This window comes from Pseudoalteromonas sp. CO348 (genome assembly GCF_004208845.1).
In the GTDB taxonomy this organism is placed as follows: domain Bacteria; phylum Pseudomonadota; class Gammaproteobacteria; order Enterobacterales; family Alteromonadaceae; genus Pseudoalteromonas; species Pseudoalteromonas maricaloris.
The window spans coordinates 1-57,671 of the sequence record NZ_SGPI01000029.1; the positions used below are offsets into that span (position 1 = coordinate 1).

General features: G+C 42.4%; 45 protein-coding genes (1 of these 45 running past the window's edge). 11 read left to right on the forward strand and 34 right to left on the reverse strand.

Going from position 1 to position 57,671, the window contains the following annotated elements; all coding sequences use genetic code 11:
* The first annotated feature begins 349 nt into the window (after positions 1-349).
* Positions 350-895, forward strand: a complete 546-nt coding sequence (locus EXT48_RS13955) for a hypothetical protein (RefSeq protein WP_239358685.1) — start codon at positions 350-352, stop codon at positions 893-895.
* 18 nt (positions 896-913) lie between these two features.
* Here EXT48_RS13955 and EXT48_RS13960 read toward each other — a convergent pair whose 3' ends face one another.
* The 3 genes from EXT48_RS13960 to EXT48_RS13975 form a co-directional block, all read right to left on the reverse strand.
* Complete coding sequence (locus tag EXT48_RS13960; RefSeq protein WP_130164801.1) at positions 914-4,036, reverse strand: DUF3427 domain-containing protein; 3,123 nt, start codon at positions 4,034-4,036, stop codon at positions 914-916.
* Between the two features lie 781 nt (positions 4,037-4,817).
* Positions 4,818-6,068 carry a type II toxin-antitoxin system HipA family toxin gene (locus EXT48_RS13970; RefSeq protein ID WP_130164802.1) on the reverse strand — a complete coding sequence of 417 codons (1,251 nt, stop codon included), beginning with the start codon at positions 6,066-6,068 and terminating at the stop codon, positions 4,818-4,820.
* Positions 6,065-6,370, reverse strand: coding sequence for a helix-turn-helix domain-containing protein (locus tag EXT48_RS13975; protein WP_036984862.1), 306 nt, complete (start codon positions 6,368-6,370; stop codon positions 6,065-6,067). The genes EXT48_RS13970 and EXT48_RS13975 overlap by 4 nt, the downstream gene beginning before the upstream one ends.
* 318 nt (positions 6,371-6,688) lie before the next feature.
* On the opposite strand from EXT48_RS13975, the gene EXT48_RS13980 reads away from it, so the two are divergent.
* Entirely contained in the window at positions 6,689-8,002 is a 1,314-nt protein-coding gene (locus EXT48_RS13980; RefSeq protein WP_130164803.1) for an ATP-binding protein, read from the forward strand.
* 521 nt (positions 8,003-8,523) lie between these two features.
* Here EXT48_RS13980 and EXT48_RS13985 read toward each other — a convergent pair.
* From EXT48_RS13985 to EXT48_RS13995, 3 genes are all read right to left on the reverse strand, one after another.
* Positions 8,524-10,407 carry a hypothetical protein gene (locus tag EXT48_RS13985; protein ID WP_130164804.1) on the reverse strand — a complete coding sequence of 628 codons (1,884 nt, stop codon included), beginning with the start codon at positions 10,405-10,407 and terminating at the stop codon, positions 8,524-8,526.
* 137 nt (positions 10,408-10,544) lie between these two features.
* On the reverse strand, positions 10,545-12,977 hold the full coding sequence (locus EXT48_RS13990) for a YbcC family protein (RefSeq protein ID WP_130164805.1): 2,433 nt from the start codon (positions 12,975-12,977) through the stop codon (positions 10,545-10,547).
* On the reverse strand, positions 12,977-14,545 hold the full coding sequence (locus tag EXT48_RS13995; protein WP_130164932.1) for an NADH-quinone oxidoreductase subunit L: 1,569 nt from the start codon (positions 14,543-14,545) through the stop codon (positions 12,977-12,979). The genes EXT48_RS13990 and EXT48_RS13995 overlap by 1 nt, the downstream gene beginning before the upstream one ends.
* Before the next feature lie 110 nt (positions 14,546-14,655).
* Here EXT48_RS13995 and EXT48_RS14000 point away from each other — a divergent pair, with 110 nt between their 5' ends.
* Together EXT48_RS14000 and EXT48_RS14005 are read left to right on the forward strand one after the other, a co-directional pair.
* Entirely contained in the window at positions 14,656-15,549 is an 894-nt protein-coding gene (locus EXT48_RS14000) for a LysR family transcriptional regulator (RefSeq protein WP_130164806.1), read from the forward strand.
* Positions 15,550-15,712: 163 nt separating this feature from the next.
* Entirely contained in the window at positions 15,713-17,332 is a 1,620-nt protein-coding gene (locus EXT48_RS14005; protein ID WP_130164807.1) for a DUF342 domain-containing protein, read from the forward strand.
* 13 nt (positions 17,333-17,345) lie between these two features.
* On the opposite strand, the gene mutM is transcribed toward EXT48_RS14005, so the two are convergent.
* Positions 17,346-18,155 (reverse strand): bifunctional DNA-formamidopyrimidine glycosylase/DNA-(apurinic or apyrimidinic site) lyase, encoded by an 810-nt coding sequence (gene mutM, locus EXT48_RS14010; protein ID WP_039494310.1) that lies wholly within the window; start codon positions 18,153-18,155, stop codon positions 17,346-17,348.
* Between the two features lie 31 nt (positions 18,156-18,186).
* Positions 18,187-18,672, reverse strand: coding sequence for a hypothetical protein (locus EXT48_RS14015; protein WP_130164808.1), 486 nt, complete (start codon positions 18,670-18,672; stop codon positions 18,187-18,189).
* A gap of 207 nt (positions 18,673-18,879) precedes the next feature.
* On the opposite strand from EXT48_RS14015, the gene EXT48_RS14020 reads away from it, so the two are divergent.
* Together EXT48_RS14020 and EXT48_RS14025 are read left to right on the forward strand one after the other, a co-directional pair.
* On the forward strand, positions 18,880-19,803 hold the full coding sequence (locus EXT48_RS14020) for a manganese-dependent inorganic pyrophosphatase (RefSeq protein ID WP_130164809.1): 924 nt from the start codon (positions 18,880-18,882) through the stop codon (positions 19,801-19,803).
* A 35-nt stretch (positions 19,804-19,838) separates the two neighbouring features.
* Complete coding sequence (locus EXT48_RS14025) at positions 19,839-20,528, forward strand: helix-turn-helix transcriptional regulator (RefSeq protein WP_130164810.1); 690 nt, start codon at positions 19,839-19,841, stop codon at positions 20,526-20,528.
* Here the strand turns inward: EXT48_RS14025 and EXT48_RS14030 are convergent.
* Complete coding sequence (locus tag EXT48_RS14030) at positions 20,525-20,923, reverse strand: hypothetical protein (RefSeq protein WP_130164811.1); 399 nt, start codon at positions 20,921-20,923, stop codon at positions 20,525-20,527. The two genes, EXT48_RS14025 and EXT48_RS14030, sit on opposite strands and share 4 nt — an antisense overlap.
* Positions 20,924-21,160: 237 nt before the next feature.
* On the opposite strand from EXT48_RS14030, the gene EXT48_RS14035 reads away from it, so the two are divergent.
* Positions 21,161-21,862, forward strand: coding sequence for a transglutaminase family protein (locus EXT48_RS14035; protein ID WP_130164812.1), 702 nt, complete (start codon positions 21,161-21,163; stop codon positions 21,860-21,862).
* 57 nt (positions 21,863-21,919) lie between these two features.
* Here EXT48_RS14035 and EXT48_RS14040 read toward each other — a convergent pair whose 3' ends face one another.
* Positions 21,920-22,963, reverse strand: coding sequence for a sensor domain-containing diguanylate cyclase (locus tag EXT48_RS14040; RefSeq protein ID WP_130164813.1), 1,044 nt, complete (start codon positions 22,961-22,963; stop codon positions 21,920-21,922).
* Between the two features lie 210 nt (positions 22,964-23,173).
* Positions 23,174-24,802 (reverse strand): pyridoxal-dependent aspartate 1-decarboxylase PanP, encoded by a 1,629-nt coding sequence (panP, locus tag EXT48_RS14045; RefSeq protein ID WP_017217078.1) that lies wholly within the window; start codon positions 24,800-24,802, stop codon positions 23,174-23,176.
* Between the two features lie 468 nt (positions 24,803-25,270).
* Between panP and EXT48_RS14050 the strand changes: the two genes are divergently transcribed.
* Complete coding sequence (locus tag EXT48_RS14050) at positions 25,271-27,193, forward strand: EAL domain-containing protein (protein ID WP_130164814.1); 1,923 nt, start codon at positions 25,271-25,273, stop codon at positions 27,191-27,193.
* A gap of 43 nt (positions 27,194-27,236) precedes the next feature.
* On the opposite strand, the gene EXT48_RS14055 is transcribed toward EXT48_RS14050, so the two are convergent.
* The 10 genes from EXT48_RS14055 to EXT48_RS14100 form a co-directional block, all read right to left on the reverse strand.
* Complete coding sequence (locus EXT48_RS14055; RefSeq protein WP_130164815.1) at positions 27,237-27,902, reverse strand: tRNA (guanosine(46)-N(7))-methyltransferase TrmB; 666 nt, start codon at positions 27,900-27,902, stop codon at positions 27,237-27,239.
* 94 nt (positions 27,903-27,996) lie between these two features.
* Positions 27,997-28,764, reverse strand: coding sequence for an ABC transporter permease (locus EXT48_RS14060; RefSeq protein WP_010605731.1), 768 nt, complete (start codon positions 28,762-28,764; stop codon positions 27,997-27,999).
* 2 nt (positions 28,765-28,766) lie between these two features.
* A complete protein-coding gene (locus EXT48_RS14065) occupies positions 28,767-29,687 on the reverse strand; it encodes an ABC transporter ATP-binding protein (protein ID WP_130164816.1) in 921 nt (306 codons plus the stop codon).
* Positions 29,688-29,693: 6 nt separating this feature from the next.
* A complete protein-coding gene (locus tag EXT48_RS14070; RefSeq protein WP_039494285.1) occupies positions 29,694-30,317 on the reverse strand; it encodes a flavin prenyltransferase UbiX in 624 nt (207 codons plus the stop codon).
* A gap of 5 nt (positions 30,318-30,322) precedes the next feature.
* On the reverse strand, positions 30,323-31,666 hold the full coding sequence (mpl, locus tag EXT48_RS14075) for a UDP-N-acetylmuramate:L-alanyl-gamma-D-glutamyl-meso-diaminopimelate ligase (RefSeq protein WP_130164817.1): 1,344 nt from the start codon (positions 31,664-31,666) through the stop codon (positions 30,323-30,325).
* A gap of 132 nt (positions 31,667-31,798) precedes the next feature.
* Complete coding sequence (locus EXT48_RS14080; protein ID WP_130164818.1) at positions 31,799-32,059, reverse strand: hypothetical protein; 261 nt, start codon at positions 32,057-32,059, stop codon at positions 31,799-31,801.
* A complete protein-coding gene (locus tag EXT48_RS14085) occupies positions 32,035-32,808 on the reverse strand; it encodes a CsgG/HfaB family protein (protein ID WP_039494281.1) in 774 nt (257 codons plus the stop codon). The genes EXT48_RS14080 and EXT48_RS14085 overlap by 25 nt, the downstream gene beginning before the upstream one ends.
* Positions 32,809-33,258: a curli assembly protein CsgF gene (locus EXT48_RS14090; protein WP_205992087.1), complete on the reverse strand. Its 450-nt coding sequence runs from the start codon at positions 33,256-33,258 to the stop codon at positions 32,809-32,811.
* Position 33,259: 1 nt separating this feature from the next.
* Positions 33,260-33,649 carry a CsgE family curli-type amyloid fiber assembly protein gene (locus EXT48_RS14095; protein ID WP_275446517.1) on the reverse strand — a complete coding sequence of 130 codons (390 nt, stop codon included), beginning with the start codon at positions 33,647-33,649 and terminating at the stop codon, positions 33,260-33,262.
* A 117-nt stretch (positions 33,650-33,766) separates the two neighbouring features.
* Positions 33,767-35,290 carry a curlin gene (locus EXT48_RS14100; RefSeq protein WP_130164819.1) on the reverse strand — a complete coding sequence of 508 codons (1,524 nt, stop codon included), beginning with the start codon at positions 35,288-35,290 and terminating at the stop codon, positions 33,767-33,769.
* A gap of 627 nt (positions 35,291-35,917) precedes the next feature.
* On the opposite strand from EXT48_RS14100, the gene EXT48_RS14105 reads away from it, so the two are divergent.
* Together EXT48_RS14105 and galU are read left to right on the forward strand one after the other, a co-directional pair.
* Positions 35,918-38,416, forward strand: coding sequence for a S8 family serine peptidase (locus EXT48_RS14105; RefSeq protein ID WP_346654657.1), 2,499 nt, complete (start codon positions 35,918-35,920; stop codon positions 38,414-38,416).
* A gap of 299 nt (positions 38,417-38,715) precedes the next feature.
* Positions 38,716-39,612 carry a UTP--glucose-1-phosphate uridylyltransferase GalU gene (galU, locus tag EXT48_RS14110; RefSeq protein WP_130164821.1) on the forward strand — a complete coding sequence of 299 codons (897 nt, stop codon included), beginning with the start codon at positions 38,716-38,718 and terminating at the stop codon, positions 39,610-39,612.
* A 197-nt stretch (positions 39,613-39,809) separates the two neighbouring features.
* Here galU and EXT48_RS14115 read toward each other — a convergent pair whose 3' ends face one another.
* Positions 39,810-40,205: a VOC family protein gene (locus tag EXT48_RS14115; protein ID WP_130164822.1), complete on the reverse strand. Its 396-nt coding sequence runs from the start codon at positions 40,203-40,205 to the stop codon at positions 39,810-39,812.
* Between the two features lie 21 nt (positions 40,206-40,226).
* Between EXT48_RS14115 and EXT48_RS14120 the strand changes: the two genes are divergently transcribed.
* Entirely contained in the window at positions 40,227-40,517 is a 291-nt protein-coding gene (locus EXT48_RS14120; protein WP_130164823.1) for a ribbon-helix-helix domain-containing protein, read from the forward strand.
* A 10-nt stretch (positions 40,518-40,527) separates the two neighbouring features.
* Here EXT48_RS14120 and EXT48_RS14125 read toward each other — a convergent pair whose 3' ends face one another.
* The 12 genes from EXT48_RS14125 to EXT48_RS14180 form a co-directional block, all read right to left on the reverse strand.
* Positions 40,528-41,205, reverse strand: a complete 678-nt coding sequence (locus EXT48_RS14125) for a hypothetical protein (RefSeq protein ID WP_205992089.1) — start codon at positions 41,203-41,205, stop codon at positions 40,528-40,530.
* Between the two features lie 314 nt (positions 41,206-41,519).
* On the reverse strand, positions 41,520-43,136 hold the full coding sequence (locus tag EXT48_RS14130) for a hypothetical protein (RefSeq protein WP_130164824.1): 1,617 nt from the start codon (positions 43,134-43,136) through the stop codon (positions 41,520-41,522).
* A gap of 345 nt (positions 43,137-43,481) precedes the next feature.
* Positions 43,482-45,080 (reverse strand): hypothetical protein, encoded by a 1,599-nt coding sequence (locus EXT48_RS14135; protein ID WP_130164825.1) that lies wholly within the window; start codon positions 45,078-45,080, stop codon positions 43,482-43,484.
* A 568-nt stretch (positions 45,081-45,648) separates the two neighbouring features.
* Positions 45,649-47,769: a YjbH domain-containing protein gene (locus EXT48_RS14140; RefSeq protein WP_130164826.1), complete on the reverse strand. Its 2,121-nt coding sequence runs from the start codon at positions 47,767-47,769 to the stop codon at positions 45,649-45,651.
* A 229-nt stretch (positions 47,770-47,998) separates the two neighbouring features.
* Positions 47,999-49,960 carry a nucleoside-diphosphate sugar epimerase/dehydratase gene (locus EXT48_RS14145; RefSeq protein WP_130164827.1) on the reverse strand — a complete coding sequence of 654 codons (1,962 nt, stop codon included), beginning with the start codon at positions 49,958-49,960 and terminating at the stop codon, positions 47,999-48,001.
* A gap of 140 nt (positions 49,961-50,100) precedes the next feature.
* Positions 50,101-50,655 carry a sugar transferase gene (locus EXT48_RS14150; RefSeq protein WP_130164828.1) on the reverse strand — a complete coding sequence of 185 codons (555 nt, stop codon included), beginning with the start codon at positions 50,653-50,655 and terminating at the stop codon, positions 50,101-50,103.
* 15 nt (positions 50,656-50,670) lie between these two features.
* The gene (locus EXT48_RS14155) at positions 50,671-51,597 is read right to left on the reverse strand and encodes an SDR family oxidoreductase (protein WP_130164829.1); all 927 of its coding nucleotides are present in this window, start codon (positions 51,595-51,597) and stop codon (positions 50,671-50,673) included.
* Positions 51,594-52,763 (reverse strand): glycosyltransferase family 4 protein, encoded by a 1,170-nt coding sequence (locus tag EXT48_RS14160; RefSeq protein ID WP_130164830.1) that lies wholly within the window; start codon positions 52,761-52,763, stop codon positions 51,594-51,596. Before EXT48_RS14160 ends, EXT48_RS14155 begins: the two co-directional genes overlap by 4 nt.
* On the reverse strand, positions 52,760-54,403 hold the full coding sequence (locus EXT48_RS14165; RefSeq protein WP_130164831.1) for a heparinase II/III family protein: 1,644 nt from the start codon (positions 54,401-54,403) through the stop codon (positions 52,760-52,762). The genes EXT48_RS14160 and EXT48_RS14165 overlap by 4 nt, the downstream gene beginning before the upstream one ends.
* Positions 54,400-56,538, reverse strand: coding sequence for a bi-domain-containing oxidoreductase (locus EXT48_RS14170; protein WP_130164832.1), 2,139 nt, complete (start codon positions 56,536-56,538; stop codon positions 54,400-54,402). Before EXT48_RS14170 ends, EXT48_RS14165 begins: the two co-directional genes overlap by 4 nt.
* Positions 56,535-57,617, reverse strand: coding sequence for a glycosyltransferase (locus EXT48_RS14175; protein ID WP_130164833.1), 1,083 nt, complete (start codon positions 57,615-57,617; stop codon positions 56,535-56,537). Before EXT48_RS14175 ends, EXT48_RS14170 begins: the two co-directional genes overlap by 4 nt.
* On the reverse strand, positions 57,601-57,671 hold the final stretch of the coding sequence (locus EXT48_RS14180) for an O-antigen ligase (RefSeq protein ID WP_130164834.1). Its footprint extends 1,210 nt past the window's final position; the window shows 71 of its 1,281 coding nt (coding positions 1,211-1,281); its start codon lies beyond the right edge, outside the window; its stop codon occupies positions 57,601-57,603. Before EXT48_RS14180 ends, EXT48_RS14175 begins: the two co-directional genes overlap by 17 nt.

Genomic DNA, 57,671 nt, shown 5'->3' on the forward strand with positions numbered 1-57,671 from the left:
GGAAATATTTCACCAGTTCAATATGAAATGAAATTATTAAAAACTGCCTAAAACAGTCTCCAAATTTAGTTGACCGTTACAATAAATTTTTTCTATTTCTTTATGGTGAGTACACTGGTGAGTAAGAGGGGTTTGAAACGGGTAATAAACACCTTACAGGACTTGATATAGATGGATTTGTGAAATTTAAAGCGATAAACAGATCCAAAATATTGAATAACACGCCGATATTCTATCAGCTTTGAAAAACCGCCTCTCGGCGGTTTTTTATTGGGTTCATTTTATGAAATATATTAACCTTCATAATTTCGCTAAACTTCAACTGTTATTAGAACAAAAAAGCAATCACATGATTAACCTTTTCTGTACACAAAAACTCATTGCAAAGCTCCCTGTCAATGAAGGAGTTATATCCGCTTGTTCCGATGCAAAGCTGACTGATTTAAGCACGCCAAACACTCACCCTTTGTCAGATTGGCATGCTAATTTGCTCACAATACAACGCAGAAACTGTGTGCTCCTGATGCATAATCAAACCCGCTTTCCGGTATTTATTATTGGTCTCACCAAACCAGATTTTGCAAAGTTAGATTTTCTATTTGCTGATAGCTTTATGAATACCTTGCTAAAAGTAGGTGCAACTAACCAGCAATTACAAAAAGCAGCTTCATTACTCGGCCCGCTAACAATCGCCAAAGCCAATAACCGTAGTGTGCAAGGGACGATGAATCAAATGAAAGGCGATATAGAATATCAACTTTGGTTCGACCAAATTAACATCATGGATTGTTCACCTTATAGAACTGCCGCCTGGTTAGCTGAACGCCCTTGCATGGTTAAAGGACAAAAAGACTGTATTTGGCCAATTAAGGAAATGCTCGCTTTATTAAGCTAACGCTCCAATATCAACCTGCTAAGCCATTGCTAACTTAGCCGCCTGTTTCCACATAAATGTCGGCATGCTATTTCGCAACTGCCAAGTGATGTTCATGGGCTGCCTACCAATGTGCGATACATAGTCAACTTCGCCAAAATTAACAAATCCTATGGTTTTGCCAAATTCGTCTTTTGCTTGCTCTCTAACAAACAGAAAAAGTCGCTTACCCTTTGCTTTGTGAGTGACATAGTCTAGACCTCTACCATAATCAGGCCTTGCTGAGTTTTGGCTTTGCCAATGGAAAAGCTGTTCATTTATCGCGTAGTCGTGATACATAGTAGTGGGCGAAAACTGCTTTTCGTTTTTATTCAACGTAACGAATAGCAGCTCAATATTTTGCTCTCGAATGCTAAAAACACCTTCTCGAGAATTCGGCTGCTTTTCAAAAGTAGACACACCAAAACCAACCAATATTTGCTCTCTGGCATAACGAGCATGAAGCTTTATCGGGTGATTGCCCATCATAGGCATGGTTTCTTGATTATGGTGTATACGGTCAATTAACAAAGAGGTTAGACTCGCTAATTCCGATTTTAACCACTGATGCTCAAGTCGGTTTAAACTGTCGTTTATATCTTGGAAGCCTAGCTTTTCTCCTGATTGTTGCCAGAAATCATAATGCAACATGAGTTGGTGTAAATCTGAAGTTATCGCTCCATTAGTAGCGAATTCTTTTAATTTGCTTAGATAGTCATGATCATCACACACTAGCAACCTTGTCTTTACCATCCGGGCAAAGTTACGAACAAGCTCAAGATCTACATCGTTTAACAAACCAGCATCTAAACAAAGCTCAGTCCAGCATAGTCTTTTATACAAAGCTTCTACTTCAACTTGTGGGTATACCTTTATGAAATTTGCCAAGTTCATTTCTAAGGTTGAGTCTCGAGAAAACGAACCAGCTAAACCAATTAACCTCTGTCTAGTCAAGGTCGCCTGCTTAATGTTACGCAGCACCATGTCTTGCGTTTGTTTCGAGAGCTCAATGCGACAACCTAAAGGCGCATGAGGAAAGCCATTTTTAATTTCATCACTTATTGCCCCATCGGTTTTGCCAACCAAAGCTCTAAACTTATGAGCAAAGTCATATTCAGCATTGGCATTACCGACAAAGTCTAAAATAGTGCACACCTCTTTGCCGTCGGCTAAGCGCAAGCCTCGCCCCAATTGCTGCAAGAATATCGTTAAGCTTTCTGTAGGTCGTAAAAATAGTAAAGTGTCGACTTCAGGAATATCGACTCCTTCGTTAAAGATATCCACCACAAATAAAACGTTAATATTGCCTGAACGAAGCGCTTGTTGCTTTTGAGTTCTATCTTGGCTGTTATCACTGGTCAAATAATCGCAAGATATACCTTTAAGCAGGAACTGCTTACACATAAATTCTGCATGCTCCTTGCTGACACAGAATGCCAATGCCTTCATGCAAGACATAGACGTTATAAGCTCGTTTAATGTTTGATAAATCTTCTCAACTCGTTGCTGGTTATGCGTATACAAATTGGTTAATGCAGCTATGTCGTACCGCCCTCGACTCCAACTGACACTTCTGAGATCGGTATCATCATCAACGCAAAAATATTGGAACGGACATAAATGGCGACGGTTAATCGCCTCTGGTAAGCGGATTTCAGCTGCAATCACGCCACAAAAGTCATCAAGAATATTTGCACCGTCATGACGCTCCGGCGTTGCTGTTAATCCTAGCAAAATACTCGGCGTAAACTTATTTAAAATACTGCGATAAGAGCTGGCAGCAACGTGATGCACTTCATCAATGACAATATAATCAAAGTAGTCACTAGAAAGGGATAAGTTGTTAAGTTGGTTATTTAACATTTGCACCGATGCAAACAATTGTTCATAGCGCTCAGGCGTGTAGTTACTCACCCAAAGCTCGCCAAAGGTCGAGTTTTTTAAAACACCTCGATAAGCCTGACGCGCCTGTTTAAGAATTTCTTCTCGATGGGCAATAAATAAAAAATTAGCATCGGGTTTGTGTTTGAGAAACTTTGCAAAATCAAAGGCCGAAATTAACGTTTTACCAGTGCCTGTTGCCGCCACAACTAGATTTTTAAAGCGCTTGTGTAAAGCTCGCTCAACCTCTAATTGCTCTAAGATTTCTTGCTGATGTGTAAATGGCTTAATTTCAAAGTAATGGTTTGGCTCTTGAACGCCGCCCATTTTGGCATTTTTGAGCGCTATATTGAGCTTTTCTCGTGCCTTAACTTGACCATCAAACACTTCAAATTCCCTCGAATTCCAGTAGCTTTCAAATGTATTAATTGAACGCTCAATAATGTGCGGAATTTCTTGTGACGTGATCTTTAAATTCCACTCAAGGCCACTGGTTAAAGCGGAGTGCGATAAATTAGACGAACCAATGTAACCAGTATGAAAGCCTGTATCTCGAAGAAACAAATAGCTCTTTGCATGTAGTCGCTCACGCTGAGTATTGTAGCTGAGTTTAACCTCTGTATTGGGCAGTGAAGCCAAAAACTCAACCGCTTTAGCATCGGTTGCGCCCATGTAAGAAGTGGTGATAACTTTGAGCTGCTTACCGCTGCGGGTAAATTCCTCTAGCTCATTTTTGAAAATCCTGATCCCCGCCCATTTTATAAATGAGACCAGCCAATAAATTTTGTCTGACGATCTTATTTCACGCTTTAACTCACTCTCGAGAGATAAACCTGCATTGCTGCCACAAAATAATTCGCTTTGTGTTAAGCCCGTTAGCGGAAATATATCTTCAACATACTTCTTTAAATCGGCGGCAACAGGATTTTCAATTTCGTATAAAGCCGTAAGTATTTTTCCTTGTCCTGCTAGTAAGTTTTCATCGAAGAATTCATCTTCTCGGACCCTATCTTTAAGCCATAATATCAATTGATTTGATAACTCAATTTGACGCTGTAATTGGTCGTCTCCGGCAGGCAAGCAATTAACCGCATACTCAATGATCCTGCTTAGAAACCGAGATAGCCATATTGCAGCTTCGGCTTGTTCAAGCTCACGCTCCCCAATGTAGAATTGCTCTTTATTGAGGCGACCCGTGATCAAGTTAGTGATCATTTGCTCATAAATGCCAGTTTGATTCATAAGTACTGCTATTCCTTTAATTATGAAAGATAAATTTACACGCTCTCGCATTTAGTTAAAAGCGTGGTGTGGTTTTTTAAGTGCTTTTTAGCCATTAACACCTCTACCACCTGCACGTTTAAAGCCAACCCAATTAAGCGGTCGTAGTCATGCATTAAGCTAAGAGCTAGCTCTCCAACCTGGCTCTTAATATTTATAAACAAGCTTAAAATTACTTCTAAGGGTGATAGCGTTACCACGGCTAAAATTACGACTACGCCGCACGCCAATCCGAATGTATCGCGGAAATTTTCTACCGGTATCTCTGCCAATAAGTAAAGAACATAAATGGACTGCGGCCAAAACCAGTTTTGGCCTTTACCTCAGGCAAGTGCAAAATCCGCTGCTGACGCGCTGGATATACTGAGTTTGTGGGTGATTGTGTGGTTGAGTTCATCGTTTCTATTTTTTCAAAATAAGCCTCACTGATCTGTTAAGTTCAGTTAGGAGTTTGCCAGTACTAAACGGACGCAGTAGGCAGATAAATGCCCAGATCGTGCAGCTTTCTGAGGGTGCAGGTAGCGAGCTGCCCCAGAATTTACATAAAGCCCCTGGTGATAAATACCCTGTGGGCAGGGCTAGTATATTGCTAAGTAGCGTGAATTAAGGCGTTGCCTATACTGCCCCAAAAGCCCAAGGGATAAGAGGTGTGTGACAACACATGGAGTGTGAGGCAAAGATTAAAAATGAAACTATAACTTCTCTATATGCTAAAAAATGAAAATATAGTTTCACTGACTCATTAAACGTTAAACGCTGATTGTTTCATGGCTTGCTCCGCTCGGCTGATCCCTAGCCGCTTAGCAACGGTGTGCCATTGCTTAACCGCCATTAATACTTCATCGTAAATTTGTGTGGCTTGGGTTTGCGAAAGTCGGAAGAAGTCTTTTACGTCAAAGGCTAATTGGTAGTCTAAAGTGTTGTCTGCATCGGTAATATTTAGATGCAGGCCATGCTTACCCACTATCGGGTTTAAATCATAAGCTGGTGATAACTTCCAGCCATTTTTTGTTAATAAAAACCCATGGTTACGCAGGTGATCATCCGTGTTAGACACCGCAATATTAAACACGATTCGACGCCATAACTGAGCTAAATCGGCTGTTGTTTGTGCACCACAATTGGAAATAAATTCAGCAATCTCTAGGTAGCTGGCACCTTGAGATTGTTCACCATCATAGTATTGAAGCTGTGTCATGGCCGATGAAAAATGCAGCCGCCTTTCACCGTCGCGGTCAAACCGTTTGGTTAAAAAGGTATGGTGCTGTGACGAAAATTGCCTGATCTCACTTGGATACATGTCAATACCTGCCGCCAGAGCCAATTCATAACAGACCATCTCCCACGCGCCCACATCATGGGTATCATTTAAATTGGGAAACTTGGCAATCCACAAGTGGCCTTGTTCATCTGTGACACAAGCCTTGGGCCTTGCACCACCTAATGATGAGCCTGGAGAAATCAGCCTCTTCAACCAGCGGTAATACTCGTCACTGTCGATGTTATCGTCTTTTTCAATCTGCATTGCGGCGTGCTCTAGCTCTCGCAAAGAAGCCATTGGTGGCGCAGCAAACTCAGAGTTGTCGTCCAAAAAAGCATCTGAGCCTACTCGCTTAAATCGAATCCCGCCCATCCGATAAGAGTCATGTACGCCCAGTAGGTAATCCAATTCGTTTAATCGACTTGTTGCTCGAATGCCTTTGCGCGCCTCAATGGCCGCACGCCGCTGCATTAAAATACGCCCCCATCTATCAGGCGATGAATCAAGAAATGCGCGAAAGTTTTTATCGGCTTCATCGTTATAGAGTTCACCGGAGTGAAGCGTTAGGATTGGATCAATTTGCAAGCGATAGGCTGAGGTTAAAAATGCTTTATCGTAGGCAAAACTAAATACGCCCCCTCGGCTTGAATCGCTGTAAGCAAGCAGCCCAATTAGCAAAGGCGCTTCAATTGGCTGCCAGTCGGCATAGACTTCGACGATTTCACGGCTCATTTTGAACCTTCCAGCAATTTTATGTTTTGCAGCTTGATACCCACTTCATCATGAGCGGCCATTTCTGCAAAGTTGCTTTCCATGCCAAGAACGGCCATCACTTTTAAGTAAGTGCCTATGGCAACGCCCGGATCACCGGCGAAGACTTTATTCACGGTTTTATGATCAAAACCAGTACGTTCACACAGTAGCTTTTTTGTAAAACCACGTCGTTTCATCGCCAACAGCAAGTCTTCACCAAAATGCGTCAGGATTTTGCGCTGCTTTGGAAACAGTACATTGTGTAAGTCACGCTTAGCCATATCACAAACCAAAGGGACTATATTCCCATTATTCAATCGTTAATGGGAATATAGTCCAACTTTGAATCCCAAGCAACTCCAACAACTTACACATGGGACTATATTCCCACTTTACTCAATATAATTGGATTTATATCCTACTTTTAGGTTTAGTTTGCGCGTTGGCCAAGGCGATGATGTGAATCCCTGAATGCCAAAGGCCATCAAATTACACTTTTACGCGCATAAAAATGTAAAATATCACACTTTTCTGCGCGTAAAAGTGTAGACTGAGTTATACTACAGGCAGTTAACAGTCTTAATTGGCGGGAAATGACAATGCAGCGCAACTTACTCAACGCCCTAATAGCATGGAAAAGTCAATCTGTACGCAAGCCATTATTAATCGATGGCGCAAGACAAACAGGTAAAACCTATCTGCTGCAAGAGTTGTTTGGTAACACCTTTGCCAACATCCTTCGTATCGACTTTCTTGAAAATCCCGCCTACAAAGAAGCGTTCGATGGCTCACTCTCACCTGACGAGCTAATAATGAACATTGAACTTTTGACCAATCAGGTGTTCAACCCAGAAACCGATCTGCTGATATTAGATGAAATTGGCGAATGTGAGCGTGCCGTTACCTCACTTAAGTACTTTGCCGAGAAAACCCCCTCCTATTTTGTCGCTGCCAGCGGTTCAAATATTGGTTTGCTCAACACCTTCCCTGTGGGCAAGGTAGAACAATACAATTTACGACCACTGACCTTCCAAGAATTTATTTACGCATCCAACGAGCAAGCACTGATCAAAGCATTTGATAGTCAAGCAAGCACACCGGCGGTGCACACTAAATTGATGGATAAACTAACCGACTATTTTTTTACCGGTGGTATGCCGGAAGCCGTTTCTGCTTGGTATCAGTTTAAGGATTCAAGCATTCTAGAGCGTGTTGAAAAAGTCACAAAAATTCATGCCGATTTAGTTGAAGGTCATCGCCGCGATTTCGGTAAGTACGCGGGCAAGGTCGATGCCACACTGATTGAATCGGTGTTTAATAGCATTCCAGCCCAGCTATCACTTGTCAGCGATGAGTCAGTTAAACGCTTTAAATTTAAGCATGTGCATGAGCGTAAATCTCGTTATAGCGATTTTGAAACCGCGATCCATTGGCTTAACTGCTGCCGCTTAGCTTTGCCAAACTACCCTATTGAAGGATTACCGAAAACTCCGTTGGCGGCCTATAAAAAAGACAATATGGTTAAACTATTTCTGTTTGATGTGGGCCTACTCAATCATATGCTGGGCAGCAGTTATAAAGAGATTAAGCAACAAAACTATGAATACAAAGGCTATGTGGCTGAAAACTTTGTGCTACAAGAGCTCACAGCTATTGGCGTTGACCCAAGCTATTCATGGAATGACGCCCGCGCCGAAATCGAATTTATTTTGGCGACCGATGAAGGCGATATCATCCCTGTGGAAGTCAAAAGTGGTAAACGTACAAGAGCAAAATCGTTGGCATCCTACGTTGAAAAATGTACTCCAAATAAAACCTTTAAGTTAACGGGTACACAAGGCTCTTCAGCGTTAGAACAAACCAATATCGTGATGCCTTTGTATTTCACGCAGTATTTACCAGAGAGATGGTAAAGGCGCGTTGCCTAGCCCCGAAGGTCTACACAAAGTTACCTTAGGGATAACAATTTGTAGACCTGATGCTTACCATTCGACACCCAGTCTTATCTCTTTTGGATACCATAGCATCCATATTGAGCTTATTTCTATTAAAATGGACACCATAATGTCCATTTCAGGCTAAGTGAGCTTTCTGCTGACTCATTACTATCGTGTAAAACCAGTGAAAAAATGGCAAAGCTATGTTGACGGAAATCATGCTCGATAAAGCCCTTCAAAGCTTCTATTTTTAAGTCCTAACAGCAGCATAAAAACGGCACTGTTTTTCCATTGCTAACCACTAAGATTTAGTAAAAGCCATAGACAAGTGGTGGGCAGTTTGGTGGGCAAACAGGCATTTTTGAACGGTTTCTTTTCGGTAAACTTTTGAATTTTTAAATGTTTAGATTGCCACTTAAAGAGCAAATTCAAAAAAATATATTGAATAAAGCTCACTAGCTTCAACAAAATTGCCACCTGAGGGTGGCACTTGTCTTTTACTCTTCTTTATTTTCGAGTGCTTCTTCTCGGCGCAGATAAGCGCCGGCTTCATCACTACTTGCGCGCAGTTGATGGTTTTTATCCACCGCTCTCGTTTGCTGATTGAGTTGGTATACTTGTGAGGCGTTACCTAAATCACGTTCGCTGGTAATCGCGGCGATGGATTCTCGGTCTTTTAAGAAGCTAATCACATCTTTACGGATGTCGCTTAGCTGTGCATCGTCTTTATGCATTTCTAATATATGCCTTGGGTGCTCTAGGTTTTTCATGCCCGTGGCAGCGAAGGTCGTTGATACAATTCTCGACACCACTACCCAAGGGGTAATACTGCTGCGTACTAGCGTATTTTCAGAGCGTGTGGAATCGTGAATACCAGTACCTGTTGATATTTTTGACTCAGTAAATGTCCCTTCACACTTAAAATAAACCAGCAGAGATTCAAACTGCATCTCGGCATAGAATACGTGTGCAGCATTGTTTAGCATTGACGCAAACGATTTAATCAATAAGCCACTTAGCAGTAAATGTACGGCTACCATCACAACAGCGCTGAATGACGCAATGTTCTCTTCGCTGAAAGCACTAGAAAAATTACTGATATTGGCGCTCGTTATATAGTGGTAAATATCTACTATGGCATAAGCAAAAAAGACGCTTAATCCAAGGGTCACTAGCAGCAGTAAGTTACCACCTAGCAAAGATAAAAACCTAAAGCGTTCGAATGATTTACCTAAATCTAGGGGTAGGACTTTAGGTTGTACTTCTTGGATCATTTCACCTTTAAAGCCACCTTTACCATCAACTTGTTCTTGCAAGCTGGGATCTAGCTCACGATAAACCCGGTTTGGTACTTCTTTATAGCGGCGATTAGCCATCACCAAGTTGTCGAGGTTAATAAATATCTCGTTTGGATGTACTGATTCTTGCCAGTTTTCTCTTAACTCAGACACTTCAACCACTGGGTTTACTTTGTCTAACCGCGCTTTAAGCATAACAGCAATAATCGCGCTACAGCCAAGTGCAAGCACGATAACGCCCGTGAGATAAGCCCAAGTATGAAGACTAGGCAAAGGCGCAAAAAAGAGCTCAATATCGGCTTTACTTAACTTTCCTTCATCCATGATGTAAGACAAAGTTAAACCAATCAGGATTGGTAACACAAAAGAGAGCGAAATCACTTTAGTGAGGGTCGCACTCCCCAAAGATTCAATGGCATGTTCCGCTTTGCGTGAAATCGGTTTAGCCGCGCTATACCAACATGACAAAATATATATCATCAGTAAGGTGCTATAGATTGGGAAAGTCAGCTCCCCAGCATCACCGGCAAAGCCAGAAAGCGATACAAACGCCACCACACCATAAAGCACAAGTGCAGTTAATGTACTCACCCATGCACCAAATAAGCGTTGGCTCATATTTCTGATAGGATAAGGAAGAAAGAGTAATTTAGGTGCAATGCTGTGAAGTAAACGCGATAAGAACCCTTTCGGCTCTACAAACGTGCTGTTTTTTCGGCCAATCAACATTTCTTCAAGCGTTTTAGCACGGTAAGCCACATCAGCCTTTTCTTGCTGGGCGGTTGAAGTTTCTGACTTACTGAAGTTATAAGCTAAAGAGGTGGGATGGTTACGACCCACAAAAAAACGCAGCGTTGCATATATTCCTTTTGCAAGAGAGGTGATCCCAAGACCTAAAATCAACATGCCAAATAGCATGATGATCCAACCCATACCCGCATCGCTCTTAACGGAGCTGGCGGCAATCACCAGTAATGCAATTCCAGCAATAGTTTGTATTGCACCACGAATAGCAGTGATTTTACCTTCCGTTTTAAATGGGTTTTTAAGCCCTAAATCAATAGAGCCATAATCAAAAGCCACTAGCAGCCTCCTTGTATAAACAGTCCAATGTCGGTGGCTAGGAGGTCGTCTAGTTTACGCAGCGTCCAGCCACACCTTTCAATTTCTGCAATACTCTGCACAATAACTTGTTAAGTTGCAACGAGTTTCGTTTGAATTCAAAGAAGTTCCCACTTACTGTTATCAAATCGCCTAACTTCGTTACAATTAGGCGAAATAGACAGAAGATAAAGCCACTCGTTTTCTACCAATTGTTTTACAACTGGATGTGCTGCCATGATTTGCTCTAGTGCTTCGGTTGGTGCTTGTACAATGACGCTTAAACGTTGTGGGGTATGCATCCATTTTTCACCGTTGTGAACGGATTGCATTGGCAGACCAATTCGCAAATCTCCGCCATTGCCCTCAAACACTCCAATTCTGCCTCCCACGATATTATGCAACACCTTGTTACCACTGCCGTATTTGTGGGTATCGGTTACCGAAGCGTTATATTGCATATTGATCCAGTTAGTGACGAGCATAGGGGCGGTTAAAATAGCAGTTAACTGGCTAAAGTCTTGATCTTGCTCGGCGCTGTATTCGTGCAAAAAGACTCGACCTTGCAGGTCAATCCCCTGCGTAACTTGTCTCGGCGCAACCACAAATGCCGCATTGTTGGCAAGGCCCCATTCTGGCCTAACTTGAGACCAATCTTTAGTACGGGCTATAAATCGCTGCTCTAATTGCTGTTCGGATAACTCTTTACCAGTTATCGCAAGTGTATGGGCACGCTCTACTCGAGCCAGATGCGCTGCCTGCTTTAACCAGCGGGTTATCTCTGTATCTATTTCGCCATAGGGGGTAATTGTTTCAGTGGTGGTATTATGTAGCGCTGCAACAAAACGTGTTTGCGGCGGAATAGCGATGCCAAGCGCGATTAATTCTGCGCGTACCGCTTGGTCGTTAAGAAGTTGCGCGAGTACTTTAACATTCACTTCTCCCGACTGCCCGCCACATGCACCACATTGTAGCCCGGCTTCATGTAAATTATTGGTGGTATGCGCTCCGTGGCCAACCAGTAGGACCGTATCAGCAAATTCGGTCAGTCCCATCCCTTTTACTATGCCAGCTGCGTGTTTAGCTTGCTCCAAAACAGTAACTTCATGTTTGCCTTGCTTTAACTGCCACTTCCTTGAATCAATATGGCTATCGACGGGGTGCTGAGTTTTTTGCAATGAAAACACTTTGCTAAATAGCTGATAAAAGTAACTCATCCCCATCGACTCCACCATCGAAAATGAAGCCGCAGCAGAGTGAGACCAGCTATGCCAACGGCCAGCTTGCTGGCGTTTTGTGGCAAGGTGCTGGGGTGCCGGCGTTTGTATTGCGGTGATTGGCGCTTTTAGTAATCCGGGTAACTGTGGCCGACTAAAACGGCAGTTAGTCGCATGATAATCAATCGGTAGGCCAAAAAATCCGGCATAGCCTATGGTTTGAATGCCTGCGCTTTGAGCTTCTAGCGCACGGCGGATCACCTCTGAGCGCACATCAATACAAAAAGCAGCTTGTAAAGTCGGTGTAGCTTGCTCACGAGCATCCTCAGATTTTACCTGCTGAGTTTTTAGCTGCCCCACTAAAGTGGCTTGATAACTGAGCTCGAGTGCCCGCTGAAATACCAGGCGCGGCAACAATGCTTTTTTATGCTCAAGCACGATCTCAGCAAGTTGCAGCTTTTGCTTGTTCCAATGGTATTGAATACGGGTAAAGGTCGTTGGATGGCGCTCACTCACGTAACGCCAAATCACCAGCTCCCACGCCATTCGAATGGCCAATAGCGTACGCATATCGGAAGCCGGATGCTGGGCAAGATCTGCTTGCCAGCGTTCATAAGCCGCCCAAGATGCCCAGCCATTAATGTCTAGCAGTAGCATGTGCGAATAATCACTCAGCTCATTGAACCCAATCCCTAAGGTGTCGACAGCGAGTGCAATTAAAGACTCAGGAGACGTTGGCAAAGCCTTAAAGTAATCCACTAAACCCGACTCCCCCATAACGATGCTTATTCCCAAATCTCGTGATACGGTTTCATGCCAGTGACGATACAAGCAGAGTCTCTCTTCACCTTGGGTTTGTTTGAGAATAGGCTGCACCTGCTGATAATGCGCGGCGCAAAATTGGCTAATTTGGTGGCTGATCTCCTCTTGCCATGGCATCTTATGCTCAGAGCGATAACGGTCAAGCAAGTCCGCTAATGTATGCCAGTGTGGCAACTCGCCGCAGTGACTTTTTTTGAGCCAATTAAGTAACGCATTGGTGCTGCGATCCACCGCGTAATGTGCCGCAGATTGCTGCAATGCTTGCTCTGAAATCGCCTCTAGCTGCCATTGTTCAAGATAAAATGCCACGGGCATCAGCATTCTAACCTGTGCCAACGCACTCATTTTATTGACCACCGCATCAAAAGGCAGATCTCGCATTCCCCAAAATGGATTCACTGCGATCAATTGATCGAGTGGCCAAGTTGGCGCAATACGTGTTTCAGCGCTCAGGAGTTGTTGCTGTTGCGGCTGAGATAGCTGAGTCTGTTTGTTGTCTTGTGTCTCTATCATTACTTCTGCTCCTCGTGCCCCGCAGCATAGCGATGAATGGCTAGGTGTTTCTGCTTTTTAATACTTGGCAAATGGACGGGCCAAAGTAATATGGTTAATCGCGTCATCCACTCGTCTAAATACAGCCCGGCATACAACACCCGAGAGAGTTTTTGCACTGTTATCAGATGTGCGCGGTAATAGAGCAGATAATTTACTACAATGAGTACCACTACTAGGCTGAGCAACCAAATATCAGCACCATCGAGTGCTTGCGCTCTAAGATCATTTGGTAGCGCGACCACCAAGTGCAATAGCCACTTTTGCGCACTATAGGCTGCCAACAACACAACGGCTGCGGTGATAATTCTAAAATAGCTGCTAGGGGCTTGCGCCTCAAAACGCAGCGCTAACCACACCGTTAATGCGCCAACCATTAATCCCCAAATACTGATAGGACCTTGATATTCAATGACAACTGCAGCTGCTGTCGTGAGGCCAGTTGCCACGACAAGTGCAATAAGCCATTGCCATAAGGGCGGTTCAAGCTGGTCGCTCAAGCGACGAGTCAAATCTTCATGGATCCACTGGCTTGAGTTTAAAAATGCGTGGGCCTTGTAGGCTGAATGCGCTAATAAGTGCAGCAGCGCTAATTCATATAGTCCCAAAGCACACTCCACTAGCATCAGTCCCATTTGTGCACAGGTTGACCAAGCCAAGCGCACTTTTAAACTGATCCGCGTTGTCATGATAAGCGCGGCCAATAATGTCGTTATTCCTGCCACGATCAAGATCAGCCATTTCGCAGCTTCTACGCGTAAAATCAAAGGGCCAAACACCATCACCAAAAAACCACCCAGATTAATGATCCCTGCATGCAGCAGCGCACTTACCGGTGTGGGTGATTCAACCACTTGCATCAACCAGCCATGCACTGGCAGTTGCGCGCATTTTATCAGCGCCACAATTGCGAGTAAGCCAGCTGCTGATTGCTCTAGCGCAGTCAGTGTTGTTGAGTGAGTTAAGTAATAGTTTGTGATGTCATTAAGCTGGAGCATGCCAGTGCTGAGGTAGATACAAATAAAAGCTCCAAGCAATGCACTTTCTGCCAAGCGCGCCAAAATAAACTTTTTGTGTGCGGCCAATGCCGCTCTCGGGCGGTTAGGATAAAACAGCAGTAGACGATGCAAGCTCAAACTAATGCCGACCCAAGCCAACCAAAATAGGACTAAGTGATTACTGAGCACCACGACAGTTACGCTCAGTAACGTGGTGAGTAGATAGCGAAAATAGCGGCCCCGGTGTTTTTCACCATGTAAATAGTGAATGGAGTAACGCAGTAAAATAAAGCTCATAAAGCCAATCAATGACACCACGCTAAGCCGTAAAAAGTTTATTTCAAACAGGCTACTGGCAATATCACCTTGCGTTGCCCAACTCCCCCAGCCAAAAGCGATACAAATTGCCACACCGATAGCAAAACCGTTCGCGATACGAAATAACCCAGCGTTACTACGAGACGCTTTGCTCATGAAAGACGCAGCAATCAAAAAGTGTAATAGCAACAACACCACTAAGATATTAATCATCACTTTCTATGCTTCTCACCTAAGTCTTGAATTAGGTCATTATTCCAACCTTTTTAATTTAATAAAAATAGATATAATTTAACTATTCGTTCTGTTTTACTTATATATAGATGAGCCGACTTAATTATCACCACCTTTACTACTTTTGGCAGGTCGCCAAGCTCGGAAACCTGACTCAAGCCGCTAAAGAATTACATGTTTCGCAATCTGCGCTCTCTGCGCAAATCAAACAGTTGGAACATAATGTCGGGGTATCACTATTTGAGCGCGTAGGCCGCAGCCTAATGCTTACCGATCAGGGTAAAAAGGTGCTGAGCTACGCCGACGATATTTTTACCACGGGGCAAGAGCTCGAAGCTTTGCTAAGCAAAGGCGTACAGTCAACCACCCACGTGACGATTGGGGTGTTGACCACTCTGTCACGTAACTTTGTAGAAGCTTTTATTAGTCCTTTGATGCGACGCAACGATGTGCAATTTAAGTTAAAGTCAGGCAGTATTTCTGAGCTACTCAACGGCTTAACCAATTATGAACTGGACTTAGTGCTTACCAACCGAACAATAAACCTAGATACTTCAGATCCCTATTGGCAGTGCCAACTGGTTGCCAAGCAACCGCTGGCGATCATTGGTCCGCCTGCGCTCAAGCCAAGCACGCCATTTCCACAAGGCTTTGAAAAAACACGCTGGATCTTGCCACCTGCCAACTCAGATTTACGCACCGCATTTAATGCTCTGTGCGCTCAGTATCAGTATTTCCCCAACATTTTGGCAGAGGTCGACGATATGGCGATGATGCGACTACTGGCACGAGACAGTGGCGCGGTGGCTGTTTTACCAGCCGTAGTAGTAAAAGACGAAATAGCCCAAGGGGTGCTACAGCAATATCAGGAACTACCTAATATTTATGAGTATTTTTATGCGATTTCAACACAGAAAAAGGTTGTTCCTGAAGCGATTAAAATCCTGCTGCAAGAAGCGCATGATAAGCCCGCACATTTTTAAGCGCGGTGATTTTATTCATCTGAAAGTATTAGAAAATCACGATTTATTTCTGTTTTTTAACTTAACCCATATTAACGTAAGAAAATTGGCCTAAGCACTTGACCAATTGATGTTTCTTTAGCAAGCTGAAACTATAGGATAAAAATTCGACGAGGCAGTTATCGTGTTCAAGCTTGCGCACAATGGCAATATCTTAATGGATGTGAAGTCTGCTTCACCGCCGAGTGCTGCGTTTGTGATTGAAGCCCTTGAAAAGTCGCAATTTGCCGACTGCGAAATTGATCACGACTCGATTAATGCCTTTTTCCAAAGCGACTTCCCCGAGAGCCAAATTGTCGTAGCTAAACAACATGATGCCGAGTTTGAAGTCACCTTAAGTGACGATAAAATGCAGGCCTTTGGGCAACTTAAAACGGCTCGCGGTGGTAAAGCGATATCATTAGAAGAAGCGAAAAAAGCCATTGTTAAAGCAGGCGTCAGTCGCGGCTATAAGCAAGCTTACCTAGAAAATATCCTGCGCAAACAATTTGAACTTCCACCTGGTGAAGAAGCATCTGGGTTAATCGCCCAAGGCCGGCCACCACAAGACGGCCAGTCAGCAAAATTACTGCCGCATGTACAAACTTTAAAAGAGAGACTCAAGCAACCTAGAATGCGTGAAGACGGCACCGTTGACATGCGTGATTTTGGTAAGCTTGCAAGCGTTGCACCGGGTGATTTATTGGTGACTCAAAAACCCGCAACACCAGGTAAAGAAGGCTTTACGGTTAGCGGTGAAAGTATTGAAGCAAAGCCCGGCGAATCGTTCCAGCTTATGGCGGGTGAAGGCACCGAGATCAACCCCACCAACCCACTAGAGCTTATCGCAACTATCGCAGGTTGCCCCTCAGATATCGCCAACGGTATGCGCGTGGATGATGTATTTACGATTGCCGATGTCACAGTAAAAAGTGGTCATGTCGACTTTAATGGCAGCGTTATCGTTACCCATAATGTGGAGCCGGGTATGCACGTAACCGCACAAGGCGATATCACAGTGCTCGGCACGGTAGAATCTGGAGAACTTATCGCTGGTGGTCATATTGAAGTGCGAGGTGGCGTGATTGGCCATGTCGACCATCAAAATAATGAGCAAGGCTTAACTTGCAAACTTATCGCCAAAGGCAATGTTGAGATTGCCCATGGACAATATACTTACCTTGAAGGCGATAACATTATTATCAATAAGCAAAGTAACCACTGCGATATTAAAGCGCAAAAGCTGATACAAGTTGGCACTGGCGATCATCCAAATGGCAAGTTGATAGGTGGCTCAATTATCGATGCACAAATGGTAGTTGCGGGAGAGATTGGCAGTGAGTCTGGCGCTAAGATGATGATTTATCTGGCACGCAAAGGTCTTAAAATCACCCAAGAAACCGACACCCTGTTCAAAGAAGTCGCCGCCACCAATGATTCTTTAGATCAACTACAGCAAGCGATAGAAAAAGCAGAGTTAGTAAAAGACGCAGCCAAAAAGCAGCAACTCAAAACTAAAATTGGCGCAACACAGATGCACTACTGCCAGCAAGCCGAGCACCTTGAGCAAAAGCTCAGCCAGCTTGATCACGACTTACACGATTTGCTCGACAACACGAAGCTTGCAGCAAACAAAGCGCTTCATTCAGGGGTTGAAATCCATATCTTTGACCGCGTGTATAAAACAACCCGCAGTTATCCCCCTTGCTCAGCAACGCTACAAGAAAACCAAGTTAAGATAGACTTTAAAACCGCAGGCTCCTAGCCTGCACTTTGCTCTAGCGCTGACATTTAGAGCAATACACTGTACTGCGTTGCCCTAGACGTATCTCTTTTAGTGGCGTTTCGCAGCTTACGCAAGGTTCACCTTTGCGACCATACACCAGCAATTCTTGGGCAAAATAACCCGGTTTACCATCACTTTGAGCAAAGTCTTTAAGTGTCGTTCCCCCTTGTTTGATAGCTGCACTTAAGGTTTCCTTGATGATCGGTGTCAGTAATTGGTAGCGTTTAAGTGAAATTTTACCTGCTTCTTTTTTGGGATGGATCCCCGCTTTAAACAAAGATTCATTGGCATAAATATTACCCACACCAACCACCACATGATTATCCATAACAAATTGTTTAATTGGCTGCTTCTTGCCTCTGCTTTTTTCAAATAAGTACTCTGCAGTAAAAAGCTCGGTCAACGGCTCAGGACCCAGCTTTTCAAAAACGCTATGATCTTCGCCTGCACCTTGCCATAAAAAGGCACCAAAGCGACGTGGGTCGTTCAACCTGAGCGACTTACCTGAGGCCAGAATGATCTCCACATGATCATGCTTTTTTAGTGGCTCTTTGCTATCAACAACGCGTAAGTTTCCTGACATCCCCAAATGCAAAATCGCAGTGCCATGCTTGGATTCGATAAGCAAATATTTTGCCCGTCGCTTAACCGCAAGCACCTTCTCACCTTCAAGCAATTGTACTTCCTCTGGTACAGGCCATCTTAGCTTACCATTGTGTACTTTTACGCTTTGGATAATATGTTGCTCTAAATACGGTTGAATGCCTAAACGGCTCACTTCGACTTCTGGTAACTCAGGCATAATTCACTCTATTACTGTGTGGTTTGTGGTATTACAATTCTATCGGTAGAAATAATGCTTTGGCTTGCACGCTATCAAGCTCAAACCAACGCTGTTGTTGTTTATCAAATAATACAAAGCCATTATCGCTAGGATACAGCTGATAGCTAAGGGGAAGCTCTTGGGTTGCCAGCCAAAACTGCGCAGCGCTCAACGCGGGCTCCAACTGCTTTGGCGCCTCAACAACCAATAGCTGTAAACTTTGCCACTTGGCAACAAGCGCACGTAAGGCATCTTCACTAAAGCTCTGGTTTGAGCCTTGCGGTAACTCTATACGCCAGCTCGTGCCAATGCGTTCAATTTTATAGCCAGGAAATGCCACGGTTAGGACAAAGCTTTGTTCTGGCAGCACAGCTTGTATCTTTGCTTTGTCGTCACTGGGATTCAATTTATAGTGGAGGCCGTTGAGAAAAAAGATCATCAGTAACATGGAAAAGATCACCACGTTATTCCACGCCTTACGGCTCATTTGAATCATACCCATCTCCTAAGCGTTTGAGCGGTTAGTGTATAATACTAATTTGTATTTATACATGCTCAATTAGCCCTTGCTCGCCTAGGCTATTTCGCCTAATTCAACAATCTGTCGTTACCGTCCCCTATCTACGCCAAATTGCGCATTTACACTATTTAAATGACAAGTTATTTTGCTAGAATGTGGGCAAAATTTTAAGGAGTTCCGTCAATGGCAATGTATGTAGTGGGTCATAAGATCCCTGATTCAGATTCAATCTGCGGTGCAATCGCACTTGCTTATTTAAAAAACCAAATTGGTGAAGAAGCAATCCCTACGCGTTTAGGTGAAGTCTCACCGGAGACTCAGTTTATTCTTGACCGTTTTGGTTTTGAAGCACCAGAGCTTAAGATGAGCTATGCTGGCGAAGATGTGTATATCGTTGACCACACTGAAAAAACGCAAGCACCTGACGACATCGATAAAGCAACTGTGGTTGGCGTAGTTGATCACCACAAACTAGGCGACCTTACAACTTCAACACCACTTGAGTGTTGGATCCGCCCAGTTGGCTGTAGTAACACGATCATTAAAATGATGTACGACTTCTACGATGTAGAAATCCCAGCAAACATTGCTGGTATCATGATGTGTGCAATCCTAAGCGACACAGTCATCTTCAAATCACCAACTTGTACCACTGCGGATATCAAATGTGTTGAAGCGCTTGCAAAAATCGCCGGTGTTGAAGATGCTAAAGAGCTTGGCATGGAAATGTTCAAGGTGAAATCAGCAGTTGAAGACACACCAATTCGTGACCTAGTCATGCGTGATTTCAAAGACTTTAACATGAATGGCAACCTTGTTGGTATTGGCCAGCTTGAAGTGGTTGATCTTGCTGTATTTGATAAGATCAAAGATGAGCTACATGCCGACATCGCAAAATTAAAAGAAGAAGGTAATCGCCACAGTGTGATGCTACTACTTACTGATATCATGAAAGAAGGCTCACAAATGCTGATCGCTTCTGATGATGAAGCGATCATCGCAAAAGCATACGACGTTGAGCCTGAAGCAAGCAAAGTATGGTTGGACGGCGTACTGAGCCGTAAAAAGCAAGTTGTACCACCATTGCAAGACGCATTCGCTGGTTAATACTGCTCGCCGAGACGAAAGTCTCGGCTGTTTTTATGCTGCACCTCACTCCGGGTATATTCGCCTCCTTTGTCAAAGACTTGAATGTTGCGTGCCATTCACATCACCTTATTCAAATTAATCTGCCCTTGAGCGACTGTATCGCGAAAATCGGTGACAAGACGCTATCTGGCCCAAGCGTAATTGCTAGTGGCGTAGAACATAGCTTAAAAATGACCTTAGGCTGGGTGATATTAGTCGAGCCAAAAAGCTTGTATGGCAAGCAGCTACAAGGCAACAGCTGCTCAGCAATCAAGATAAATACTGCACCAAATAGCAATGCCAAGCTTTCCGAGTTGATACACATAGTAGGACTTACCGAGCTATCGACAACAGATTTAGATCCACGAATTGACCGTGTATTGGCGCAATTAGATGCGTGTTTTAACGCACAAACTTGCCTTAAACCCAGTCACTTCAACGCAAATACAATTGCCGAGTCACTTTATCTCTCACCAAGTCGCTTTCTACATCTGTTTACAGAGCAAGTAGGGATAGCGTGGCGACCTTATGTGCTGTGGCGCAGGCTGATCTGCTCAGTTGTTGCCATACAACAAGGCAACAACCTTACACAAGCAGCCATGCTCGCGGGGTTTGCAGATAGCGCTCATTTAAGCCGTACATTTAAACGGCAGTTTGGCATTACACCGACTGAGGCATTAAAAACACAAAGCGATATAAACTAAGCCGTTTGTTTATTACCTCGCTTATAAGCTTCATCAATCAGCTTGACCATAGGTAGCGACGATATGGTTAATACGACGAGGAAAATAATCGAATGAACAATCATCTCATCGACCGTATAGCCAATACGAAACTGAATAAATGCCTGAAGCTGAATGTAAACATTGGCAGCAATAAATAGTGCTAATGACACGCTCCAAAACCACACATCTGTGATAGGACGCTTGCCATAAGCGACGCAAAAGGCACCAAATACATTTAAGAGATCTGCGACCAATAACACAATCCCAGTAAACACGCTCGATTCTATTGCTAAATGATCCGGCAGCGTAAATGCATCATAGATTGAGGCAATAAACGTCAGTAGTAAGAAATAAAATAAGACTTTCCACATCATGCAAGCGACCCTCCATAATCGTAAAACATGTCATCGTGGTCACTTGGTCGCTGCTTCAGTACTTTGTCAGTACATATCTTATCAACAATCTTTGTTGTTTTTCTCATAGGTTCCTTCCCTAAATACAAAATAAAAAAATCTATTTGTATACCCATTAACTAACCATGAACTTAGCCAGTTTATTCAAGCTTAGTTACCTAAGTTGCATCACACTACTACCAAAATAGGAGCATAACCATGAAGCAATTTTTAGTAACTACCCCTTTAGTTGATTATCAACATTCAGAGATCCAAGGCTTAATAGAAGCAAAAGGTTGGCGGCAACTTGACGCCATCGCGGCAGCGGAACAAATCTATAACTTCGTCAAAGACGACATCGAATTTGGTTATAGTAAGATAGATACACTAACTGCAAGCCAAGTGCTTAAGCAAAGCTATGGACAATGTAATACCAAAGGAACATTACTGGTCGCATTGCTAAGGGCTTGTGATATTCCCACCCGAGTTCATGGGTTTGAGATAGCCAACGATCTTAAACAAGGGTTAATTCCTACCCTACTGACGTGGTTTGCTCCAAAAAGTATTATCCATAGTTGGGTTGAAGTTTATCTAGAGGAGCGCTGGATAGAGCTTGAAGGTTTCATAATAGATGACGGCTACCTAAAACAAGTTCAGCAACAGTTCTCGAAGGCAAAAAACTTTACTGGGTTTGGTATTTCCACTCCCTGTTTACAGCAACCCGATAATCGCTTTTCGTTAAATGGTGCATATATTCAAAAGCAAAGTATCACACGCGATTTAGGGCTTTATACAAGTCCTGATGCGCTTTATCAGCAACACAAAAATCTAACCGGCATTAAGCAATGGCTCTATGCACACTGCTTTAGACATTGGATAAACCAAAGGGTAAGGCGCGTCAGAGCCGGACGCTTCAACTAACTTGAGCGTGCAATAGCAAATTGGCTGCGCCTGTGGTTGGTGTATTCAACGCCACCTCTATTGCGCAGGGATCACGCAGTTGCGGCCTGCAGCTTTGGCTTGATATACCGCGTGATCAACGGCTTTTAACGAATGACCAAAAGGTAAATTGGTATTGACTTCAGCGACCCCAAAGCTTGATGTAATGGTGATCTCCCCTGATGGCGTAGAGATAACCGATTGCTCTATTTCTTGTCGTAGGCGCTCGGCGATCACCATCGCTGAATTTACCGGCGTGTTAGGTAACAGCACAATAAACTCCTCACCCCCTAAACGACACATACAATCTTCTAACCTTAAGGTATTTACGCAGATTTCGGCAAAGCTTTTTAACACTAAATCACCGGTTTCATGGCCGTGATTATCGTTGATTTTTTTAAAGTGATCTATGTCTAGCATCATCATACTAAATGGATGATCAAAGCGTGCATGACGACTGATCTCACGTTTTGCGTTATCCATTAAAAAACGTCGATTACTCAACCCAGTGAGTGGATCTTTAAACGCCATGTCAGTGAGTTGCAGCTGTAACTGCCATAACTCTTTAACCAGTAATCGGCGACTGCAGCAGTCCGCAATCATCTCTGCAAACGCGATTTCATCTTTGTGCCACGTACGTACGCCATTATTCCCCTCACAGCACACCACTCCGTGAGGAATACCATTTTTAAAGATCACCGTATCTAACATGGTTACTATGTGGTTTGGAGTTAAATAACACTCTTGAAATTCAGAGGTTCTGGGATCGGCAGCAGCGTCGTTCGCATCTATCGATTGACCACTGTTGATTGCTGAAAAATAAGCGGGAAAGTTTTCATACGTTAAAGCAGGCAATTGCACAGGTAACTCATCATCCTGCCAATCTGTATTAGCAACATTGATAAGTTCAGAGGGTTTGTCAAGATCGTCAAACAACCAAACAGACACCCGAGTGACGTCTAAGGTAAGCTTACCTTCATCTAGTAAATCAATCAGGAAGCTTTGAAATGTTCCCGATACATCAAGCTCCTGCGAACTGAGCCGCCTAAGCCTCTGAGTGACATTGCTAAAGTTCTTCAACATAATACGAAGATTTTATTCTTTTCTGCTAGCATAACGCGCCATAATTTTTAAGCATAGTCTTAAATACTAGAATTAACCTATGTTTAGGAATATTTTCACACGATTATGTAAGAAATAAGAATATAAGTAGAGCAATCCGTAAAGGAGGTAATGCTAAAAGGTAATAAACCTGAGATTATTTAAGTGGCACGAGGCCACTTTATTCGTTGATTATTTAATATATTTTGCGAGGTATTTTTTAAATACCGGATCTGACATTGCCAATTGTCGTTGCTCATCCATGATTTCTTTAAGCAAAGACTCCGATGTCAGAGGATTGGCCAAAACCACTCGGAATACCACCGTAGGTTGGCGGTCATATTGCTCTGGCGTTAAGCGTGTTCGAGAAACAAAAGAGCGACCTGCTTCACGCTGGCGCTTTTGCATGCTAGCAGTAAAACGGTTGAGTGCGGCATAAATCTCTATCTTTTCTTGTTCATCCGCTTGTGCGATTGCCGCTTTTATTTGTTCAGGCACATAGCGGTAAGTCAGCAAACATAGCTCAGGTTCAGAGATCAGCTCAAAATCAGGGGTTTGTTTAATTAGTTCAGCAAAATACCGTGCCTTTTCAATCCCTTTATCGATGAGCATCTCATAGCCTTGACGACCAATGACACGCAGACATGCGTGCACTAACATCGCCATACCAGGACGACTCCCCTCTAAAGTATGGCTACCCAGATCTTTTGAGCCTTTCCGTAAGATGTATTCGGCGTGATGTTCAATTGCATCAGATGCTGCAGGGTCTTTAAATAGCACCATACCCGCCCCCATCGGCACATACATTTGTTTGTGCGCATCTATGGTTATTGAATCTGCTCGCTCCACCCCTTTAAGAAGGTGGCGATTGTTATTCGATAGTAGTGTTGCTCCACCCCAAGCGGCGTCAACATGAAAGTGGCAATTGAGCTCTTCGGCTAAATCAGCCATCTCTTCTAACGGGTCAATATTACCCGTTTCGGTCGTCCCAGCAACACCAACCAAAGCCAGTACTTTAATCCCTTGCGCTTCAAGCTCATGAGCTTTAGCTCGCATCGCATCAACATCCACCTTATTGTTGCCAGCTGTTTTGATTGAAATGAAGTTATCACGGCCAATACCTAGCACATCTGCGGCCTTACCTAGTGAATAATGACCTCTTTCAGAAACCAATACCGCTAAGCCTCGGTAGCCATAATGTAGCATTGCAGCCACAATACCCGATGCGCCAATGCCTTTAAATTCACCATCTGCTTTTAATAAGCGGTTTCTTGCAATCCAAAGCGCGGTTATATTGGCAATTGTGCCACCAGAACAAAAAGCACCAAGTGACGTTTTTGCGCTGTGCATCCACTTATCGTAGAAAGCATCATCGCTGCCATAAACCAAGTGATGCATCATTCCCAACACTTGACGTTCAAGTGGAGTAAAGGCTTTTGACGTTTCAATTTTGACTAGGTTTTGATTGAGTCCCACCATCAGCTTCGACAGAGGCAACACGAAATGCGGTAAAGCTGAAGTCATATGCCCAATAAAGCTTGGGGCTGCGGTATGTACTGAGTGAGCAACTAATTGCTCCATGATATCTTGCGCATAGTCTGAGACAAACATCGGCACTTCGGGGATCACCGCCGACTGAAAGTCTTTTTCAACTTCGTGCAGTGGCTTTTCGATTGCCGCAATATTCTCATTTAAAAAGCCAGCCAAATTGCTCGAGATTTCTTGCTCGATTCTGCTTAAAGTTGAATCAGGCGCCTCTGGCACGGTAAATATACGCATTAAGCTTTCTTCAGACGCAACGGCGCAACGCTTTGGACCCATCAATACTACCTAAACATCAAACGGTGCAGTAGCCTATCTACCCATTTTAGAAATTGAGTAGATACAAATTGCACAAGAGATTGTGATACATGAAATGGCTAACTTTACTGTAAAGAAAGGGAATTGTCTTCTATTGTCTAGTTAAAATTCATGAAACATTGACAATTTTATGAAAACCCAACGAAAGTTCAGTGAAAAATCCCTCAGTATTCTGGCGTTTCTATTTTACATTCTCGTCAAAAATAAGGTATAAAATGGGGACATAAACCTAGCAAAACGGTATATTGCCGATTTGCCCGCAACAATGCATTTTATTGATCATTGGAGAAAAAGTTTTTTGCTTTATTTCTTCTCAAGACGTCAATTTATGTTGTATTGTTTATATTATGTAACAAAGCAGCCACCACGCTTACGCCAGTTAGGTATTTTATCGTTGTTAGATAACGATATTGTGGATAAAGGATTATCATGAATACTCGGAGTATCGCTCAACCGCTCAAAGCTAAATCTAGGCAGCCTACAGCAAAAGCAACTCAGCTTTTAGGACTCACAGGTTACACTTCCCGACTCCCAGTTGCTTGGCTCGTTTTAGCCTCTTTTATCTTTTTAGCTGCCCTATCGATTTATGTTATCGCCAACTATTATGATACGCGCCGCGATATCATGGCAAGGATCGACGCCCAGCTAATCAATGCTGCCACCAGCGCCAACGTCATTGTAGGTAAAAAATATCACGAGTCACCAGAGCAAATAACCCCTGCCGAATTTAAGCAAAAAAGTCATGCCCTCACCGAGCTTGCCCGTGCTCTAAATGTTGAATACGTCTATACCATGGTGCTTAAGCCACCTTACGTGCACTTTACCGCGTCCAGTTACACCCGAGAAGATCTTAAACTCAACAGACTTACACGTTACCAAGACGTTTATTCCGAGGCCTCAATTACCCTAAAAAGCGCCTTTCATTCTACCGAACCTGTATTTGAAATAGCCAAAGACAAATGGGGTCACTTTAAAAGTGTGTTTATTCCTTTTGTGCTACCCGATGGCACTACTTATATAGCAGGTGCCGACTTAACCATTCACGATTTAGAAAGCCGGTTACAAGAAAGCGTGATGGATGCCGCCATTGACGCTAGCTTCTTTTTTGTGATGTTTTTGGTCGTCGTGAGCTTGTACTTTATGTACTACAAGAAGACTTTAACAACAGATAGTCGCACCGGATTTGGCAACCGAATCGCCCTTGAGCAAGCACTTAAATATTCTAAATCGCAACACCTATGCTTAAGCGTGGTGTGGGTTAAAGAGCTTGAGGATATCATTAGCTTCTATGGCACGGAAGTTGGCGATAACGTTATGGCAAAAGTCATGAGTTACTTTGGCGAGTTTACCCATCCATTTGAGGTTTATCGCCTTACTACGTCTAAAATTGCACTAGTTACCAGTATCGAAAACGGTGAGCATTATTTGGCGAACTTAACCGAGTCATTCCCTTGTGCAAAACCCATATACGACGCGCCGCATTTATACGTTAATTTGTGTGCGGGTGTTGCTAAAGGCAATTGCGCGCTGTTACTGGAAAATGCCTTTCTCGCGCTACGTCAGGCTCAACAACAAAATACCCAAGTGTGTTATTTTGATTCTCAGCTGCAACTGAATCCTCAACAACAATCAAAAAATCTCCACCTCACCCGTTTACTGCAAAACGCGTGTGAATCAGACCGCATCATTCCTTTCTTTACGCCGCGTAAAGCTTGTCATGATCATGCTGACATTCAGTACCATTGCACGGCACGTGTCCTTAACGAGCGCGGCGCTATCATCGACGCCGAACATTTTTACCCAGTGATGAAGCAACCAAAACTCCGCGCCCAAATTAGTATTAAGCTACTTGAGTTATGCGTCACCCGTTTTCGTAAATCAAATCATGCTTGGAGCATGCAATTGAGCCACAGTGAAATCGCGGATGCGGAATATTTTGAATATATCAGCCAGATCCTACGCCGTTACCCGCAGCCACAGCTCATCACATTTGAGTTTAATGAAACGGATGTACTCAAAAACTTTAGTGATATGAGCTTAATGATGCAGTCATTAAAAGCAAAAGGTGCAAATGTTGCGGTAACGGGTGTGAATAGCGGCTTTCTTACCATCAACCGGATCTTAAAACTCCCACTGGATGCCATTTGTTTAGAAGCCAGTATTTGTGAAAACCTGGATGAAGATGAGATGCTGCTGAGCTCCATTGAATATCTTGCAAGTCATTGCAATGCCAAGCGGATCGACTTGATTGTACCCTGTGTTGCCACCAGCAAACAGGCAAAACAATTGGAAGCAGCAGGCGTTGCAAGATTAGAAGGTAGCTGGATAGGCAAAGCAAGCGGCCATCTTTAAGCCGCTTTTATCAATTTGAAGTGTAGATCTGTAATAGGTTAAATTAAAGCGTTACGACTAAGCGGGTACTAGATTGGCCACTTGCCCAATACTTACGTTCAAAGGGTGTAATAGCCTCATCACTTTCGTAGGCTTCCACTGCAACATCAACACCGCTAAGCGCCAAAGCTCTGGCAAACTCTTTTACATAAATATCCCAATTACTGCGCAGCTCCAACTTGCCGCCTAACTTGACGATAAAAGGGAACACCGCGCTACCATGCCAGCGTCTTTGAATATGTTTAGCTTTCGGCCACGGATTAGGATACAGCAAATAATGGTGAGTTGGCTGCCAATCTGCTTCCAGCGCTAATCGCCAAAAGTCATTGAGATCGGCTTGCACCAAAATATATTGGCCTTGTTCCGTTTGTTTATATTCAACATCGTGTTTATCTAGTCGATGCGCAGACTTGTCGATGCCAATTACCAACGCATCAGGGTGTCGCTTCGCCAAATTTGCAGTACTTTCACCAACACCACAACATGAATCCAAAATAATCGGTCCATTAAAGGCCTGTACTCGTGCATTAACCTCATCGAAAGCACTTTGTGTATGTGCCGCAATGGGTTTTTTAAACTCAGCGGTTAGATGCTTAGTAACGATTTCATCGAGCTTTTCGTGTAGCCCTTGTTGATTAGTGGTGATACTACGAGAGTTTGCTTCTGTCATAACCAGTCATTATTAAGGAGGAATGGTAAGGATTTTACCTGAAATAACGCAAGAGCGCTGCAATTGATGGCAGCGCTCATTCTTTATCCTGCGATTAGTGTCTTAGTCCAACACCGCGTTTAATTAAGTGCAGTGACAACCAAAATAGACCACATATAAATACACCTAATACCGTAAAGGCGACGCCAATATCAACGTCCGAAACACCTAAAAAGCCAAAACGGAAGGCATTTACCATATAAATGATTGGATTTACCTGCGACACACCTTGCCAAAACTCCGGTAGTAATGTGATTGAGTAAAATACACCGCCAAGATAAGTCAGGGGTGTCAGCACAAAGGTTGGGATTATACTAATATCGTCGAAACTGTTGGCAAACACCGCATTGATCAAACCGCCTAATGCAAACACGGCTGACGTTAAAATAACCGTAATAACAATAACCGCTAGGTTGTGAATTTGAATATCCACAAAAAACAGACTGACGATAGTAACAATAAGCCCAACGAGCATACCTCGCGCCATACCACCGCCCATATAGCCAAGTACAATAATATAGTTAGGCACAGGTGCAACGAGTAGCTCTTCAATGCTCTTTTGAAACTTGGTGGAATAAAAACTAGAAGCGACGTTAGAATAGGAGTTGGTGATCACCGACATCATGATTAAGCCAGGAACAATAAACTCCATGTAACTAAAGCCACCCATATCACCAATGCGCGAGCCGATTAAACTGCCAAATATCACAAAATAAAGTGTCATGGTGATCGCTGGCGGTACTAAGGTTTGCACCCAAATACGTAAAAACCGAATACACTCTTTTATCCAAATACTTTTTAACGCGACGCCATATTTCAACACGATTATGCCCCTCTCCCCTGCTCCAGTAAGCCAACAAACAACTCTTCCAAACGGTTAGCTTTGTTACGCATACTTAATACTTGATTACCTTGCTCTGTGAGTTGTGTGAATACCCCATTGAGCCCTTGCGACTTAGCTACCTCTACCTCAATAGTATGGTCATCAACGGTGGTAAATTGGTAACCATCGAGTGCCACAGGCTGCATGGGCGGCTTAAGATCAAGTACAAACGTTTCTTTGTCTAACTTTGCGAGTAATGCCTTGATGGTCGTGTGCTCAACAATCGTACCTTTATCAATAATCGCAATATTACGGCACAACAGCTCTGCCTCTTCTAAGTAATGCGTTGTGAGTATGATCGTTACGCCTTGCTTATTAATTTCACGCAAAAAGTCCCACATAGAACGGCGTAGTTCAATGTCCACACCAGCGGTAGGTTCATCCAAAATAAGAAGCTTAGGCTCATGCATCAATGCTCTTGCAATCATCAAACGACGTTTCATACCGCCAGATAACGTGCGAGCTTGCTTGTCTTTTTTATCAAATAGCCCTAGTTGTTTGAGATACTTCTCGGCTCGCTGATGGGCAACGTCTCTTGGCACACCATAATAGCCCGCCTGAGTCACTAGAATTTGGTTTAGCGTCTCGAATTGGCTAAAGTTGAATTCCTGTGGTACTAAACCTAAGTTCGACTTAGCGTCTTCCAAATGAGTATCAATACTATGGCCAAAAACCGCTACGCTGCCTTGGGTTTTATTCACCAGTGAGGCAATAACCCCTATTGTGGTAGATTTACCCGCCCCATTTGGACCAAGCAACGCGAAGAAATCCCCTTCTTGAACTTCGAGATCAATGCCTTTAACCGCTTCGACGCCGTTACTATAAACTTTCTTTAACCCTTTGATGTTCAGTGCTATTGTCATATTTTATTATTCTCCATAACCCCAGCGCTTCGCTAAGGTATGCTCGATGTGTAGATGATCTAAAATACGGGCCACCATAAAGTCGACCAAATCGTCGATACTTTGTGGCTGATGATAAAAACCAGGCGCTGCCGGCATGATAGTCACCCCCAAGCGGCTCAGCTTGAGCATATTTTCAAGATGAATTGGACTAAAGGGCGTCTCACGCGGCACTAATATTAATTGGCCACGCTCTTTGATCACCACATCTGCTGCACGCTCAAGTAAATTATCAGATGCCCCAAGCGCAATGGCTGACACGCTTCCTGCGCTACACGGACACACCACCATCTGCTTGGGTGCCGCCGAGCCAGATGCTACAGGGCTAAACCAGTTATCTTTACCAAATACCTGAATTTGCTTATCTTTAGCACAGAAAAGCGCCTCTAGTTGCTCCGTTGCTTTTTGTTCATTACCTGAGAGTTTTAGATTGGACTCAGTATCCAGCACCACTCTGGCTGCGCTCGAGATTAGCACGTAAACTTGATAGTTTAACGACACTAATACCTCGAGTAATCTCAGTCCGTATGGGGCGCCCGACGCACCACTAAAGGCCAGCGTAATTGGCCCATTAAATGTTTGTTCTGACATAGTGATTACTTTTTCAATGCAGTTAAAAGTTTGTCGTGGATGCCACCAAAACCACCATTACTCATGATCAGCACATGCTGGTTTGGTGCTTGATTTGTCACAACCTGTGCGACAATCTCATCTACGCTTGCAAAACACTGACGACCCGCGGCTTCGGCTTGTGCTTTAAGAGACCAAGATAGGCCATCTGGTTCGAATAGATACACTTCATCTGCCACATCAAGGGATTGCAATAAGGTTTCTTGATGAATGCCAAGCTTCATCGTATTTGAGCGAGGCTCTAAAATAGCAATGATAGGTGCATCTCCAACTTTGGCCCTAAGCCCTGCTAGGGTCGTTGCTATTGCCGTAGGGTGATGCGCGAAGTCATCATAGACAGTAACGCCATTGACCTCCCCTTTAATTTCCATACGGCGTTTGGGAGAAATAAATTGCCCTAGCGCTTCGATACTTACCTCGATTGGAATACCCACATGTCTTGCCGCCGCAATCGCCATCATGGCATTTTTGACATTATGCACACCAATCGCTTGCCAATTTACTTCGCCTTTTTCTTCGCCCTCAAATAATACCGTAAAGCGAGAGCCGTCAGCCTTGAGCAAGTTATACGACCATTCTTTACCAAGGGATTCCTGCTCGCTCCAAAAACCACGTTCAATGACGTTTTGTAACGCAGCATCATCCGCTGGATATATGGCCTTGCCTTGGCTGGGTAGCGTGCGAATTAAATGATGAAACTGGGTTTGAATGGCATTTAAATCTGGAAAAATATCAGCGTGATCATATTCAAGATTATTGAGTATTAACGTGCGAGGTAAGTAATGGACAAACTTGCTGCGTTTATCGAAAAACGCCGTATCGTATTCGTCGGCTTCGATAACAAAGAATGGCGTATCTGACGTGCGCGCCGACACACCAAAGTTTTGCACTATGCCACCGATCAAAAAACCTGGGCGTAATCCTGCATATTCGAGTAACCACGCTAACATGCTTGCAGTGGTTGTTTTGCCATGCGTTCCGGCCACAGCCAACACCCATGACTGGCGTAATACATGGTCTTTTAACCATTCAGGGCCTGAGGTATAACGCATACCTTTTTCTAAAACGTATTCAACGCACGGATTACCACGGCTCATGGCATTGCCGATGATCACCACATCAGGCTCAACATCGATGAGCTGTTGAGGGTCGTACCCTTGAGTTAGTTCTATTCCGAGTGATTCAAGTTGTGTACTCATCGGCGGGTAAACATTGAGATCTGAACCTGTGACTTTGTGCCCCAATGATTGAGCGATGGCTGCGATCCCGCCCATAAAGGTACCGCAAATCCCTAAAATATGTACGTGCATGATGTTAGCGTTCTTTATTATTTCATTGCTATTTAGATTAACATACTCAGCTTATTGGTGGCTGACTTTATTGTTGAATCTCATGCACCAGTATTATTCTTTATTTTAAAGTGGGTAGTATGGAGCACGTGCTCAAGGTTGTGTCGTGCTAAAGCACGACCTACGGTTGGTGGTGTCTGCCGTGTAAAATCGAGCGTTGTGGTGAAGGTTTTGTCGCGCTAAAGCGCGACCTACGGTTGGTGGTGCGTGCCATATAAAAGGAAGCGTTGTGGTAAAGGTTTGTCGTGCTAAAGCACGACCTAAGGTTGGTAATGCGTGCCATGCAAAAGGAAGCGTTGTGGTAAAGGTTTGTCGCGCTAAAGCGCGACCTACGATGCGGTAGCGGCCGACCACACGCCTTTTTCAATGCCTTGTTGTACCATCAAAGTCAGCGCTTTTTCTATCGCTTGGGTTACACAAATGTGCATCGGTTCGTTATCGCTAAAACCCGCTTCGGCTTCAGCCAAACGTTTATAACTCACATAGCGGAAAAACCCTGCCCGAACCTCCATGGATAGCACCTTTTTGCTACTCGCGACGGAGAGCAACACTTGCCCAGTACGAACATCAACTGCGCGCATATAAATGGAGATAACATCCTCACGATAAAGCTCAGATGCACCTATGCCAAAATACTCCATCCCCAAACCACCTGTTCGGATATTAGAGTCATAGCTGATGATCCCGCCTTCTAAAATGATCTTTGCGGTCATTAAAGGTGGTAAAGCGTTTGTGTCATTATCATCACTTGCTGCACGAATAATTTTGCGCTCAGTCAGCAGGTTTTGTAGCCCTTCACGCTCTACCGGAATAAACCAATCCGTTTCGTGTAGTGCCTGCATTAGAATAGAGTTAGCGCCTTGAGTTACCGCTGTTGAAAATGAACTTACATTATCTTGTGGTTTATACTGCCCAGTTTGGTCGCGAAATGAATAAACAGAGACAGGGATTCGCCCTTTAGGTGTAGGTAAATTTTTTAGTTCTGCAAAGGTTTCAGTGTCGGTCAGCTCAATTGCTATACTTTGCGAAGGTGGCAACACGCGAGACATGCTAGAACAACCGCCGAGCAGTAATAAAAATACCAATAAAATTACGCGGAGCATTTAATATCCTCCACCAGCTGATGAGGCAAATCTGGGGACCTCTAGAATTGTTTCTTCACCCGATGCTGTATTTGTTATTCTAACCGTGATGGTGTCGGATGTACTGGTGATCACTTGGATTTGATAGTCGCCACTCATAAATGTCGCATCCTGATCAAATATACTGTCTTTGATGTCATCACCAAACGCAACATCCGTGATTTCTCTTACCAAACGGTTGAGATACGTACGCTCGAGTGATTCTTGAAACTTTTCGTCATAGGTTTTTTCTATGATTGGTGCTCTGTGCTTATTTTGAGATTGTGCTTTACTCAGTAACATATTGGCATTTAACGGATTACCACCAAATGCAGGGTTAATTGGTTTATATACAAGCTCAGTCGCTGTCACATTAGCACTGCTAAGTAGCATTAAACCAGCGCACACGATTGTTGTTTTTATTGTTGTCATGTTACCACCCACTTGCTGCTAAATCTTCTGAACCATGCTGTTGATATTGTTCTCTCGCCATCGCGTCCATAATGGTGAAAATAGCAGTTTCAACTCGTTCATCAACGGAACCGCCCCTTCTTCCCATTGCTGTTGCGTACACTGCGCGACTGTTCATTAATACCTCTAACCGAGTGCCAGCTCTTGGCAAAACCGTTTCTTTAACCGTGATATTAATTCCCGAGGTATTAGGAACATCTCTCCACAACTGTGAAAATTGAAAGTAAAACTGGTGACCAAATCGGCTAATACTCTGATCCATCACTAAACCCTCAATTTCTACATCTTCTTGTGCACTCAGTGAAAAATTAGAAACGAGCATAGCGCTCAAGAGTGTTATTATTCTTATCATTATTTGTTTACTCACGGCGTAGAATGTCTTTGCTGACGAGATTCACATTGATGTCTTTGATTAGCTGAATAGTACAAAATATGGGGGCTGGTTTTGCCCCCTATCTAAATTACTTAGTTATTGCTGAGTGATAGTCGCAACGTTGTTGTCACCAACCTGAGTTACGGTAATGTTTTGACCACTACCTGTAATTCCACCTTGGACTAAGTTGCCGTCACCAATTTGGCTTACTGTAAACGCATTATCATCGCCATTGATGATGAATGCCTCAGAACCCATACCCATCACAAAGTTGTTGCTACCATTTTGTGTGATGTCTAGCATATTGCGACTGCCTTCAAGCATCAGATCAATCGCGTTGAACTCGCCAGACTGCGCAATATCCACTTGGTTTGAGCTACTATCAAATACGCTGCTCATTGTTACAACAACACCATTGCCAGTGCCACTTTGTGAAATATCAACTGCGTTATCATTACTTGCCAGGCTAACGTCTGGATAAGATGACTGCACCACTGCCTCGTTTTCATCACCCGTTTGGGTAACATCAACATCATTATCACTACCGTTGAAGTTCGCAATGTGTGCGATGTTCGCATCACCTACTTGAGTTGCTGAGAATTCATTGTTCTCGCCAGCAACACCAAGATACATCTCGTTACCATTACCGATTTGCATCGCAGTAAATTCGTTATTATCACCGATCACGTCTGCTTGGACTTTGTTCTCGTCGCCACGTTGTTCAGTCATCACTTCATTATCGTTACCAACTAATAAATCTGACGCGAAAGTGTTAGTTGAACCTTCCTGATCGATAGTAAGCTCGTTATTGTCTCCGGTAATTTCAAATACGTTAACCGTATTGCTATCACCTTCCGATTGCTCGATCTCAACTTGGTTGTCATCACCAATCACAGTCTCTACAGAGATAACATTGAAGTTGCCGCTTTGGCTCGATTCAATTTCGTTTTCATTACCTTGTAGACTAACTACTTTATATTGGTTGTACACACCATCTTGATCTAAGGTGATTTGGTTCATGTCACCTTGTACTGACTCAAGTGTCGCTTCGTTCCACGTACCTGTTTGTGTCGCTGTAACTTCGTTTTGGCTACCTTGCATATTTAGGTTGTAGAACCATTGGCCGCCAGAACCTTGAGATACTGTAATCGTATTTTGATCGCCATTAATCACATTGATGGCTTCGTTGTTAATCCCAAGGATCCCGCTACCTGATTGCTGAATGTCAATCGCGTTATCATCACCAGTAACCTCAGTTAATGCGCCGTTAGATTCACCATCTTGGCTATATACTTGGTTATTGTTATTTCCGGTGGTCGTAATAATAGCGACGTTACCAGTACCATTCTGATCGGCCTCAGTAATATTGTTGTCGCCAATCGTAGTCACATCTGTCAGGTTAGAAGTACCCAGTTGCACCGAAGCTAACTCGTTACCACCTTGGCTACCTGACGTTTGTGAAAGTTTGAGTTCGTTACTTGTTCCACTTGCACGCTCCACTTGTGAAAGTGCAGAAGTTGAAAGTGGTTTATTATCTGATTTTGCCTCAGCATGTGCTGTAACTGAATGTGTTAACGCAAGCGCGATAGCGCAACTCACGATTGATTTTGAAAACTTCACACTGTTCTCCTTAGAGATTTATTATATTATTTTTCAATTAAGTGATCGGTGCAGGCATTGAGTTGTTGCCGAACTCAGCCAACTGCAACTTTCCACTTAACTAACGTCCTGTTATGACTCATTACTCTTGAGTCGCTCCCACCTGTGCCAGTTACCAGAGTGTTACATTTTTAGTGAAAAACATAATCTATATCAAAGTCAGCAAATTCATATGTTGAAATAATATATTTTATTACGTCTTGTCACCTTTAACTCTAAGATGGGAACAACTGAAGATAAATAAGAAGATTTTATGAAAAAAATACTTTATTAATTTCAATAAAGTACAAGAGTACACTCACACAAAATTACGAATAAAATATGGAGGTACAAAAAAAGTATGACTAAAGTTCAATCGTAACCATATCCACTCAACCCATAAAAAAGAACCAAATAATCTATTCCAAAAATTAAAAATCAGTAAAAAAAACTGATTTTATTAATTAACTCTTTTTTTACATTGCACTGCTCAATATCTGGGTCTAGGTTTTAAGACGTTGCCAAAAAGACCACAGCCACTACCAGAAAAACTACCAACTCAAAAATTGTGTATTGATGGATACGCTTGAAATTAAAAAGGTTATTAATATGAGATCTAAACTTTCTGCATTGTCTTTGGCTTTGCTTCCTGTACTTGCTTTCACTTCTCAAGCAGCTGTTCAAATCGAAACTACAACAGCAACCGCAGATGACAGCATCTTAGTTGTGTTTAAAGAAAACACTTCTGCTGCACTTCGTGCCAATGCAAGAAACCTTGTAAAAGCCAAGATGGCGGATTTGAACGCTGATGGCGTAGACGACAAATATCGCAATGTTTTAAAAGGTCGCCTAGCAAACTTTAAACTAGATAGCATCACAGCAAAGCAAGCAATTGAAAAACTAGCTAACCACCCTGCCATCGAATATGTCGAGCCAGACTATCAAGTAAAAGCACTTGGAATTCCTGACGATAGTCGCTTTGATGAACTTTGGGGTATGCATAACACAGGTCAAACTGGTGGTACCGCTGATGCCGATATTGATGCCCCTGAAGCATGGGATATCACTATTGGTTCACGTGATGTTATCGTCGGTGTGATCGATACGGGTATTGATTATACTCACCCAGATCTCGCGGCAAACGCATGGCGCAATCCAGGAGAGATCGCTGGAGATGGCATTGATAATGATGGTAACGGCTATATTGATGACGTGCACGGTATTAACGCCATCACAGGCAGTGGCGATCCGATGGACGACCAAGGTCACGGTACACACGTTTCAGGTACTATCGGTGCCTCAGGCAACGACGCTACAGGCGTTGCTGGTGTGAACCATGAAGTCTCAATCGTAGGCTGTAAATTCCTAGATGCATCAGGCTCAGGCTCAACTTCAGATGCGATTGAGTGTATTGACTATATCGTAGCGCTTAAAAATGCCGGTCACAACGTTCGCGTTACTAATAACAGCTGGGGCGGCGGCGGCTTTAGCCAAGCACTCTCTGATGCAATCACTGCAAGTGAAAACGCGGACATCTTATTTGTGGCAGCGGCCGGTAACAGTGCGGTAGATAACGATGTAAACCCTCACTATCCTTCAAGCTACGAGCACGACAGCGTATTCTCTATTGCTAGTACAACCCACACTGACGCGATGTCTTCATTTTCACAATGGGGTCTAACGTCTGTAGACATGGGTGCGCCAGGTAGCGCAATATTATCTACCGTTCCGGGTGGTGGTTACTCAAGCTACTCAGGTACTTCGATGGCGACGCCTCACGTTGCTGGTGCAGCGGCCCTAGTACTTTCTATCAACCCGACACTCACTGCTATTGAGCTTAAAAACCTACTGATGCAAAGTGGTGATGTTAATGCTGACCTTACAGATAAAACAGTATCTGGTAAGCGCTTAAATGTGAATCAAGCTGTAATTGATGCGGATCCAGAGCCAGGCTTTAGAGTATCAGCTCGTCCTGCTAATCAAGAAATCACAGCGGGCGATACTGCAACATACGAATTTACTTTTGCTTCAGTCGCTGACTGGCAAGGCACTATTGATTTGTCCGTTACTTCACCGATTGCAGGTGCAACGCTGTCTGCAACTACTGCGATGCCAGGCGATACAGTAACACTTTCTGTACCAACTGCAGCTTCAACTCAGTGGGGTGAGTATAGTTTCACGCTTAACGCAACATCTGGCGAACTTGCCGATCAAGAGCAAGTAGGACTGTATGTATTACCTCAAGGGTTAAGTGATTTCAGCTATGAAAATACTACCGCGGTAGACATTCCAGATAACGATGCTTCAGGTATTACTTCTGTGATCACTGTGGCTGACACCGTTACCGTATTTGATAGTAATACCTTAGTGGATATTACACACACCTACATCGGCGACTTAATTGTTACGCTTACTTCTCCTGCAGGTACAGTAGCAACACTGCATAATCGTCAAGGTGGCGGTGATGATGACATTAACCAAACCTTTAACTCTGCGGCATTTAATGGTGAAGTTGCAACGGGTGATTGGACATTGTCTGTCTCAGATAATGCAGGTATCGATACTGGTACATTGAACAGTTGGACTCTAAACCTAACAGGTCTAGGCGAAGCATCACCTCAACCTCCTGTTGCGGGCTTTAGCTTTGTTGCTTCTGGTCTTGCGGTAACATTCACAGATGAAAGCCGTGATCCGAATGATGATATCGTTAGCTGGGCATGGGACTTTGGTGATGGCAGCATCAGTACTGACGCAAGCCCAATTCATGAATTTGCAGCATCTGGTGAGTACAGCGTTTCTCTATCGGTGACTGATAGTGAAGGCAACAGCCACACAACCACTCAGTCTGTTGCGGTTAGCACTGATGAGGTTGAGCTATCACTGGTTCGCGCTAATAAGTCTCGCTTAGGCTTTATCCGCGTAGAGCTTTCATGGCAAGGCAGCAGTGCTGATGAAGTAACGATTTACCGTGATGGTCAAGTACTTGAAACGGTTGCAAACACTGGTAAATTCAGAGACTTCTCACGTGATTTAGAAGCCACCAGCTACACATATAAAGTGTGTCAATCTGGTGAAATCTGCTCAAACGAAATCACAGTTAACTTTTAATTATTCCATATCTAAAGGTTAATTTAAGCCCCGAAAGGGGCTTTTTTGTGCAATGAAAATACTAAAAGGGCCTGTTTTAATACCTGGAGAAGAAACAGGTAAAGGTGACTTATACCTTTACAACCAGAGGGTCGATAACCATTATTTTGGTGCTGGGACTTTCTCCGCTAAATTTAAAAACCAAACCTCAATTAACAACCGTACATATTGCAACATAAATTCGTTTGCAACTTAGCTTATAACGGTTAAAATTGCCGACTATGTCGAGAAAAGGCAGCAAGATTTAAATCGGAGATAATATGAAAGCAGTGATCCCAGTCGCAGGGTTAGGAACTAGGATGCTCCCAATGACCAAAGCCATTCCTAAAGAAATGTTGCCTTTGGTAGATAAGCCACTTATCCAATATATTGTCAAAGAATGTGTTGCCGCAGGTATTAAAGAAATTGTGTTAGTGACTCACTCATCAAAAAATGCAATTGAAAACCATTTTGATACCAGCTTTGAATTGGAAGCAACCCTTGAAAAGCGTGTAAAGCGTAAACTTTTACAAGAAGTACGCTCGATTTGCCCTGAAGATGTTACGATTATGCATGTGCGTCAGGGTGAAGCTAAAGGTCTTGGCCATGCGGTTTTGTGCGCGCAACCTATTGTTGGGGATAATGATTTTGTTGTTGTACTACCCGATGTCATTTTGGATGAATATACAGCCGATCAGGGAAATGAAAATTTAGCTGCAATGCTATCTCGTTTCAAGCAAACGAAAGCCAGTCAAATTATGTTAGAGCCTGTACCACAGCAGGATGTCTGCAAGTATGGTATTGCAGATATCAACGGTGTGTCGCTACTTCCTGGTGAAAGTAGTGCAATAAAGCATATGGTAGAAAAGCCAGCCATAGAAGAAGCACCTTCTAACCTAGCAGTTGTTGGCCGCTATGTGCTTTCAAAAAATATTTGGCCATTGCTAAGAAAAACGCCAGTCGGTGCTGGTGGAGAAATCCAGTTAACTGATGCTATCGATATGTTGATGGAACAGGAAACCGTTGAGGCTTTTCATATGAGCGGTCGTTCGCACGATTGTGGCGACAAGCTTGGTTACCTTAAAGCCATTGTTGAATATGCTATTCGCGATGAGCAACTAGGTGAAGAGTTTTCGCAATTTTTGAAACGCTTTCATCAATTAAGCCTAGCATCTTAATTTGTCGCTGGATAAACCCGCTGCTACAGGTCTATGTACATTCGTAACAACGATTTTATGTCGAAATTTCCAACCTTAGTCTCCGGATCCCCCCAGATACAGGTTTGTGTACATTCGTAGCAGCGACTTTAGGTCGCGAATCCTTTAACGATTTTATGTTGCAACCCACTAACCTTGGTCGCAAGATAAACCCGCTACTACCGATACACATCACTTTTTTCAATTACTTCAATATCATAACCATCAGGATCTTTAATAAAAAAGAATCTTGCTATTAATACATTTTGATTATAAAAATTTTTGATTTCTTTAGGGTAATAACTATTCTTTTGAGCCTTGTTGTAGATAGCCTGTAGGCTATCAGTAGCGAAAGCCAAATGCCCGTAGCCATTACCGATTGTATAATCTACCGTAGTGTCACGATTCCAAGTTAGCTCCAATTCAAACGAAGTTTCATCGTTGCCAAGGTAGATAAGAGAAAAATCATTAAAGTCGATACGTCGTTTCACTACCAACGCAAATACATCATGATAAAATTTAATTGAGCGATCAGCGTCTTTTACTCTGATCATTGAGTGAATCATTTTTGCCATTACTTTACCTATGGAATTTATATGTGTGAACTCTACGCATCAACAGAGCCTCATCGTTACGAAGTAACCAAACGTTCTATTCGCATTCAAGGAGCTGTTACTAGCCTCGCGTTAGAAAATGAAATATGGCAAGTATTAGAAACCATAGCTCAACGGGAAGATCTAGGCCTTGCCGAGTTTATTTCCTTACTTTACCAAGAAGTGATTGAACGTCATGGTGAGATTAAAAACTTGGCGTCTATGCTGCGTGTTACTTGCTTAACTTATCTTGCAAATAATAATGCGCTTAACGTAAGAAGTGGTAGTAACTGAGTACTACGTTTTAATGCCGATCCAAAAAGCGTTGCCATGTGATATTGGGATTAATAACCCGGATCGGGGAAATAACCTGCTTGAGCAAATGAAAAGGTGGGCGCGTAACTTCATGTCCATCTTGCTTTAAACCCAATAAATATTGAAAACTGTCTTTAGTCCCGAGCTGAATAGCTGATATTCTGATTTGTTGCTCGAAGTTTAGTCGTAAACTGCTGATCGCCGTTTTCATTCCCTGCTGATCAACATTGGGTAAACCACATTTTTGTAGATACCCCTGTCTTTCCCCCTCTCCAGAAAACCATATTCTAACTTTCTCGCTATAACGACCAGTTTTTGCTGGTAAATCAAACATAAGACGTCGATGTCCTTGCTGTTTTACCAATGTTAGATATTGCTCCAGTCCTGCTTGCCATAATGCGGGATGAATAGGCACCACTCGCGGTTGAATTTTGCCATGGGTGTTAAAGTGAAGTACGTGAACGTGGTCTTCGTAGTAAACATCATTAAGTGTAAGTGAGCCAATTTCATCACTATACGCACCAGTGTAATAACTCAGCAAAGGTAGCCAAAAATGCCAATGTTTAGGCTGCTCACGCTTTAGTTTTTCATCTGAGTAGATATAACCGTTAAACAAGGTATGAAGCTCCATAGTGGAAAATGCTCTGCGGCCTAAATGAGATTTCATACTGTAGTCAACGTATTGAGTATACTAAAGATCTTAAGTTTAACGGTTTTTAGTCTTTTTCGGAAGTTTGATAGTCACCTTCCCATCTGGAGCACAGGCTTGTCCGTCGGCAGGAGCGTCATAGCGTCACCTTCACATAAACTCCTAGAAAGAATCTCGACGTAAAAGCATAAAAACAGTCGCGACATTAAGTCTTTGCTACGAAAGAAAGATTAATTCTGGGAGTATGATTTTATGAATAAGAATATTTAAAATTTAGGCAAGAAAAAAGCCGCGTCTCCGCGGCTTAACTGATTGGACTAATCATTCTTTGCTTAACTACCAGTTACAGTGTCACAAGCTACTGAAACATCGATGGTTTCATCTGTTCCATCAGGCGTAATAGACGTTGTAAATGGTGCTGAAATTCGAGGGTCTACACTAACCGCATATGACGCAACATCACCGTTTAGTGCTGACAGTGCAAAAGTACCATCACCATTGTTCGCTGCTGTGCGGAATGGCTTAGTCGTACTTGATCTATACTTTACAATCGCACCTGGGATAACTTCTGTTACTGTCGTATCGTTAGAACATACAGCTCTAACAGTTACATTTTCATTAACAGTGGTTTGAATTGGATTTGCTAGCGTGATCGAAACTGGACCACTACATACCGGAACTTCAGCATTCGTTGATGAAGCATTTCCCCACACGTTACCTGCAGCATCACGGATAACTACACGTGCTGTTGCTGTTGAGCTAATACCATAACGCGCTGAAGTGCTAGCTGACACAACTGTTTTTGACGTACTACCACCGCGTAAATAACTTGATACACTTGCATCAGCAGAGGTCATACTTACATATAGACCTGAACTAGGAACAGCATCGCCAGTCACATTAACAGTGATACCTTGCGTACAAATTGGAACTGAACGAGACAGTGTAAAAAACGTAAGGTGATCGGTTTTAAAAGATGCTTTGTAAGCAGTACCTTCAGCGTTTAACACACCAACAGTTGCTTTATTCGTTTCTGACTGCCATTTACCAGTATCTTCGTTATTTGAAGAAACATCAAACTGGTCTCCTGTTTGAATTGTTCTATCACCCGATGGTGCTAAGGTTGCGACAGGAAGTGAAACTGAAACATCGATCTCTTGGCTAAATTGCTTGATCTTAGTTCCGTTGTTATCTTGCATAACGATATTACTTACACCAACTGGCTTTTTAATGCTGGTTGTACTACCTGCACTCAACCCTGCAGGCAAAACAGCTGAAATCTTGCTAGACGTCGGATCTGCAGAGCCAACAGTTAATGATACAGAAGTACCTGTAACTGCATTACCACTTGCATCTCTTAGTTGTACCCCTGCAGGAATCGTTACATCAGAACCTGCTTTACCTTTTGCAGCCGCTGCTGTAATAGGAGAGGCTGTTGTAGCGTCAGCCACACTTTCAGAAACGCTTGCCTCAGCAACTTCGTCACCACCTTTTGACACAAGCGCCAATTCAGCTTCTAGCGTTGCTGCCGAATCTTCATTACTTAAGTCGATGTCAAAGCTTTTTGAAAAATAACCATCAGCAGCGACTACTGCAGTTACAATCCCAACATTCGCCCCTTCTTTTACAGTAAAGGTATAGCTACCATCTTCTGTAGCAATCTGAGTGATTGCGTCGCCATTGACGTTAACCAAATTTGAGGTTGGTTCTCCATCTTCAAAAAAGGTAATTGTCGCCGGCGCAACGATATCAACAGTATCAACATCAACTACATTACCACTTACAGCAAATGCTAAAGCTGCTGGAGTTTCTGGTGCAACAACCACCGGATCTGTTGGCTCAGGTGGCGGAGTGATTACCACATTGTTATCGTCATCGCTAAAACAACCCGAAAGTGCCAAAGCTGAAGCTACAGATAAAGCGAGTAAAGATTTTTTGTTCGAAATCATGATTGGTCCTTGTTCCCTTTTTTGAAAGTGCCAAGCGGCACTAACGCGCGTTTTATTACATCGAAACTTAAATATAGAGAAAGTTCAAAGATTGTCCAGCTAGTAATTAAAATATTTTTATACTAAGACTTGCTAGTTAGTTTTTGATTGGCATGAGCTTTTACTTCATAACCTTGGGTTATCGTAACGACTACTGACATTTTTTATATACAAGGTCGCACGGCAACACCTTTTAAAAGAAACCACTGAATGAGAAACAGACACAAAAAAGCCGCATTTAAGCGGCTTTTTAATCTTACTAAGATGTAATTTGCCTTAATGAAGGCTAACCTTAGTCGATAGTTATTAAGAACCAGTTACTTCGTCACATGCTACAGTGATTTCAGCTGACTCATCAGTACCATCTGCTGTGATAGTAAAGTTTTGAGCGCCTAGGCCCGCAAACTTAGCACCACGTGGTACTACGCGTACTTCATATGAAGAAGCTTCTACTAGGTCTGTTAGCTCGTATGTACCGCCAGTACCAGTAGCTGATTCAAAGCCTTTGTTTTCTAAACGGTATTTAACTACAGCACCTGTTAGTGGTGTCGTTACTGTGTTGTCGTTTTCACAAACAGCAGTTACTGCGAATGACTCAGCAACCAGTGTAACAGGGTTAGATAATGCAACGTTTACGTTACCACAAACTGACACTTCAGTTTCGCTATCGAACCATGTGTTACCGTTTTTGTCTTTAACAGTTACACGTGCAGTTGCATCAGCAGCAATACCTTTTTGTGATGCCTTGTTTGCAGAAATAACAGTTTGTGATGTAGAACCTGCTTTTGCTTGTACAGAAGCTTTATAGTCGCTAGATTCCATCTTAACAGTTAAACCGTTAGCTGGGATTTCGTCACCAGAGAAAGTTACATTGATGTCTGATTGACATGCAGCGAATGTATCTACCGCAGAGAAAAACGTAAGGTGGTCAGTCATGAATGAGCCAGCATATGTGCCGTTTGTTTCATTCAAAGCACCAACAGTTACTTTGTTTGTCTCAGTAGACCAAACACCCGTGTCTTCGTTGTGAGAAGTTAGCGTTAGTTCATCACCCGTTTGTACAACTTCACCGCTACTTAGTGTAGTTGTTGCAGGAATTGCCATTGTTACTTCGATAGACTGGCTGAACTTCTTGATTTTATTACCAGCATCGTCGGTCATTACGATGTTAGTTACAGCAACTGGAGTTTTAACTTCAGCAGCACCTGCTTCGTTAAGACCTTCAGGAAGAATAGCACCCGCACTTGCTGACGTGCTATCAGCAGCAGTAACATTTAGTGAAATTGTAGAACCAGATACTGGGTTGTTGTTTGCATCAAATAGCTGAGTATTTGCTGGAACCGAAACGTCAGCACCTGCTTTACCAGATTCAGCTTTTGCAGAGATTACTTCAGCAGTTGTCGCATCAGTTACAGAAGCTTCTACAACTTTATCAGCTAGGCCTTCAGCGTTCTTAGAAACAAGCTCTAGTTGAGCAGGGACTACAGACTCGCCTTCCGCAAGTGTTAAATCAACAATAAAGCTCTTAGATACATAACCTTCAGCTGTTACGTTAACAGTAATTGAATCAACAGAAGCGCCTTCTTTCAGTGTGAAAGTAAAGTCACCTTCAGTTGCGTCAATCACGTTTACTGCAGTGCCATTTACGTCAACAGTGTTTGCACTTAGTTCACCATTTTCAAGTAGAGTTACTTGAGCTTTGATCGCGTCGAAGTCTGCATTAACAACGTTGCCGTTTACAACTAGCGATAGCGCATCAGGAGTCTCAGGTGCAACGATTACTGGATCAGTAGGCTCCGGTGGAGGCGTGATAGTTACGTTGTTGTCATCATCGCTAAAACAGCCTGAAAGCGTTAGCGCAGACGCTACAGAGAGCGCAAGAAGAGATTTTTTATTTGCAATCATGATTAGTCCTTGTTTTCTTTTTTATTAACAACGCCACGTTAGCGTGTTAACACATAAAAAAAGCCCCATTGCTAGCAATGAAAGCTTCAAATTAAAATTTGCATTACAGACAGGGACTAAGTCACTCCCTGACCCGATTCAACATGGGCTTTACAGTCAAAACTATGACCAAGATATAAACAGCCCACAATGACCCCGCTAATTTATCACAGTAAAGCGCTAGATCCAACCGCTTGATTTAGTTTGAAAGTAGGATACCGTTGGTACACTAAATACACAATGAATGAAGTTAAATTTATCGCAAATAATTGCAACATAATGATTATTGATTAACGAGGTTTAAATTGTAAATGTGTAGCGATTGCTTCAATGCAGCTATCTTCACGAGCGTCACGATATAAAGTTAAAAAGAGAATCGCGACCCGAAACCACGGGGTTACTCCGCACGGCTTACTCCGTGAAAACACACCTAAATACCACTTTGGTAGCAGTGGGTTATCCCGCGATAAACGCATCGCGACATAAAGTCGCCGCTACTAATTATCGCAGGCTTACCCGTGACCATCTCTTATTTATAGGTCAAATACACTTCTCTTAGTCGAGCCAAGTTACTATATACATAGCTGCTCGATAAACGACCTTGATTGAGGAATGTTTTATCAATATTAACCGGTGTATTTACTAAATGGCCGCGACCTACAGCAATGGCATTTTTTGATTCACCAATTCGCGTACTTGCAGCATGGCGCCACGCCTCATTTCCTTTAACTTGACCATAACGTGTTGGTGCCATGTCTTTTCTAGGTGTAAGTGGAATGCTAAAAGATATACCCGCGATTTGCACATCAGTATCTTGCGCAAATATGGACACGTAACTGTCACCAAACCAAAAGCGCGTTTCTAGCTTAACGCCACTATCCTCATAAAAGAACTTACCAGCTGTGGCATGAAAACTAACATCTTGCTCAACCCAGTTATAACGATAAGACAAGGTTTGATAATCCTTATCTAAGTCATAATCATCGTACTCAAAGTATCCAAGCTCTGCTGAAAATTGATGACGACCATTGTCACTCAACCAAGTTGTTTCGTTCTTAATACCTGTGTAATCATTAAACTCTTTAAAAAAGCCGATATGTGTTTGGTTATAAATACCATAAGGCAGTGCAAATGTTTGATAGATAGTCGCTTGTGTTAAGCCACTTTGTTTAGCCAAACGACCAAATGCTTTTCCATCATCATAGTCACTCGTATTCGCAACTTCGGTTTCGGCACTTAAATTAATACCACCGCCATACCACATTGGTACATCAACATCTGCTTTTAAGGCGAGTGAGAAATCATAAACTCCCAGCTCCGTTGCCAACCTTGAGTCCAGTGCAGGACCAACGGTTAATCTTGGTTTAAAGTACGCGCTATTTGCCTTTGGCATACCAACCCAAGACACACTACCAATTGGATCCATTTCGCCTCGACGAATATCCATATCAGGTGTAGTGCCAGTATTTACGAACTCTCTATAATTATTAATGTGGCCTCTCAATGCCAACATTGGAATACCACGATTTAGCAATTGAACAGTAAACTGCGCGTTCGGCTCGTTCACATGTTCAGCAATACGACCTAATACTAAACCTATTGCATCTATGTCGTTGCGATTAAAAACATAGTTTTCAAAACTCACGACAACATGAGGGTCTCGATTGAAGCCAACACTTACCGACTCAAAGCCGTCTTCCAAGAGCGCCGCTTTTAAAGCGCGCGTTTGCATTGTTAGAGATTTTTTATATTCATCACGCTCTGTGACTTCTTTTTTCGCTTCAGGAAGAGGTTTACGGGCGAGACGGCGCTGCTCCTCATAATGGGCTTTAAATGCGGCTTCTCGCTTGGCGTCTGCGTCAAGCATTGGCGCTGGAGCTGCTTCTAATGGGTCATTTAATGTTGCCTGCTCAAACAAAGGCATGGAGAAGTTTACACCCCAAAAGGTGTCTTTTTCAGCGTGATCAGTATTACTGTAAAACTTACTGGTAAGCGTTAAAGTACCCACATCGTAAATCCATGCTTTTGGTACTGTTAAGCGCAAACCGGCATTAACCGCATCAGCATCATGTTCCACTTGCACAGCTAGCCAGTCTAGTGGCTGCCACTCAATACCCGCAAACGCACTATCCATTTGCCCGGTTGCACGATCGCTTACCGCAAAACCTGCTGAGAATCTAAAGTCGTTCCATTCACGAGACCCTACCAAATAATAGGTTTCATAGTTATTTGCCGCTCCGCCTAAATCTTTACCGCCGATAGCAAGATTAAACCACTCTTTAGGCACAAAAGGGAGTTGGTATTTTAAGTTAAACGAAAGGTCACGAGTTTGCCCTTCAGCCTCTACTTCGGCCGTAAACATATTGTCATGCATTGAACTTGCTGCTATTTGACCACTTACCTCTAAACCATCAAACAGTCCCGCAGAAAAAATGTAATTATGGCCATCCACGTACCTTAGTCCACGAAGATCTAATTGGTTATTGTAACCAATATCTATATTTCCCTTTTCAAGCACCTCGGCAGTAGGGGTATTAAAAATACCAGTGTACCCTGCAAATGCTGTGTAGCTATTTATTTGGGTATCAGCTAAAACAGGCATGCTTGCAAGTGTAATACTACCTGCAAGAATCGTATTTATTTTTAACATGTGCGCAGACCGATTTTTATTTTCAATTCTTGAATTAAATGTGGCAGAGCAAATTAACCAGCTCAGCCACCGTTATAAGTATTATGTAGACATCGTACAATGAAGTATAGAAAAACCCAACTTCGTAGCGACAGCAGCACCGAAACACCACTCCACTAGCTGCGCCCCGAGATAAAAGCATCGCGACATCAAGTCACTGCTACGAATACATAACTCCGCGATAAGAGCATTACACGTTTCTTAAATTAACCACTTTCTGCTCAGACTCACGTTGCGCTTCAAGCACTTGGCGTTTTTCATTCCACACCAAATCACAAATACCGTCTGTAGGATTAAAGCCTGTAGGCGCCTCTAACAACAATTTACGAATAAGCTCATGATCAAAATTATGACAAGCCGTGTCCATTGCACTCATAAAAGACTCTAGCTCTGCCATTGGTAGTTTTACCTCGTTGGCCGTCATGATCCGTGGATGAGAGGTTTCTTCTACATTGTCACCAATCAATAACTCTTCATATAACTTTTCACCTGGGCGCAATCCTGTGCATTCGATCTCGATATCGCCATGAGGGTTTGACTCTGACTTTACCTCTAGGCCAGAAAGATGCACCATTTTGGTCGCTAAGTCTTTGATCTTAACAGATTCACCCATATCTAACACAAATACGTCACCACCCTTACCCATAGCACCCGCCTGAATAACTAATTGCGCAGCTTCCGGTATGGTCATAAAAAACCGGGTGATATCTTTATGCGTTAAGGTAATTGGTCCACCTTCTTTAATTTGCTTACGGAATAGAGGCACCACTGAACCACTAGAACCAAGCACATTACCAAAACGTACCATGCAAAAACGGGTATTTTTAGACGTTACTTTACTTTCAGCCAAGGCTTGTAACACTAACTCTGCCATACGCTTGGTTGCACCCATTACATTGGTAGGGCGCACCGCTTTATCTGTAGAGATTAATACAAAGGTCTCTACTCCTGCGTTAATAGCGGCTTTAGCCGTGTAATAAGTACCAAATACATTATTACGAACACCCTCAACAACATTTTGCTCTACAAGCGGTACATGCTTGTAGGCTGCGGCATGATAGACAGTTTGCACCCCAAAGGCTTTCATGCAAGTTTCAATACGGTTGATACGTTGCACCGACCCCATCACTGGTACTATTTCCAATGATACACCTTTATTCAATGCAAGCTGATTCAGCTCCTTTTCAATGCTATATAAACCAAACTCAGACACTTCAAAAAGCACCAGCTTTTTAGGTCCATTTAATATAATTTGCCTGCATAGTTCAGAGCCTATAGAACCGCCTGCACCGGTTACCATAATGACTTTATCTTTTATATTTGCAGCCATCAGCTCTGCTTGTGGCGCTACTGGGTCTCTGCCCAATAAGTCTTCAATTTCGACTTCTTTTATCTCATTAAGCTGCGCCTTACCGTCAATAACATCGGCCATACCTGGCACCGTCATCACCTCGAGCGGTAGTTTTTCTAACTTCGTGAGTATTTCTTTACGGCGAGAACGCGATACGCTTGGTAAAGCAAGCAAAACCTTATTCACTCGCTTTTTGTCTATCAAATTATAGATTTCGTCAAAGGCGACAACGGGGATCCCTTGAATAATCGCATTGTGCTTGGTAGCGTCGTCATCTAGATACGCCGTAACATAATAGTCAGGCCCTGTTGCTAGCGCAGTAGCTAACTGCCGGCCTGCATCTCCAGCGCCATAAATAACCACTGGGGTTTTAGTAAATGAGGTTAATCGCCAAATAAGTGCTCTTACTAAAATACGCGAACCACCCACAGAAAGTATCATTAACCACGCATAAATAAAGGGCATAGTTCGAGGGATTGCAGTTTGCGTAAAAAATGACGACAACACTAAAATCACGGTACTAATAACAGTACCAAGTACAACAGCACCGACTGCATTTGCCCCAACGTAACGGAGCACAGCACGATACAAACCAAGTTTTACGAATATCACCAAGCTAATGGGGAGTAATAACGCGAGGATTAACCAGTTTTTAAAATTAGCCAGTGGTGCAAAGCTATCAAGGCGAACAATAAGCGCTAACCAAAAGGCTGAGACTATAAAAACTGAATCTAATACGAGCGTGAGAAGTCGTTTTTGGCTACGAGAAGCGCCAAGTAAAGCGCGAAACCAACTATCCATTGTGTTCCCTTTTTATTCCAATCCGAATTAAAACCGCAGACGAACTAAAGCATAGTACATGCTGCAGTATACACAAAAGTAGCAAAAATGTATGAGGAAAATATGAAGAAGCTTAAGTTTAAGACAGAGAACATCTTAAACTAGTGTTTACCAACCCTATCTCCAGAACCACTGCCAGTTACGGTCATTACTATATATTTAAAATAATTAGCCACTGTCAAAGTATCAATCATTTTCCTATCTGTTGTCGCAAGTAATTCAGGGGTAGACATATCGATTTCATTCACCTGCGCGAGACCAGTAATTCCAGGCCTAACCGAATATATGTCTTTAGCTTCTCTCGCATATGTGAGCTCTTCTTGATTGTAAAGACCAGGGCGCGGACCTACCAAGCTCATTTCACCTTTTAGTACATTCCAAAGTTGTGGAAGCTCGTCTAGTTTTGTTTTGCGAAGAAAATGCCCAAATGGTGTAATCGAAGAAGAACTCGCAAGGTGGCTTGCCACAGAAGCCGTATCTACTTTCATCGTTCTAAACTTAACTAAAGTAAATGGCTTTTTATTTCTACCAACACGCTCTTGAGTAAAGATTGGTGAGCCAGTATCAAAGAGGCCAATAACGTATAAAATAGCCAAGAAAGGAAATGCGAATAAAAGGCCAAACAAGGCAAATAAAAAGTCGAGTAAACGTATCATTAAATATTCCATGTCTTAATTTTTAGCTGAAAGTTTGAAACCGTGTTCGATAGAGTAAGGAGGTTTCCAATTTAAAGTATTCTTAGTGTGAGTGATATCTATTTGCAATGATCCGGTTAATCGTTCAACGACTTCTTGCTTACCAAACAACCTACCAACTAGGTTAAAACACCATAAAGGCACGGGTAGTGAAAGGTTTGGCTTACTTTGTGCTCTCGCCATGAGCGACACCATCTCAGCAGTTGATATATCGTTATCATCACTAACCAAAAAAATTTGGTTAGCGGCCTTTGGGTGTTCAATACACACTTTGATTAAATCCACTAAGTTATAAACAGATACTAAACTGCGCTTGTTACTGTCTATTAATCTGAACGGTAATGGTAGCCCCTTACTAACAAGTTTCATTAAAGATGCAAAATTAGCTTTCACACCTTCTCCATAAACAAGTGGTGGACGTACAATGACTATCTCCATCCCTGTTTGCTTACCAAGCTCCATTAGCAATCGTTCAGCTTCTGACTTAGAAACACCATAATAATCTTCCGGTTTTGGTGTATCTAATGAAGTAAACGCTGGTTTTCCTGTTGTACTCTCCCCATTCACTTTTATGGTGCTAACAAATATAAAGCGCTTTACTTTAGCTTTCGCAGCTTGCTTAGCTAGATTTAAAGTGCCAGCTGTATTCACTGCTCTAAAATTGGCTAATGGGTCAACAGAGCTGTCATTCATTATATGAACTCGCGCAGCACAGTGAATTACGCAACTAACATCACTAAGCGCATCTGAGTAGTCAGAGTTCTCATCTAGATTATGCGTATAAACCTGTCCTAAGTCTGATTCTTTTCGACCCAAGAGCTTCAAAGTATTTGAGCTTTTTAATTCGCTAGCTAACAAACTACCTACAAACCCAGAATAACCTGTAATCAATAAACTATTCATTTTTCGTTTCGACAAGACAAAATTGATGCTGACATTTCTTTCATAATATTCGATCGAGTGTACTTCATATTAAAGTCTTTTCTATCAGTATACTCACTATCAAGACTATTTAACGCGCTGTAGGCTGCCTTCTCATCTCCTGGATAAAACACAGCTGCATTACTTACCTCACCTCTAATAAATTCCGCAGCATAACCACTTACTCCTGCTAAAATTGGCTTACCTGTAGCTGCATACTCAAATACTTTAGAAGGTAAAACTTTTTTAAAAGCAGGATAGTCATTCAAATGTAAAAATAATACGTCAGCTCTAGAATACTCTTCTAGTAGTTGCTCGCGATTAACTGGAGGGTGAAAAGAAATGTTTTCAATACCTTTACAATTTGAGAGTAGTAAATCCTTGCGTCCGCCATCACCTATTATTTTAAAGTGATACTGCTGTTTACCTGCTTTAGCAAGCTCAGGGATTATAGTATTCAATCCTTGCCCTTCCCCTATATTCCCAGCGTATAAAACCGTTTTTACTCTGTTATTACTTTCAGAACTTACATTTTGACTTTCAAAATCCAAAAACTCTTTATCTATACCATTAGTAAAAAACGTATATTTTGGACTTTTGTATCGTGAATAAAAGTACTCTTCAAAGCCTTTAGATACTAGGTTAATATGGTCCGAATTCGAGAATGTATAGCTTTCAATTGCCCCCAAAATTGGCTTCATGATGAATGCTAGCTTAGGGTTTAATACATCTTTTATGGTGTCTACAAAAATATCTCGTACATCTAAATAGAGAGGCAACTTCTTTTTTTTCGCTATTCTCGCACCTAAAAATGCAGTAAATAGCCGTGAGCTAGTGGCAAAAACTAAGTCATACTGCTCATCTTTAACAGCTTGATTCACTCGCTTGTAAAAAGTAAAAAAGGATTTTACTTGATCAAGCATACCACTTTTATGCGAAGGAAGCTCTACCCGGCGTAATCTTACATTACCATCAACTTCTTCTGTTTCAGCTCCAGCATTAAAACTAGCATACCGGTTCGGCATAGTTGTAATCACATCAACTTCGATTTTTTCTCGCTGCTTTAATTCCTCAACTAAAGCGGTGGCTCTAAACGAGCCAGCACAAAGATCGGGTTTAAAGTAAAAGGATAAAACAAGTATTTTCACACCAATCCCTTAATCATTCTTATTTCAGTTTGTAAACTACCGTTATCAAAGCTGATTTCGACTTTTTTGTTTGCAACAGATTTTCCAAATTCAGGATGCCACGTACTATCTTTTAACTGCAAAATACTTTTACTAGCCAATACACACAACCTGGTACCGTGCTTCAAAATCTCACATTCATAATCAGAGTTTTGAACAACATCAAGCTCAGGATGGATATGTAAGTGAAAACAAGCAGCCTTTGCATGTGATAATTCATCTTTAATTTCTACCCTGTTACTTAAACATTCTACTTTTCTAGTATGAGTAACTTTAGGGTGTTGTTTTAAATAACCATCGTGACTAGCGACCAACAATGCGCACCCATCATCAAATTTTGCCATTTTTAACTTTGAATATGCTCGCTTAGCAACTCTAAAGCCAGACCAAACTTGTGAGGAGCTTATACCTTCAACAACAATCGTATTGTGTGCTGAAGTTTCACGTTGCCTCAAGCGCTCTTCACTAACGCCATAAAGCGAAGTACCTGAATTTACAAAAACTCTTTGTGTCCCTATTGATAGTTCAAAACTTAAAGTATCAGCATGCGCGTGACCTGGGAGATAATCAGGCCCTACATTAGCGTGATCAAAGATAAGAGTATAGTCATCCAGAGCCACTCTGCTGTACCCACTAGCAAAGTTCGTTATCAACTTTTTACAATCAATCTCAAATAACAGTCCCAGTTTTTGAGCGTAGCTAAAAATATCTTGAGGCTTCTTAGCAATTCCTATAGCAGCATCATTAAAAAAGCTAACCTCGCCATCAGGGTGAACCATCGACTGAAGCCAGCTAAGCGCCTTTTCTGCAACAGTTTTCCACCTATCAAGGTAATTTCTTAACAAATCACTATCACTTGTATTTGCTAGGTCTATTAACTCTAGTAGATCCCAAAGTAATATCTCATGATACATCGGGGAAAGTTCAAAATGGGCGCCATCTTCCAAAAACTGCTCAGATATTTCTTTCTCTAAAATATCAACCCCTAATCTTAAATAACGCTCAGCTTGGACACCATCCAAGTATGCCCCTACGAATGTCAAGGCTTTAGCATTTGCAAATAAGTGATTCCCGAGAATGTGATATTCTATTTGTTTGGAAAGAGCCTCGGCTTGCTCTAGCATGCTTCTACTATATTTAGGAGGAATAGATTTTTGTTTGCTGCACCATTTAACCCAATTAACCAATCGTAATGAAATAGGATATGGCTCCCAACCATTTCCCAGACAAGGAGGGTTTTCATCTATCCAGCGTTCTATCACTACTCGGTGTAAATCGTATCTTTCATGAGAGTCATGGGCACTCAAATCATCAAAATAATGAAGGTTATATAACCAAAGCTTAGTTTTACTCGGACAATTCCAATCTAATGGCGTTGATATATCTCCAGGTTGATTTAAGAACTCTACAGTACTTTCTGAAAATATGCTTTGCGGATTAAGCTCTAAGCCCCCCCAAATCCACTTTTTACGCGAAGATGAAGTTACTTTAGATACTTTCGGCTTTGTCAGCCTATAAAAGACTCTATAGTAGATCTGTTGAAACTTAAGATATTTCAGAGTATGAAATACCTTAAGTGCCATTTTTATTCTATTGCTCATTGATTTCTTAATTGCTCAGCTATATCGATTGATACTTTTGCTACTTCAAAGATTTCATCTATCGAAATTGGTGCACATTTACCATCGCGAACAGAATCAAGAAATAATTTAGAGCACAGGTTTTGCCCTTTATCTTGCTTCCAAAGGTTCATTTTCTTAAATCCTGAAAATCCGTAAGCTTTTAGCTTTACAAAGTTATCCAACTGTAAGACTTTACCATTCGTAAATACCTCTACCCGCTCCTTGGGAAAACTCGCTGCACCATTCGCAAAGTAATGTATAGTACCAAATGACCCGTCGGCAAAGCCTAAAATTATTGCTGCTTTATCTTCAGTTACTTCTACCGAATCCGTATCTCCCATTCTTCGAGCTTGAACAGATACAATTTCACTTCCGGCTAAATAACGCATTAAGTCAACAAAGTGGCATGCCTCTCCAATTATCCTACCTCCACCTACATTTTTATCTTGTGTCCAATGTTCTGCAGGAATGGCGCCCGCATTCATAGTCATAATGAAAGATTTAGGTTCTTTAATTGGCTCTAATAGCAGCTTCATCTTTTGAATTTGAGGAGAGAAACGACGATTAAAGCCAACCATTAACTTAGGTGCTAAATCCTTCTTACAAGCCTTTTTATAAGCAGCCTCAACTTCCCCTAGTTCTTCATAGTTGATTGCCAATGGTTTCTCAACAAATACATTCTTACCAGCCTCAAGAGCTGCCTTTACAAAAGCTGCATGGCTATTGTGCTGGGTGACGATCGCAACAGTGTTAATGTCATCATTTTCAATCATGGCTCGTGTATCAGTAGTTGCTTCTACAAAGCCTGATTTTTCTCCATGAATAACTCCATTTATCCCACCTGACGTTGCGACACTATGAAGTTGTGCACCAGCTTTCTTAAAAGCAGGTATTAAAACTCGTGAAGCATAATTACCGGCACCAATAAATCCTATTACAGGTTCATTTGCTTGATAATTTACAGTGGGGTTCAATGATACTGTTTTAACATGCCGTGCTTGAGGTTCTGACTCAAACTGCAATAAAATTCCTAAGGCGCTCTTATCCGTAGTTAGTAGTTCATATGCATCACTTGCATTTTCAAACTTAAAACGATGTGTAATTAATGGTTTAACATCTAACTGACCACCAGCCATCATATCAAGAATTGCTTCAAAGTTACGCTGCTCTGTCCAGCGTACAAACGCAAGAGGGTAATCATTTCCTTGTTCCTCATAATTAGGATCGTAACGGCCAGGGCCATATGAACATGAAACTTGGAACGATAATTCCTTTTCATAAAAGTCGGCTCGGCTCAGTTCTAACCCTGTAACGCCTACAAGAATAATTCGCCCTCGCTTTCGACTCATTCGTGCAGCTTGTGTAACCGGCTCATTAGACTTAGTAGATGCAGTGATGATAACGCCATCAACTCCTACACCTCTACTAAATTCGAGTCCCACTGCAACTGGATCTTCGCCTTTTCCAGGGTTACAAGTCTCTGCTCCAAATTCTCTGGCCAACTCTAACTTAGCTTGATCATAATCTATTGCTAATACTCTACAGCCCTGTGCTCGTAACATTTGAACCGTTAGTAACCCAATTAGCCCTACACCTGTAACTACAAAGCACTCACCCATAGTCGGGTTGGCTAGACGTATACCTTGCAGGCCAATACTTGCCACCACTGTAAATGAAGCTTCTTCATCAGAAACACTATCCGGTATCTTAGCAACAAGATTCTTACTCACCCGTACAACATCAGCATGAGGGCCATTTGATACGACTCGATCCCCTACCTTAAAACCATCAACCTCTTTACCTAAACTATGAACACAACCAACATTGCAATACCCTAAAGGTAAAGGTTGGGCGAGTTTGGATTTGACAGCATCTAGAGTTGTCATCAAACCATCAGTCTGTACTTTTTCGAGCACCATTTTGACTTTATCAGGTTGTGACCGTGCCTTATCGATTAGGTTTGCTTTACCAAAATCGACTAGCATCCGCTCTGTTCCTGCAGAAATTAATGTTGTTGTCGTATTAATAATTAGGTGTTTTTTATTATCTCGTGGTACCGGTGATTCCACTATTGAAGAGCCACCTTTCGCCATGTCTTGTAATATTTGTTTCACTTTATGTCCTCATCAACCATGTCATGGAACGAAATATTCCAAGGCTTGAATTTTTCTAGAGCTGCTTCTGATAATTTAGAGTTCTTTTGTTCGGAAATATTTAAACACTTTAGAGCTTTTTGAATACTCCTTATATCAGAAGGATCAAAGTAATTTGCTGCTTCGCCACAAATCTCTCTAGAAAAAGCTGCATCTGATGTCAAAATTTGTTTCCCAAGCGTTAATGCTTCAATATATGGCAACCCAACAGTTTCAAACTTCGTTGGCATAAATAGTACATCTATTTTACAAAATATAGAGAGGAGTTTATCACTATCAACGACACCTATATTCTTAATTGAACTACACTTCTCAAGCCCTAGAGAAGCAAATTGATTATCTGTTAGTGTGACATACAATACCATATCTAGCTCTTCAAAGGTTGTGTCAAGATGCGGTAAAATTTCGAAGTTCTTGTGTGAATAATACAGGGCTGGATACAACAATTTTTTCTTGGGTTTAGCTAGTAAGTCTTCATATGTAAATTCATTCATATTAATGCTTTGTCTACCTGGGTAAACAACTTTAATAGAATCGCAACTTAAAAAGCCAAACCTCTTTAGCATTTGTTTTTTTATTGTTTCTGTCTGTACTACAATAAGTTCGGCTTGTTTAATAAAAAACCTTATTTTCAAGTAACGCAGAAGCCTTATAATAGAGCCTTTATTTAAAGATTTATTAAGATAAAATACACCAAAAGGAAAATAAGCCCACTGAATGTATACAATTTGTTTTACCGGCACACATGATGCAATATTACCTAAAGAAACAACCTTCTTCACTCTCAAATACTTAGCCAGTATATAAAACCCTACCAAATGAAATAAGAAATTCAATACAGGAACTTGAAATAAAACAGGTAAAACAATAACATCTGGACCTAATTTATGGCATTCCTTCAATCTATCTGAAATAGACTGACTTTTAACTATATAGATGTACTGCTTATCACTTTCCGCATAACATCTTTCCAATATAGTCAACCCTCCACCAGAACTTATATTAGAAGCATTTATGAGTATTTTATAACTTTTTTTCATCTTTAATTAAGTCCAATATTGTAAATGCAAATACAATCCAGATCCCGAAAAAAA

What these genes read in the sequence shown, in the direction of transcription:
- panP (WP_017217078.1), bottom strand. Translation starts at nt 24,802, where the DNA reads ATGGGTCCAAAGCGTTGCGCCGTTGCGTCTGAAGAAAGCTTAATGCGT.
- EXT48_RS14065 (WP_130164816.1), bottom strand. Translation starts at nt 29,687, where the DNA reads ATGACAATAGCACTGAACATCAAAGGGTTAAAGAAAGTTTATAGTAAC.
- EXT48_RS14040 (WP_130164813.1), bottom strand. Translation starts at nt 22,963, where the DNA reads ATGTTGAAGAACTTTAGCAATGTCACTCAGAGGCTTAGGCGGCTCAGT.
- EXT48_RS13970 (WP_130164802.1), bottom strand. Translation starts at nt 6,068, where the DNA reads ATGAGCCGTGAAATCGTCGAAGTCTATGCCGACTGGCAGCCAATTGAA.
- EXT48_RS14000 (WP_130164806.1), top strand. Translation starts at nt 14,656, where the DNA reads ATGAGCCGACTTAATTATCACCACCTTTACTACTTTTGGCAGGTCGCC.
- EXT48_RS14025 (WP_130164810.1), top strand. Translation starts at nt 19,839, where the DNA reads ATGCTGCACCTCACTCCGGGTATATTCGCCTCCTTTGTCAAAGACTTG.
- EXT48_RS14120 (WP_130164823.1), top strand. Translation starts at nt 40,227, where the DNA reads ATGTGTGAACTCTACGCATCAACAGAGCCTCATCGTTACGAAGTAACC.
- EXT48_RS13990 (WP_130164805.1), bottom strand. Translation starts at nt 12,977, where the DNA reads ATGATAGAGACACAAGACAACAAACAGACTCAGCTATCTCAGCCGCAA.
- EXT48_RS14055 (WP_130164815.1), bottom strand. Translation starts at nt 27,902, where the DNA reads ATGACAGAAGCAAACTCTCGTAGTATCACCACTAATCAACAAGGGCTA.
- EXT48_RS13980 (WP_130164803.1), top strand. Translation starts at nt 6,689, where the DNA reads ATGCAGCGCAACTTACTCAACGCCCTAATAGCATGGAAAAGTCAATCT.
- EXT48_RS13960 (WP_130164801.1), bottom strand. Translation starts at nt 4,036, where the DNA reads ATGAATCAAACTGGCATTTATGAGCAAATGATCACTAACTTGATCACG.
- EXT48_RS14130 (WP_130164824.1), bottom strand. Translation starts at nt 43,136, where the DNA reads ATGATTTCGAACAAAAAATCTTTACTCGCTTTATCTGTAGCTTCAGCT.
- EXT48_RS14165 (WP_130164831.1), bottom strand. Translation starts at nt 54,403, where the DNA reads ATGAGCAATAGAATAAAAATGGCACTTAAGGTATTTCATACTCTGAAA.
- EXT48_RS13975 (WP_036984862.1), bottom strand. Translation starts at nt 6,370, where the DNA reads ATGGCTAAGCGTGACTTACACAATGTACTGTTTCCAAAGCAGCGCAAA.
- EXT48_RS14150 (WP_130164828.1), bottom strand. Translation starts at nt 50,655, where the DNA reads ATGATACGTTTACTCGACTTTTTATTTGCCTTGTTTGGCCTTTTATTC.
- EXT48_RS14135 (WP_130164825.1), bottom strand. Translation starts at nt 45,080, where the DNA reads ATGATTGCAAATAAAAAATCTCTTCTTGCGCTCTCTGTAGCGTCTGCG.
- EXT48_RS14085 (WP_039494281.1), bottom strand. Translation starts at nt 32,808, where the DNA reads ATGCTCCGCGTAATTTTATTGGTATTTTTATTACTGCTCGGCGGTTGT.
- EXT48_RS13995 (WP_130164932.1), bottom strand. Translation starts at nt 14,545, where the DNA reads ATGATTAATATCTTAGTGGTGTTGTTGCTATTACACTTTTTGATTGCT.
- EXT48_RS14030 (WP_130164811.1), bottom strand. Translation starts at nt 20,923, where the DNA reads ATGATGTGGAAAGTCTTATTTTATTTCTTACTACTGACGTTTATTGCC.
- EXT48_RS14175 (WP_130164833.1), bottom strand. Translation starts at nt 57,617, where the DNA reads ATGAAAAAAAGTTATAAAATACTCATAAATGCTTCTAATATAAGTTCT.
- EXT48_RS14155 (WP_130164829.1), bottom strand. Translation starts at nt 51,597, where the DNA reads ATGAATAGTTTATTGATTACAGGTTATTCTGGGTTTGTAGGTAGTTTG.
- EXT48_RS14145 (WP_130164827.1), bottom strand. Translation starts at nt 49,960, where the DNA reads ATGGATAGTTGGTTTCGCGCTTTACTTGGCGCTTCTCGTAGCCAAAAA.
- EXT48_RS14050 (WP_130164814.1), top strand. Translation starts at nt 25,271, where the DNA reads ATGAATACTCGGAGTATCGCTCAACCGCTCAAAGCTAAATCTAGGCAG.
- EXT48_RS14015 (WP_130164808.1), bottom strand. Translation starts at nt 18,672, where the DNA reads ATGATTCAAATGAGCCGTAAGGCGTGGAATAACGTGGTGATCTTTTCC.
- EXT48_RS14090 (WP_205992087.1), bottom strand. Translation starts at nt 33,258, where the DNA reads ATGACAACAATAAAAACAACAATCGTGTGCGCTGGTTTAATGCTACTT.
- EXT48_RS14070 (WP_039494285.1), bottom strand. Translation starts at nt 30,317, where the DNA reads ATGTCAGAACAAACATTTAATGGGCCAATTACGCTGGCCTTTAGTGGT.
- EXT48_RS14020 (WP_130164809.1), top strand. Translation starts at nt 18,880, where the DNA reads ATGGCAATGTATGTAGTGGGTCATAAGATCCCTGATTCAGATTCAATC.
- EXT48_RS14095 (WP_275446517.1), bottom strand. Translation starts at nt 33,649, where the DNA reads ATGATAAGAATAATAACACTCTTGAGCGCTATGCTCGTTTCTAATTTT.
- EXT48_RS14115 (WP_130164822.1), bottom strand. Translation starts at nt 40,205, where the DNA reads ATGGCAAAAATGATTCACTCAATGATCAGAGTAAAAGACGCTGATCGC.
- EXT48_RS14035 (WP_130164812.1), top strand. Translation starts at nt 21,161, where the DNA reads ATGAAGCAATTTTTAGTAACTACCCCTTTAGTTGATTATCAACATTCA.
- galU (WP_130164821.1), top strand. Translation starts at nt 38,716, where the DNA reads ATGAAAGCAGTGATCCCAGTCGCAGGGTTAGGAACTAGGATGCTCCCA.
- EXT48_RS13955 (WP_239358685.1), top strand. Translation starts at nt 350, where the DNA reads ATGATTAACCTTTTCTGTACACAAAAACTCATTGCAAAGCTCCCTGTC.
- mutM (WP_039494310.1), bottom strand. Translation starts at nt 18,155, where the DNA reads ATGCCTGAGTTACCAGAAGTCGAAGTGAGCCGTTTAGGCATTCAACCG.
- EXT48_RS14140 (WP_130164826.1), bottom strand. Translation starts at nt 47,769, where the DNA reads ATGTTAAAAATAAATACGATTCTTGCAGGTAGTATTACACTTGCAAGC.
- mpl (WP_130164817.1), bottom strand. Translation starts at nt 31,666, where the DNA reads ATGCACGTACATATTTTAGGGATTTGCGGTACCTTTATGGGCGGGATC.
- EXT48_RS14105 (WP_346654657.1), top strand. Translation starts at nt 35,918, where the DNA reads ATGAGATCTAAACTTTCTGCATTGTCTTTGGCTTTGCTTCCTGTACTT.
- EXT48_RS14125 (WP_205992089.1), bottom strand. Translation starts at nt 41,205, where the DNA reads ATGAAATCTCATTTAGGCCGCAGAGCATTTTCCACTATGGAGCTTCAT.